This is a genomic window from Methyloterricola oryzae (assembly GCF_000934725.1).
In the GTDB taxonomy this organism is placed as follows: Bacteria; Pseudomonadota; Gammaproteobacteria; order Methylococcales; family Methylococcaceae; genus Methyloterricola; species Methyloterricola oryzae.
The window spans coordinates 461,374-519,044 of record NZ_JYNS01000001.1 but is presented as its reverse complement, the minus strand read 5'-3'; the positions used below and the strand labels follow the sequence as shown (position 1 = coordinate 519,044).

Below are 57,671 nucleotides of genomic sequence, written 5' to 3'. Positions count from 1 at the left end.
GACAGAAGGCGGCCTTCGCCATCGGTGAAGATTCCGGCTCCGGAGCCGCCGGCGATGGTCTCGTAGTACTGATGCCGGTTATCGCCGAAGGTGAAGTTGTTCATGCTGCACTGGCTGGCGGCCATTAGCCCTAAGGCCCCGTACAGCGCGTTGGTGACGCACATGGAGGTTTCCACGTTGCCGGCCACCACCGCCGCCGGCGGCCTGGGATAGAGCAGGCTGCCCTCGGGCACGCGGATCTGCAGAGGCCTCAGACAGCCGGCATTGAGCGGGATCTCGTCGTCCACCAGGGTCCGGAACACGTAAAGCACCGCCGCCAGCGTGGCGGCCTTGGGTGCGTTGAAATTGTCCTCCCGCTGCGTGCTGGTGCCGTTGAAATCGATGACGGCGCTGCGGTTGGGGGCACCCACGGTGAGGCGTACGCGGATCACGGCGCCATTGTCCATGGGCAGTTCGAAGGCGCCATCGCGCAGGGCGGCGATGGCGCGCCGCACCGACTCCTCCGCATTGTCCTGGACGTGGCGCATGTAAGCCGCCACCGTGTCGCGCCCGTAGTGCGCCACCATCGACCGCAGTTCCCGCGCGCCCTTCTCGTTGGCGGCCATCTGGGCCTTGAGGTCCGCCAGGTTCTGGTCGGGATTGCGCGCCGGCCAGGGGCCTGAACCCAGCCGTTCCTGCAGTTCCGCTTCGCGCAGGCGGCCGTCCCGGGCCAGCAGAAAATTGTCGAACAGAATGCCTTCCTCGCTGATATCGCGGGAAAACGGCGGCATCGAACCCGGGGTGATGCCGCCGATGTCCGCATGGTGGCCGCGGCTGGCGACATAGAAGGCCGGGGATTCCGTCGGCGCCAGATGGACCGGGGTGACCACGGTCACGTCGGGCAAATGGGTGCCGCCGTGATAAGGGTCGTTGAGCAGGTAGACGTCGCCGGGCCGCATGGCGGGGTTGGCGGCGATCACCGCCTGGATGGACTCGCTCATGGAGCCCAGGTGCACTGGGATGTGCGGGGCATTGGCGATCAGTTGGCCCTCGGCGTCGAACAGGGCGCAGGAGAAATCCAGCCGCTCCTTGATGTTGACCGAATGGGCGGTGTTCTGCAGCACCAGGCCCATCTGCTCGGCGATGTTCATGAACAGGTTGTTGAAGATTTCCAGCAGCACCGGGTCGGCTGAGGTGCCCAGCGCGACGCGGGGGGGCAGAGGCGCGACGCGCGACAGTTCCAGGGCACCGGAGGGCGTGACCCTCGCTTGCCAGCCCGGGTCCACCACCGTGGTGGCGTTGGCTTCGGCGATGAGGGCGGGGCCTTGCAGGATCTCGCCGGATTTCAGTCTATCCCGCTGGAACACAGGAATGGCGCGCCACGCCGCGTCGCAGTACATCGCGGTCTGCATGACCGGTTGCGGTTCGGGGCCGTCGGAAGTGGATTGATTTTGCTCCGTTGGGCCGAAGTCCGTATCGCCTCCCACCGCTTCCACGGCCACAGCCTCGATCACCAGGGGCCGGCCTGGCAACAGGAAGCCGTAACGCTGCCGGTGCTGCTCATCGAATGCCGCGCGCACGCTGTCCAATCCTCCCATGGGCAGTTCCAGGGCTGTGTCGGTTCCCTGGTAGCGCAGGTGGATGCGCTCGGCGAACCTGATTTGTGAGAGAGGCAGACCTTGCTGCGCCAGTTCCGAGGCGGCTGCTTCGCCCAGTTCCGCCAGGCGGGATGCCGCGTGTGCCAGGCCTTGGTCGTTCAGGGCGCGTTCGATGGAGGCCTCGCGCATGGCACGCTGTTCCGCCAGGCCCATGCCGTAGGCGCTGAGCACGCCGGCCAGGGGGTGAATCAGGATCTTGGTCATGCCCAATTCGTCGGCCACCAGGCAGGCATGCTGGCCCCCGGCGCCGCCGAAGCACTGCAGGGTGTAGGTGGTCACGTCGTAGCCCCGCGCCACGGAGACGCGCTTGATCGCATTGGCCATATTGGCCACGGCGATGCGCAGCGCCCCGGCGGCGGCCTGTTCCGGCGAGAGGGCCGATTCGTGGGTGCTCATCTGGGCGGCCAGTTCGGCAAAGCTGGACTTCGCTGCCTCCCCGTCCAGCGCTTCATCGGCCTTGGGACCGAACACCCGGGGAAACTGGGAGGGCACGATGCGGCCCAACACTAGATTGGCGTCGGTGACGGTCAGCGGCCCGCCGCGGCGGTAGCAGGCCGGGCCCGGATTGGCGCCCGCGGACTCCGGGCCCACGCGCAGTCGCGCGCCGTCGAAGCGGACGATGGAGCCGCCTCCGGCGGCCACGGTGTGGATATTGAGCATGGGCGCGCGCATGCGTACCCCGGCCACCTGGGTGTCGAAGGAGCGCTCCAGCTCTCCGGCAAAATGGCTGACATCGGTGGAGGTGCCGCCCATGTCGAAGCCGATGATGCGGGCGTGGCCCTCGGCCTGGGCAGTGCGCACCATGCCGATAATGCCCCCGGCGGGGCCCGAAAGGATGGCGTCCTTGCCCTGGAAATGCCGGGCTTCCGTGAGGCCGCCGCTGCTCTGCATGAACAGTAACCGCACACCGGGCATATGTCGGCTCAGGCGGTCCACGTAGCGGCGCAGGATGGGGGAGAGATAGGCGTCCACCACCGTCGTGTCGCCGCGGGGAACCAGTTTCAGCAGCGGGCTGACCCGGTGGGACACGCTGATCTGGGTAAAGCCCAACACCTGAGCGATCCGCGCGGCGGCTGACTCGTGGGCCGTGTGCCGCCAGCCGTGGAGGAACACGATAGCGCAGGAACGGAAGCCGTCTGCGTAGGCCTTGCCCAGGTCCGCCTCCAAGCGGGATTCGTTCAGCGGATGCAGCACCTCGCCGTCCGCCCCCACCCGCTCGTCGGCTTCGATCACGCGCTCGTAGAGCAATTCGGGCAACCGGATATGGCGGTCGAACAAGCGCGGACGGGCCTGGGTGCCGATGCGCAAGGCATCGCCGAAGCCTCGCGTGATCACCAGCACGGTGCGCTCGCCCTTGCGCTCCAGCAGGGCATTGGTGGCCACGGTGGTGCCCATCTTCACGCAGTCCACCAAGTCCGGCGTAATCGCCTCGCCGGCTTCCAGTCCCAGCAGGCGGCGCATGCCTTCCAGGGCCGCATCCTCATAGTGCTGTGGGTCTTCAGATAGCAGCTTGGCGGTGACCAGGCCGCCGTCCGGCGCGCGGCCGACGATGTCGGTGAATGTGCCGCCGCGGTCGATCCAGAACTGCCAGCGGCGGGCGGTGGGGGTGCTCATGGGCTCAAGGGCAATGTGTGGCGTCTGCGAAGCAGTATAACGCCTCGGCTCGTGGGGCCCATCGGGTATAATCGGGCCTTTGTCATTGCACGATTTCCATGATCACGCTCTACGGCATCAAGAATTGCGACACGGTGAAGAAGGCCCGCGCCTGGCTGGAGGGCAACGGCCGCGAATACCGCTTCCATGATTTCCGCGTGGACGGCCTGGACCGCGCCTTGCTGGAACGCTTCGAGGCCGTCCTCGGCTGGGAGACCCTTCTCAACCGGCGCGGCACCACCTGGCGCAAGCTGGACGAAGCAAAGCGCGAGAACCTGGACCGAGACAAGGCCCTGCAACTGATGCTGGACCATCCCAGCGTCATCAAGCGACCCGTGCTGGAGACGGCCGGCAAGACCCTGATCGGCTTCACCCCTGAGTCCTACGCGAGCGAACTGTGATGTCCCAGACCCTCGATCTGACCCTGGACCTCATGCGCCGCGAGTCCATCACGCCTGAAGACGCCGGTTGCATGGACCGGGTCATCGCCCGCCTGGAACCCCTGGGCTTCAAGGTGGAGTGGCTGAATTTCGGCGATACCAAGAACATCTGGCTGCGGCGGGGCAGCGAGGTGCCCCTGTTCGTCTTTTTGGGGCACACCGACGTGGTGCCGCCGGGGCCACTGGAGGACTGGTCCTCGCCGCCCTTCGAGCCGGAGATCCGCGACGGCAAACTCTACGGACGCGGCGCCGCCGACATGAAGTCCGGGGTGGCGGCCATGATGACGGCCCTGGAGCGTTTCGTGGCGGCCCATCCCGGCCACCGCGGCTCCATCGCCGTCATGCTCACCAGCGACGAGGAGGGAGCCGCCACCTACGGGGTGGTGAAGGTCGTCGAAACCCTGCAGGCTCGGGGCGAAGCCATCGACTGGTGCCTGATAGGGGAGCCGTCCAGTTTCGACCGGCTCGGCGATACGATCCGCGTGGGCCGGCGGGGATCGCTGTGCGGCGTGCTGCGGGTGTTCGGGGTGCAGGCCCACGTGGCCTACCCGGAGAAGGGCGACAATCCCATCCACCGCTTCGCGCCGGCCCTGGCGGAACTCACGGCGGAAGTTTGGGACACGGGCAATGCATTTTTCCCGCCCACCAGCTTTCAGGTGTCGAACATCCATTCCGGCACCGGGGCGGAGAACGTGATTCCGGGGCGACTGGAGGTGCTGTTCAATTTCCGCTTTTCCACAGCGCTGACGGAAGAGGACATCAAGCGTCGGGTTACCGCCATACTCGACAAACACGGCCTGCGTTATGAATTGAGCTGGCGGTTGTCCGGCGCGCCTTTCCTGACCACCGCGCCGGAGTTGATCGAGGCCACGCAGCAGGCGCTGGAAGCCGTGACGGGCCAAAAGGCGCGGCCCGATACCGGCGGCGGCACCTCCGATGGCCGCTTCATCGCGCCCACCGGCGCGCAGGTGGTGGAACTGGGGCCGCTCAACGGCAGCATCCACAAGATCGACGAGCATGTGCCGGTGGAGGATCTGGACGTGCTGTCGCGTATCTACGAGCAGGTTCTCGTGAACCTGATGGCTTGAGAGGCTGATGATGAAACGAACAACGCTATTGGCTGCCGCTTTGCTGGCAGCCCTGGCTGGCGCCACGGCCCCGGCAGGGGCCGCCAAGAAGGCGACGAAACCCACGGCGGAGCAGGTGGACCGCCAGGCGGTGCTGGACGCCATCGCTCGCATGGACAAGGCCATGGGCGAGCGCAATGCCGCCGCCTACATGGCGCAGATCGACCCTGCGGCGGAGATCCATCTGAACACGCCCACCTCGCAGGGGGCGCAGCAGATGAAATTCAGCTACGAGGAATACCGCCAGATGGTGGCTTCCAGTTTTGCCGACGCCATCTCCTATCAAGTGCGCCGCCAGGACGTGACTGTGACGCCGATGCCCGAAGGCAAGGCCCTGGTCACGGACCTGCTGTTCGAGCACATCGCCATGAAGGGCAAGGAATCCAAGACCATTACCAGCGAGCGCATGCTGTTCGCCCGCCGCGACGGCGTTTACAAGCTCATCGCCTTCGGCGGTAACGTGGTTAGTTCCAGCAAGTGAGGCCCTGCCGCCCCCGGGGCGGCAGCTTTCAGGCTATTTTGTGGCCAGATCGGCCACGGCCTTCTCCAGTTTCTTCAGGCGCGACCACATCTCCGCCAGGCGCGGCACCACCGCCATGTTCTTCAGGTATTCCTTCAGCGGCTGCGTGGGGCCGCCGGCGTACATGCCGGGCTCCTTGATGCTGTTGTGCAGGCCCGCCCGGTGCAGCAACACCGAATCGCTGGCCACGGTCACATGATCCAGCACGCCGGTCTGGCCGGTGGCGATCACCCGCTGCCCGAACTTGCTGGAACCGGAAATGCCGGTGTGGGCGCAGATGATGCAATCCTCTCCGATGTCCACGTTGTGGCCGATGTGGCAGAGGGCGTCGATCACCGCGCCGCTGCGGATGATGGTGGCGCCGTAGGTGCCGCGGTCGATGGTGGTGTTGGCGCCGATGACGACGCGATCCTCCACGATCACCTTGCCGGTGTGGGGAATGCGGTAGTTGTGACGCTTCTCATCCTGGGCGAAGCCAAACCCTTCGGAGCCGATCACGCAGCCGGCCTTGAGCATGCAGTCGGCGCCGATCTCGCAGCCGTGGCTGACCACGCAGCCCGGGTGCAGGATGCTGCGCGCGCCGATGCGGGCGTTGGTTTCCACCACCGCATTGGCCATGAGCACGACGCGTTCTCCTAGCACCACGTTGGCGCCCACCACCACCCCGGGGCCGATGACGGCGCCCTCGGGAACCTGCACGCTGGGGTGGACGGTGGCCGTTGGGTGGATGCGCGGCCATTCGCTGTTGTAGTAGTCGCGATCATCGTAGGCCTGTTTCACCAGGGCGGTGGCCAGCCTGACATTTGCAGCCACCAGCACGGCGATGGCGGTCTCGGCGCCCATCTGGTCGGCGATTTCGGCGGAGGTGATCACTACGGCCGGCTTGCCGGCGCTGACTTGGGGGAGGTACTTCGCATGGTCGACGAACACCAGGTCGCCGGCCGCGCAGTCATCGATGGGGGCGAAGCGCTCGACCCGGTTGTCCGGCCCGCGGTGCTCGGTGATCAGTCCCTTTTCCTTGAAGCGTTGATGGATTTCCGATGCGGTTAACGTCATGTTGGTCTGCTGCAGGTTGATCCTGCCGTGGAGAATACCGGTTCGCGCGATGCGAGGGAATCTCTGAATTGCTCTGCGGGCGGCAGTGTTGCGACTTATAATGCCGCCTCAGGAGTATCGGATGAGGCCCAGAGTTGACGGTAGGCTTCGGGACCTTGGTTCTCACAGGTTTGGTGATCGCGTACAACCCAGAACGACAGGATAGAGACATGAAGACAGAGTTGACGGTCAACGGCATGAAATGCGGCGGATGCGAGAATAATGTGCAGGACACGGTCAAAGGCATGCCTGGCGTCGTGTCCGTCGTCGCCAATCACAAGGAAAGCAAGGTCGAGATCGAATACGAGGAGGGCGTCGCGGACCTGGAGGAAATCCGCGAGGCCATAGCCGGCAAGGGATTCGAAGTGGAGTAAGGCAAAAGCTTGATTTTGGCGGGTGGATCACGTCCAATATCCGGTTTTTCGGGCCGTTTTGCCCGAGTGGGCCGTCCCGGCGGGACCTTTGCGCGCCGCTTCTTCGCGGGGCCGAACCGAGAGCTCCGCCCGCCGCGGCAGGTCTGCTTCAAGGTCATTATCGCCATGAAGGGCTAAGGGCTGCTGCCGACTCTGAACCAGAACAACCAAGGTGACTCCATGAAAACGCCTGTGCACATCGCCATTACCGGTGCGGCGGGGCAGATAAGCTATGCATTGGCATTCCGGTTGATCGCTGGCGATTTGGCGGGACCGGACCAGCCGCTGGTGCTGCATCTGCTGGAAGTGCCGGAGGCGATGTTGCCCATGAAAGGCGTCGCCATGGAACTGATGGACTGTGCATCACCCCTGCTGGCGGATGTGATCATCTCCTCCGATCCGCGGGAGGCCTTCGACGGCGCGGACCTGGTGTTTTTGATCGGCGCCAAGCCGCGCGGTCCGGGCATGGAGCGGCGCGACCTGTTGCAGATCAACGCGGAGATCTTCGCGGTTCAGGGGCAGGCCCTGAATCAGGCTGCCAAGCGCGGCGTCAAGGTGCTGGTGGTCGGCAACCCGGCCAACACCAATGCCATGATTGCTCTGCGCAATGCGCCCGATCTGGCGCCGGAGAATTTCTCGGCCATGACCCGCCTGGATCACAATCGCGCCGTGAGCCAACTGGCGTCCCACTGCGGTTGCGGCACCGGCGCCATCAGCCGGGTCGCAGTCTGGGGCAATCATTCCATCACCCAGTACCCGGATTTGCATCACGCGCGGGTGAGCGGGGCGCCTGCCCTGGAGCAGGTGGAGCAGGACTGGTTCCGCAACCAGTTCATCCCGGTGGTGCAGAAGCGCGGGGCTGCCGTCATCGAGGCGCGGGGCAAGTCCAGCGCCGCCTCGGCCGCGCATGCCGCTCTGGAGTGCATGCGTGATTGGATGTTCGGCACGCCCGCGGACGACTGGGTGAGCATGGCGGTGGTGAGCGATGGCAGCTACGGCGTGACGCCCGGCCTGGTCTATTCCTTTCCCGTCACGGTGGCAGACGGCCGCTACGCCATCGTGCCCGAATTGCCCATCAACCAGTTCAGCCATGTGCGCATGCATCTGACCGAAGCCGAACTGATCGCCGAGCGCGACATGGTGCAGCATTTGTTCCGCTATTGAAGCCGGCTGCCGCCCGAATTTCATCCTCAGCCTACCAGTGACAAACTCGATCATGAAAGACACAGCACGCGCATGGCTCATCGCATTGGCCGGAATACTGAGCGCCCCGGCCTGGTCTGACGATCACCCCGAACTCACCGCTGCCGACGAGGCCTATTCCAGCGAAGATTTCGAACTGGCGGCCCGGCTCTACCGCAAGGATGCCGAACTGGGCGTCGTCGCGGCCCAGGTCAATCTGGCATTTCTCTATCTGGACGGGCAGGGCGTTGCCCAGGACTACCATCAGGCGGCTACCTGGTTCCTGCGCGCCGCGGAGCAGGGGAACAGGGAAGCCCAGGACAATATGGGCGCTCTGTATCAGGACGGGAAAGGCGTGGGAAAGGATCTGGTGGAAGCCGACAAATGGTTCATTCTCGCGGGGGCCAAGGACAAGGCTGCCAGCCTGGAGAAGCAGATGAGTCAGGAACAGGTGGCCGAGGCTCGCAGGCGCGCTACCGATTGGCTGAACAAGGCGGGCAAGAACGGCCCGCGCTGAGCCCGTTTCACCGGGCCAGGGCTTCCGCCAAGGCCTCCAACTCGTCCCAGCGGGCGTAAGCCTGTTCCAGGTCTTGCGCCAGGGTTTCCGCTTCGGCCAGGACGCTTTTTACCGTCTCGGGGCTTTCCTTGTAGAAATCCGCTGCGTTGATCCGCGCGTTCAACGCAGACTGCCTCCCCTCCAACTCCTCGATGCGGGCGGGCAGGGCTTCCAGTTCCTTCTGTTCCTTATAGCTCAGCTTTTTCTTTGCGCTGGGGATAGCGGCCTCGGCAGCCTTCGATTGTGAGGGAGAGGGCGGGATGTCGGCCTTGTCTTGCGCCTTGCCGCGGGATGAGTACGCCAGCCAGTCCGAGTAACCGCCCACAAACTCGCCGATGCGCCCGCCGCCCTCGAACACCAGGGTGCTGGTGACCACATTGTCCAGGAACGTCCGGTCGTGGCTGACCAGGAGCAGGCTGCCGTCGAAGTTGGCGAGCAGATCTTCCAGCAGTTCCAGGGTTTCCACGTCGAGATCGTTGGTGGGCTCGTCCATGACCAGCAGGTTGCAGGGCTTGCTGAACAAGCGGGCAAGCAGGGCGCGATTGCGTTCGCCGCCGGACAGGCTCCTGACTGGCGAGCGGGCCCGCGCCGGGGGGAATAGGAAGTTGCCGAGATAGGACATGATGTGCAGGCGCTGGCCGTTGATGTCCAGGTAATCCTTGCCTTCGCTTACGGCATCGGCCAGGGTGGCGTCGGGATCGAGCTGCGCCCTTAGCTGATCGAAATAGGCGATGTTGAGGCGGGTACCGTGACGCACACTCCCGGACTGCGGCTCGAGTTGCTTGAGCAGTATCTGCAGCAGGGTGGACTTGCCGACACCGTTGGGACCGATCAGGCCGACCCGGTCGCCGCGCAGAAGGGTGGTCGAAAAGTCCCGGATGATGGTATCGCCGCCGTAGGCGAAGTTCACGTTCTCCGCTTCGATCACCAGCTTGCCGGAGCGTTCCGACTGTTCCAGTTCCAGTTTGGCCTGTCCCTGCTGCAGCCGGCGCTGCGATCGCTCGACCCGCAGTTGCTTGAGCGCCCGCACCCGGCCTTCGTTGCGGGTGCGGCGGGCCTTGATGCCCTGGCGTATCCAGGCTTCCTCCTGCGCCAGTTTCTTGTCGAACTCGGCGTTGTGCCGGGCTTCCTCCTCCAGGGCCGCCGCCTTTTTTTCCAGGTAGTCGGCATAGTCGCCGGGCCAGGAGGTCAGGCGTCCACGGTCCAGATCCACGATGCGGGTGGCGATCTTCTGCAGAAAGGCGCGGTCATGGGTGATGAGCAGCACCGCGCCGCCGAATTGCAGCAGTTGGTCCTCCAGCCAGAGGATGCTTTCAAGGTCCAGATGGTTGGTGGGTTCGTCCAGCAGCAACACCTCGGGCTCGACCACCAGCGCTCGGGCCAGCGCGACGCGCCGCCGCCAGCCGCCGGAAAGGCCAGCCACTGCCTGATCGCCGGGCAGGGCCAGGCGGCTGAGGGTGTGCTCGACTCGTTGCTGCAGGCGCCAGCCGTCCCGGCTCTCCAGTTCGTGCTGCAGCCGTCCCAGTTCCGCCAGGGCGGCCGTGTCGGCGTGCACCTGCTCGGACAGGCGATGGTATTCGGCGATCCAGTGGCCGACATCACCCAGGGCATCTGCCACGGCATCGTAGATCGTGGCCTGTTCCGGCAGTCGCGGTTCCTGCTCCAGCAGGGCGATGCGGGTGCCCGGCTGTATCCACAACTCACCGCTGTCGGTGGGCACCTGGCCGGCGATGGCCTTGAGCAGGGTGGATTTACCTTCGCCATTGCGGCCGATGAGTCCGACGCGCTCGCCGGGATCGAGCTGGAAGTCGGCATGGTCGAGCACCGGCTGGACGCCGAAGGCGATGGATACTGCAGAAAGGCGAACGAAAGGCATGGGAAGGACGGGGGATGAAATAGGGCCCGTAGTTTACCGTAAGCCCGGTCGCATTGCCGCGCAGCCTAGTCCGGAAGGCCGGTCATGGGTTGCAGGTAGAGGTTTTCGATGAACAGGTCCTCGAACTCCAGGGAGTCCCCCAGGTTGATCAGTATGCTGCGATTGCGGATGGCTGCCAGGGCAGGGAAGGGTTTGGGATTCAGCAGCAGGTGCTCGCAGCCTGCCAGGGCCGCATCGCCCGCCAGCCGGATGCGCTGCGCCGGGATCGGCGGCAACAGCCCGATCTCCTGCGCATGGCCGATATGCAGGCATTGGCCGAAGGCGCCCGATACGAATAACTGCGGGATGTCGGCGAGGTTCAGCCCGGTGCGTTGTAAAAGGAAATGCATGGCCGCGGCCATAGCGCCCTTGCCGCGTTGGAAGCTGTCGATATCGCGCTTGCGCAAGTTCACGCCCGGCAGTTCCGGCGATATCGGCAGCCCTTCCTGGGACACGGGGCCAGTGAAGCGGCCGACGCGGTCCACCTGGTCGCGTCCGCGCAACATGGCTATCAGATCCACCAGACCCGAGCCGCAAAGACCCCGGGGCCGGCCGCCACCGATCACATTCAGGCGCAGCGCGCCGCTCGGATCGGTGGAGATCCGGATCACGGCCCCGCTCCTGGCAGGCAGGATGCCAGGGCCAGCGAAGGCGCAGCCGCCGGGCGTCGAGGTCACCCACAGCACCTTTCCATCCCACAGGGCAATCTCGGTGTTGGTGCCGAAGTCCAGCAGCAGACTACCCGCAGGCGCCTGTAACAGTTTCACCGCGAGCACGTTGGCCAGCAGGTCGGACCCGACGAAGCCGCCCAGCGGCTGGATCAGTGCAATCCGTGCGTTTTCCGCGAGTCCCCAGCGTCGAGCCAGTTCCCCGCTGTCCAGCAGGCGGCAGACGATTTCACGCTTCCAGTAGTCCGGCTGCAAAAGCAGATCGCCATTCTCGCCGGAAAACAGCGACAGCATGGCGGTATTGCCGACCACGGCGAGCTTCCGAATTCGTCGGAGGTCCGCGTCACACTGCTGCGAGATCAGCGCCAGGCCCTCGCCCAGAGCCGTTTGGACCCGTTCGGCCAATTCAAGCGCCTTTTCACGGGATTCGCGAGCCTCCGCCAGCCGTGACAGGATGTTGGTTCCAAAGACCACCTGCGGATTGGTGCCGGCCAGCGCAGCGAGACGGCGCCTGGCACGAAGGTCCCAGAGGGCCATGCGCAGCTGGGTGGTGCCGAGGTCGACGGCGATGCCGAGGCCCGATTGGCCGACGGGACGAGTGTCCACGGGGCAGGGTGGCGGCGAAAACGGGCTTTCGTCTTCCAGGGCGAGCGGATGCCAGTCAGCGGTTTCTGACGATGAGTTCGACATCAGGATAGGCGTCCGGGCCCGCTGTCCATGCCTTGCGTGTTGATCTGGCACGCGATGATCGCGGTCATTCGATCCTCCATTTTTACTCTATGCTCTATTGAGAATAGCCCGAGAGGCGGGTGTGAGGTACGCAAGGTGCCGGCCCGTCGCCGCAGAGAGGTGTGCCATGCAGCTGGAGTGGAACGACGACCTGGCAATCGGCAATCATTTGATCGATGCCGAGCACCATTTTTTTCTCGACCTGGTCAAGAACATCGCCTTCAGCGTTGAGGCCGAGGCCCACAGCGACTATATTGTCCAGCTGCTGGTGGAACTGGAAAAATATGCCGATTTCCACTTCTGCAGCGAAGAAAACATCATGCTGAGCTGCGGTTATCCGGATCTGGTGCTCCATGCCGAGATTCACCGGCACCTGCTCAAGAAGCTGGAGGAAAAGATCGAGCGCTACAAGGCCGGCGAAGTCGAGGCCTGCGATGTGCTCGAGTTCTTGGGGAGCTGGTTCCTGATGCACACCGCGCATGAGGATAAGAAGATCGCCGAGCACATACGCAAGGAATTGGAGGGCGGTTTTCCGGATATCTTGGTCGGCGGCGAAAGCTTTTAGGCGTGCTCAACGCCCGACGATTCGTGCCATTTCCAGCAGGCTCGCGGGAATCAACTGCACCTGATGGTGCCACAGTGGCAGGCTCACAGCCGCAGCCAGGGTGGTCAGCGCCACGGACATGGCGTAGAAGGCGGTGTCCAGTTTGTAGCGGTCGCAGAATACGATCCCCAGCAGCATGCTGGGCATGGCGGCCTCCAGAACGAGTGCGTTCAGCTTGTCCCCGGTGAAACCGAGTGAGGCGCCCAGCGCCAGGCCGAGCAGTGGCACCAGTGCCAGCCTCGAGGCGATGACCGCCGCTGACAGCGCGGCATTGTGCCAGCGCCACGATTCCAGCCGAAGGCCCAATCCCAATGAAATCAGCATGAGCGGCACAACGGCGGCGGACAGTTTTTGCAAGGGTCCCAAAAGCCAATCGGGTATGGTCAGGCCAGTCCGGTTGAGCAGGATGGCGGCAAACGCGGACCACAGGGGGGGATTGCGCAACAGCGAATGCCAGGCGGGTCGGCTGTGGGCGCCGGTCTCCTCGCCGAAGCGCCGCGCCACCAGCACGCCGACCGTCAGGGCCACGGGCATCACGGCGAACAGATCGATCTGAATGACGAGGGAGCGAGTCCAGGGGCCGAAGGTCTGCTCCAGCAGGGGAAGTCCCAGATAGGTGACATTGGGGAAGGCCACTGCCAGAATAGCCGCGCCCCGCGTGCGCGGGCCGCATCGCAAGAACCTGGTCAGGACGACAAAAAGAATGATCCCAGCAAGCACCACCAGGCATCCGTACAGGGCTATCAGAACGGATTCGAAACCGATGTTCGCCTGCCACAGCACCATCAGCACCATGGCCGGCATCAGCAGGTTGAACACCAAGGTGGTAAGCGCCTTGCGCATCAGGTCGGCATCCAGACCACCCGGCTTTATAATGCGCCAAAAAACGCCGGCGAAAATCAAGATCGCCATCTGCCCCATTACTGCAACCATGTCCATCCTTTCACGCCGGCTCAAGCCATTAGTTTAAACAAGGCGAGACCGGTCGGTGGATTTCGATTACCTGTCCAAGGAGTATTCATGACCCAGTTCCTCTCCCATAAGCCCATTCCCGCGCGTGAGCGTTTGATCATGGCCTTGGACTTGCCGAGTATCGAGGAAGCCAAGGCCCTGGTGGAGGAGTTGGGCGATAGCGTCGTCTTTTACAAGGTCGGGCTGGAATTGTTCATGAGCGGGGACTATTTCGGCTTGATCCATTGGCTACAGGCCCGTGGCAAGAAGGTCTTCGTCGACCTGAAGTTCTTCGATGTGCCTGAAACGGTGGCCCGTGCCGTGCGTGCTCTGAGCAACACGGGCGTGGACTTCGCCACGGTGCACGGCAACGACGCCATCATGCGGGCGGCGGCGCGCGAAAAGGGTGATGTGAAGATTTTGGCCGTTACCGTGCTCACCAGCCTGGACCGCGGCGACCTGGACGATCTGGGGTTCTCCTGCGACATTGGCCAGTTGGTGCTGTCACGGGCCCGCCGCGCGCTGGCCGCAGGCTGCGACGGCGTCATTTCGTCGGGGCTGGAGGTGCCGTTTCTCCGTCAGGAGGTGGATCACAAACTGCTGGTGGTTTCTCCCGGCATCCGTCCGGTGGATAACCGGCCTGCCGACGACCAGAAGCGCGTCGTGACCGTTGAGCAGGCTTTCCGCAATGGCGCCGACTATATCGTGGTGGGGCGTCCGATTCGTGATGCTGAACATCCGAAAGAAGCTGCTGAAATCGCACAGCAACAGATTATATCTGTATTTCAGTAAGTTAGTTTCATGTGGTGGCGGTGGCCGATGCGCAGGGGTGTGTGATATGACTTATTGGTGTGTCATATGACACAATTGCGCTCTGTTTGGCTCAGCTGGATCCAAGGAAAGTCCCAGGCACTATGCACCATCTAGAGAGCGGCTTCAGCACGTCCTACCTCGTGGCTCTGGTCATGGGGTTGTTCAGCGCCTTGCACTGCCTGAGTATGTGCGGGTCCATCATCGGATCGCTGACATTGAGCTTGCGCCGGGAGATTCGCGAGAACAAGGCGCAGCTACTGCCCTTTGTTTTCAGCTACAACCTGGGCCGTATTACCAGTTACGCCATGGGCGGATTCTTCGCCGGACTGCTGCATAACGTGCTGATGCTGCCTCTGGGCGAAGGGCAGGGTCACCGCATTCTGCAGATCATCTCCGCGCTGATCATGGCCGGCGCAGGGCTGCACATTGCGGGCTGGTTTCCCCGCTTCGCCTACATCGAAAAGGCTGGAGCCGTGGTCTGGCGGTTGATCGAGCCCTACGGACGGCGCCTGATTCCGGTTGAAACGCTGGGTCAGGCTTACGTGTTCGGAATGATCTGGGGTTGGCTGCCCTGCGGCCTCGTTTACGCCGCCCTCACCCTGGCGACGACTGCTGGCAATGAGGTCCGCAGCACGCTGACCATGCTCGCATTTGGCTTAGGTACTTTACCTGCGGTTATTGGGGTTGGTATTATGACCAGCCTGATGATGCGGTTATCCAGTATGAGGAAGTTCCGGCAGCTCGCTGGGGTCTCGTTGATCCTGCTTGCCCTGCTGGCTGCGTTCCCCTGGCTGAATCCAATGGTATTACACGAGTTACATGGCAGAGGGTGAGCTTATGTTTGAGGCACTGATTGGGCAGTCACCTAATTTTGAAGCACTCTTGAGAAGTGCCAGCATGGTCGCGGCGACGGACGTCACCGTGCTGATTGTAGGTGAAACTGGAACCGGCAAGGAGGTTCTGGCCAGTGCGCTCCAACAACACAGCCCTCGAAGCGACAAGCCGTTCATTACCCTGAACTGCGCGGCGCTGCCAGAGGCCATCGCCGAATCGGAACTGTTCGGCCACCGCAAGGGCGCCTTTACCGGTGCCGTTTCCAACCAGATCGGTCGCTTGCACGCGGCGGATGGTGGTACGCTGTTCCTCGATGAAGTGGACTCCTTGCCGCTGCCACTGCAGGCCAAGCTGTTGCGCTTTCTGGAAACCGGCGAGATCCAACCGGTTGGCGACACCCATACGCTTACCGTGGATGTTCGCATCATTGCGGCCACCAACGCGAATCTGGAAGACAAGATCGCCCGTGGCGAGTTCCGGCGTGACCTGTTTTACCGCCTGAACGTGGTGCCCCTTGAAATTCCTCCCCTGCGTGACCGCCTGGGCGACATTCAGCTGTTGCTCACTCATTTCGTCAAGCGCTTCGCAGCGGACCATAACCTGCCGGTGGTTAATTTTGGCAAATCCGCGATGTCGCGGCTGCACGCGTATCCGTGGCCGGGAAATGTCCGCGAGTTGCGCAATGTGTGCGAGCGGCTTTCCATCCTGCTGGCCGGCCGCATCATTGAGGAAGGCAATTTGCCCGCTGAGTTCATCAATCGTGCGCCAGCGCAGAAGTCCATATTCGCGCTGCCGGAATTGGGCATCGAGTTGGAGAAGGTTGAAATCGACCTGATCCAGCAGGCTTTGACCCGAACCAACGGCAATCGCAGCCGTTCTGCCCGTCTCCTCGGTATTTCGCGCGACACTTTGCTGTACCGCATGCAGAAATACGGTATCAGCTGAAGTAGCGAGCCGTTGCCTGGTTAGAGAAAACGCCTCCTTCGTGGAGGCGTTTCTCGTTTCAGGACCTTGAGAATATCGGGGCCGCTTTGGGAAGCTTTGAGTTTGATCGAGCTGTCATCTTCAGGCAGGCTTGCCTGATGTAAGATTAGCGACGCGCCTGGCAGAGTCCGGGCCCCATCTTCCCTCTTCAATGTTACAGGATGTTTTTCCATGCCCCCTACTGTCCAAGAAACCTACGACGCCCCGGACACCCACGACGTCCCGGCATTGAAGCGCGCATTGTTCAACCGGCTCATGTACACCATAGGCAAGGATCCAATCGAATGCGGGGAGCGGGACTGGTTCTTCGCGTTGGCCTACTTGATCCGGGACTGCTTGACCCAGCGTTGGATGGAAACCATGCGCTCGTACTATTTGAACGATGCGAAGCGCGTCTATTACCTCTCCATGGAATTCCTGATCGGCCGGGCTTTACAAAACAGCCTGCTCAACCTGGGCCTGGAAGACAAGATCCGGCAGGTTCTGGAGGACGTGGGGTTGGAACTGGAGGGGGTGAGCGAAATGGAGGAGGAGGCTGGGCTGGGCAATGGCGGCCTGGGGCGGCTGGCCGCGTGTTTTCTGGACTCCCTAGCTTCCCTGCACCTGCCCGGTTTCGGCTATGGCATCCGCTATGAGTACGGGATGTTTGCGCAGAGCATCGAAAATGGCGCCCAGATCGAGCGGCCCGACAACTGGCTGCGTTATGGAAATCCATGGGAGTTCTCCAGGCCCGAGCTGTTGTTCAGGGTACAGTTTGGCGGTCGTGTCCAGGAATTGCTGGACGAGCAGGGCAGGCCCAGGCATCAGTGGGTCGACACCGAGGATGTCATGGCCATGGCCTATGACATGCCGGTACCCGGCTACGGCGGTGAGACGGTCAACAACCTGCGTCTGTGGTCGGCAAAAGCCTCGCGCGACTTCGAGCTGGCCTATTTCAACGAGGGCAATTACATCCGCGCCGTTGAGGAGAAGAACGACTCGGAGAATCTGTCCAAGGTCCTCTACCCCGACGACACAACGGAGATGGGACGCGAACTGCGCTTGAAGCAGGAGTACTTCTTCGTCTGTGCATCCTTGCAGGATATCCTGCGGAAATTTTCGGAAGACCACGACCGCTTCGACGAATTGCCCAATGAAGCGGCGATTCAGCTCAATGACACCCACCCCTGCATCGCCATTCCTGAACTCATGCGCCTGCTCATGGATGTTTATGGGATCGAGTGGGAAAGAGCCTGGGACATCACCGTCCGCACGTTTTCCTACACCAATCACACCTTGCAGCCGGAGGCCCTGGAAACCTGGCCGGTGAGGCTGTTCGAAAGTCTGCTGCCGCGACATCTGCAGATCATCTACGAGATCAACTTTCGTTTCCTGCGTGGACTCAGCCAGCAGCACCCGGGCGACCTGGATCTGTTGCGGCGGGTCTCATTGATCGACGAGGAAGGTGAAAAGCGCGTGCGCATGGCCTATCTGGCCATCATTGGCAGCCATAAGGTCAACGGTGTCGCCAAGCTGCATTCCGAGTTGATGAAGAGCACCATTTTCCGCGACTTCGCGGCACTTTTTCCGGAACGTTTCGTCAACATCACCAATGGCGTCACGCCCAGGCGTTGGCTCAACCAGATTAATCCGGGGCTGTCTTCCCTGATCAATCACGCCATCGGCACCGGCTGGGTCAACAACTTGGAACGGTTATCGGAGCTGCGAAGCGTCGCCGCTGATCCGGCTTTGCTGAAGGAGTTCCGGGCGGTGAAAGTGTCCAATAAGCAGCGCTTGAGCGAGCTGATTGCCAAACGGCAAGGCATCGAGCTGGACCCCCAAAGCCTTTTCGATGTCCAGATCAAGCGGATACATGAGTACAAGCGCCAACTCCTCAATATCCTGCACGTGATCACCCGTTACAACTTCCTGCGCCAGAATCCGGATGCGGCAGTGGCCAACCGCTGTGTCATACTCGGCGGCAAGGCAGCGCCCGGCTACCGGATGGCCAAGCTTATCATCAAGCTCATCAACGACGTGGCCGAGGTGGTAAACCACGATTCCGCCATTGGCGGAAAGCTCAAGCTGGTATTTGTGCCCAACTACAATGTGTCGCGGGCGATGGAATTGATCCCGGCGGTGGACCTGTCCGAGCAGATTTCCACGGCGGGCACCGAGGCATCAGGGACCAGCAACATGAAAATGGCCCTGAATGGCGCCCTGACCATCGGCACTCTGGATGGCGCCAATATCGAGATCCGCGAGGAAGTTGGCGAGGAGAACTTCTTCATTTTCGGACTCACCGCCGATGGCGTGCGCGATTTGCGCAACGGCGGCTACAACCCCTGGGACTACTACCACGGTAACGCTGATTTGGGGCAGGCCCTCGATCTGATCGCGAATGGTCATTTTTCGCCGGGGGAAGTGGGGCGCTTTAGACCTCTGATCGATTCGTTGTTGACGGGCGGCGACAGGTACTGCGTACTGGCGGACTTCGCGTCCTATGTGGAATGCCAGGCCCGCGTCGACCTGCTGTTTCAACAACCCGAGGAATGGGCCAGGAAGGCACTCTTGAATGTGGCTGGCTCGGGGCGTTTCTCCAGCGACCGCACCATCCGCGAATACGCCGACCTGATCTGGAACGTCAGTCAAGCCTGAAACCCGGCCTGATCGGGCGCAGAGCCAGGTTCGGCGGAGCCGGAGCACACAAGGCCTGATGCCTCCACGTGTCCGCCTAACAAAAATCTGCATTCTACTATACTCCACTCAGGCTGATACCCGCTGAGTGCTCTCGCTTGTTGCGGACTGGCATCGGCTTACAGGAAGCCTTCCGCACGCGCTGTCAAAGCCAGTGGTCGTCAGGGCTCTGCATGATGAGCCGGCGATCCTGATCATCCATTCTCAAGGCGGGGACCGGCTCGATGCCATTGGCCGGTTCTCCGTTCGTGGACGGCGGGAAGCGCTGGCTTGTTGGGTTGCTTTGAATTGAACCGGCGTTTGCGTTGTGTCGTGTCCCAGAAGGAGTTGTTGCGTGCGTAATCAATTGGCTGATAGGTGCCATGTAACCGTAGGTTTGAGCTCATGAACGACATGTCCGCATCGTCCTCCGGTGCCAGCGAGCACCTGGAGATGCTTCGGTTGGAAACTCAGGGTGTGCTCCGTTATATGGCGGTGGAATTCAGTAGGCAACTCCAGTTTTCCGACAATGAACTGACGCAGACCCAGAGTCTGCTGAAAGATGCCATCGATACCCTGACCGAATGCTTCAGTGGTATCAACGAGCAACTGGCTCAGCATCCGGGCATCCGCTTGTCGCATCTTTCGGGACGCGAGGCGCAGAACAAAGGGGGAGACTCCTCTCCCCTGACGGCTGAACCGGAATACGCCGGTACCAGTGAGTTGGAACAGTTGCTCAACACGGCGGTCCGCACGCTACAGTTTCAGGACCTGACCAATCAGTTGATCGATCATGCGCTGCACCGCGTAACAGCGATGCGCGGGGTACTGGGTGAGATTCAGGCGGCCTCGGAAGCACAGAATTGGGCGAGCTTGGCCGAACTGTTGGAACACCTTCGGGAATCCATCGCGCGCCATGTCGCCATCATCGACGAACACAAGACCAATCCGGTATCTCAGGGCCACATGAGGACCGGAGAGATTGAGCTATTCTAGTTGTCGCAGACGACGCCGGACCGGTTTTTGACAGGAGCATTGGATCCATGAATAAGACGATACTTGCGGTGGACGATTCGGTTTCGATCCGCAAAATGGTCAACTTCACCCTAAAGAGTGCGGGCTTCGATGTCGTCGAAGCAGTCGACGGCCAGGACGGCTTGGAAAAGGCCAAGGGGGCTGCATTTGATTTGGTGCTGACCGACCAGAACATGCCGCGCATGGATGGTCTGACTCTGATCAAGTCACTGCGTGCGCTGCCCGAATACGCCAAAGTCCCCATTCTCATGCTGACCACGGAGTCGAGCGACGCCATGAAGGCGCAGGGCAAGGCAGTAGGGGCCACGGGCTGGATGGTGAAGCCGTTTGATCCCGAGAAGCTCATCCAAGTCGTGAGGAAGGTACTGGGGTAGACCTTGCTACCCCCGGCCGTTTGGATTTCCAGCTTGAAGGTTGTTTCCCATGAGCCTTGACCTCAGCGAGTTTTATCAGACCTTTTTCGAGGAAGCCCTTGAACATTTGGCCGAGATGGAGACCCTCCTGCTCGCGCTGAATCTCGATGAGCCCGACCTTGACCAGTTGAACGCCATCTTTCGCGCCGCGCACTCCATCAAAGGCGGTAGCGGAATGTTCGGCTTCTCGGAGATGACCGACGTCACGCACATCCTCGAGACTCTCCTCGACAGACTCAGAAAGTCCGAGCTGCGGCCCACCGAGAAGATGGTCGACGCCTTCCTGCAGGCTGCGGATATCCTCAAGAGTCAGATCGACAGCCGCCAGCGCGGCGCGGTACTGGAACAGGAGCAGGCGGATGCCATTTGCGCCGTGCTGAACCAATTGGCCAGCGACGAGCAGCTTCAACCCAGCGTAGAGGCCGAAAAACCGGAACCCGCTGTGGTAGTCGAAGAAGCTCCGGCTCAACCGACCGCGGCATATCCGGCGGAAGGCACGCCCTACCGTATTCAATTCAGCCGGGCTGGGACCTCCCTGGCGGAAGTGGCTTCCTATGATTGGCTGCTCGACAGTCTCAAGGATCTTGGTGCTCTCGAAGTGATCGAGGCTGGTGAGAAGCCGGACACCCCGGTCGTCTTGCGTCTCGTCAACCGCAAGGGCCAGGAGGATATCACGGAGGCTTTCTCTTTCTTTCTGCAACCGGAACAGTACACCATTGAATTGGAGGGCGCGACCAGGCCCGCCACATCAGAATTGCCGAAAGCGGCGCCTGCACCTGCTGCAAAAGAGCCCGCCAAACTGGAAGATGACGATGGCTTCGGTTTCTTCGGCGATGGGCCGGATGAGCCAGAACCTGCGACCAAGGCCCAACCTGCTGCGGCAGCGAAAGCGCCCGCGGACGACGGTTTCGGCTTTTTCGCAGAGGAACCACCCGAGGCGGCGCCTGTGGCTAAGAAAGCGCCTGCACCTGCCGCCAAGGCAGAACCAGCGCCTGCCGCGAAAGCAGCCCCCACGACGGAGAAAGCAGCGCCGGTCCCAGCACCCGCCAAGCCTGCTTCTGCCGTAGCGGCCACGCCTGTCGCTGCCGCCAAGCCGGCGGCGGTGGAGCCCAAACCCAGTACGGAGGCCAAGGCCGATCCGAAAACCGCCGCGGCGGCAGCACACTCCGATTCATCCATCCGCGTCAACGTGGAGAAGGTCGATCAGCTCATCAATCTGGTGGGCGAACTGGTCATCACCCAGGCCATGCTTGCGCAGACGGCATCCGAGTTGGACCCGGTCCAGCACGAGAACCTGCTCAATGGCGTTGCCTTGCTGGAACGCAATACCCGCGACCTGCAGGAAGCCGTCATGTCCATCCGCATGATGCCCATGAGCTTTGTATTCAGCCGGTTCCCGCGCATGGTGCGGGACCTGGCGTCGAAGCTGAAGAAGGAAGTGAACTTCAAGACCCAGGGCGAAGGCACAGAACTGGACAAGGGGCTGATCGAGAAGATTACCGATCCTTTGACGCATCTGGTCCGCAACAGCTTGGATCATGGGCTCGAAGGTCCCGATATCCGTGTCGCCAAGGGGAAAGATCCCAAGGGCAACCTGATCCTGCGCGCCTTCCATCAGGGGGGCAACGTGGTGATCGAGGTACAGGACGACGGCGCGGGGTTGAACCGCGAGAGGATTTTGAGCAAAGCGCGGGAGAAGGGCCTTCCGGTTTCCGACGCCATGAGCGACCAGGAAGTCTGGGGCCTGATCATGGCACCCGGCTTCTCAACCGCCGAGGTGGTTACCGACGTATCCGGCCGCGGAGTTGGCATGGATGTGGTGAAAAAGAACATTGAAGGCCTGGGCGGTCGCGTCGAAATCGAATCCTATACTGGCGCCGGCACCAAGATGACCATCCGGTTGCCGCTGACCTTGGCCATTCTGGATGGCCTGTCCATCGCCGTGGGCCGTGAGATATTCATCGTGCCCTTGACCAGCATCATCGAATCCCTGCAGCCCAGGATGGAAGACGTCAAGACCGTTGGCGGCGAAGGTTGGGTGGTGCATGTCCGGGGCGAATACCTGCCTCTGATCGTACTGCATCAGGTATTCAACGCGCCCACCCGGATCAGGCGGCCGGAAGACGGTACCCTGATGATCGTCGAGGCAGACGGCGTTCGCGTGGCCCTGTTGGTGGATGAATTGTTGGGGCAGCACCAGGTGGTGATCAAGAGCCTGGAGACCAATTACAAGAAGGTCGCCGGCGTTTCCGGCGCCACCATCATGGGTGACGGCAAGGTCGCCCTGATCTTGGACATCACGGGTCTGGTGCGCATGAGCAAGACCATGACCTTCTCCGATAAGCTGCTGATCCTGGATGAGGAAATGATCGATGCCAGCGTAGATGCGAGGCATGCCGACCATGATCAGGCACCGCAGCGCGCTTCCAAAGCTGTGCCCGAAGCGGCGGACGAGGAAGAACTGGAAGCCAAGGAAACCCTGCTACTGGAAAATGCCGTTCAGGCCCACACCCGTTGGAAGACGCGGCTGCGGGCCGCGCTGGATGGTGCAGGCGAGAAGCTGGATCCGGCGGTTGTCGGGCGCGACAACGCCTGCGATCTGGGTAAGTGGATTCACGGCGAGGGCGGCGACCAGTATTCCGACATGAGTGCCTTTGGCGAGTTGAAGACGGCGCACGCCAAGTTCCACCGTTGCGCGGCGGAGGTCGTCAGGAGGAACGAGGTAGGCGACAAGAAGGCTGCTGAGAAGTTGCTCGGGCCGGATGGCGAGTTCGCGGCTGCTTCCAGCGTCACCATTCGGGCGATCAAGCGCCTGGAAAAAGAATTGCACGTGAAGCACGCACGGAACATGCACGCCAGTGCCTGAGCCGGGTGCGTGTCAGCCACACGACACACAAAATAAGACAGGGGTTCATATGCAAGACACGCTAGAGGCAACGGCGGCCGGGACGACCGCACGGGAATATCTCACCTTCACCCTCGGCGACGAGGAGTACGGCATCGATATCCTGAAGGTACAGGAACTGCGCGGTTACGACACCGTGACCAAGATCGCCAACGCGCCCCCCTTCATCAAGGGGGTGATCAATCTGCGCGGCGCGATTGTTCCCATCATCGACATGCGCATCAAGTTCAGTTTGCCGAACGTGGCGTACAACCAGTTCACCGTGGTCATCGTTCTCAGCATTTTGGGGCGGGTCATCGGGATGGTGGTCGATGGTGTTTCCGACGTGGTTTCGCTTTCTGATGAACAGATCCGTCAGACGCCGGAGTTCGGGTCAAGGCTCGATACCAAGTACATTTCCGGCCTGGGTACCCTGGATGAGCGCATGATCATCCTGGTGGAAATCGAAAAGCTGATGTCGTCCGATGACATGGCGCTCATCGAAGTCGGTATGCACTGAGCGCAAGCGTGAGTCATAGGCCGCGTCTGGATTGTCAGGTGCGGCTTCGCCGGGAATGGCGAGTCCGATCGAACAATAAGCAGGAAAGGACGCCGGCGGCCTTGCGCCAGGCCCGCTGTCCCACCTTCCAAAAAACTAAAAGCCTCTGCGGCCTGCTGTCTGGCTTAGCAGTTCAGGGCCTTGCGTCTGGGGGCTTATGAGGAATGCCGAATGCAGGCCGGGCTCCTGCGCCGCCTTCTGCCGTTTCAATGGGACCGAACTGACATGAAAAACGTAACCATCAAACACCGTCTCATCGTGGTAATCGCCCTGCTGTCCGCCATGCTGGCGGGCTTTGGCTGGAGCGGGCTACGCGGCATGGAGCGCAGCGCTGACGGATTGAAGGAGGTCATGGACGACAGCATGACCCATCTGATGAACCTCAAGGTGGTGGCGGACATGTACGCGGTGAACATCGTCGATACCGCCCACAAGACCCGCAACGGCAATCTCACCTGGTCGCAGGGGCTGCGCAATGTTGAAGAGGCACAGACAAAGATTCGTCAGACGTGGGAACAGTTTACCGCGATTGCCAAAAGCTCCGGTACCGAGGATGAAAGGCAATCCTTGATGCGGATTGAACCCTTGATGGCGACCGCGGACCGGGCCATCGAGCGGCTCAAGGGACTCATGGAAAAGCAGGATCAGGCTGGTATCGCGGCCTTTACTATCAATGAGCTATATTCGAAGATCGACCCCATCTCGGATGAGGTGTCTAAGCTCGTGCAGGCCCAATTCGATGATGCCAAGGGTCAACTGGGCACGATTCAGCAGGATGTGGCCGAGGCTCGCAGTTTGACGGTTACACTGATCCCGCTCGGCGTGCTGGCGGCCATCGTCATGGGCTATTTCCTGATGCGCGCCGTCAATGTGCCCGTCGATGCCGCCTATGGCTATTTCGCGCGCATGGCCAAGGGCGAACTCGACCTGAACATCGAAATTGAGCGTAATGACGAGATCGCCAAGATCCTGCAGGCCGCCAAGGACATGCAGGTCAAGCTGAACTCGGACATGGATGCAATGCGCGCGGAGTCGCTGCGTTTTGAGCGCATCGCCGTCGCCATGGAGCAGGCTTCAAACAACATAATGATTGCCGACGAGAACCGGGTGGTGATCTACATGAACAAGGCGATGCGCGACACCCTGCGCGGCGTTGCTCAGGTGTTCCGCACCCGTTTCCCCAACTTCGACCCGGAAAAACTGGTCGGGCAGAGCATTGATCAATTCCATAAACAGCCGCAGCACCAGCAGACCATGCTCAAAGTGATGCGTGAACCCGCCACCGTTGTTACAGAGATCGGCGGCCGCACGTTCCGGATCATTGCCAGTCCCGTAAGAAATGCGTCTGGCGAGCATCTGGGCAGCGTGGCCGAATGGGCCGACCTCACCGAAGAACTTGCCCAGCGCAACAGGGAACAGCGCCTGCTGGCGGAGAACACCCGCATACGTGAGGGCCTGGACAATGTCTCCACCTCGGTGATGATTGCGGACAACGACAACACCATCGTCTATGTCAACCAAGCCATGGTGTCCATGTTGGCCCAGTTCGAAGATGCGTTCCGCAATGAGATTCCCGGGTTCAATGCCAGGACGTTAGTGGGCACCAAGACCGATCAGTTCATCAAGCCAAAGGGCGGCGGCACCGGGGCCAAGGAGCCTCCCAAGAAGGTCCTCGACTCCTTGAATCAGACTTTCAGAGCACCGTTCAAGGTGGCCGGACGCAACTTTCTCATGATCGTCAATCCGGTGCTCAGCGAGAGCGGTGAACGCATCGGTTCCGTTATGGAGTGGATCGACCGCACCGCTGAAATCGCCGCCGAGAAAGCGGTGGCGCGCATCGTCAATGAGGCCGCAGTGGGTAATTTGGGTGACCGCATCGATACCCAGTCCATGCCGCAAGGCTTCCTGCGCGACACCGGAGAAGGCTTGAACAAGGTGCTGGATGCCGTAGTCCGGCCATTGGAAGAACTGGCCCGGGTGCTGGAGGGGCTGGCTCAGGGAGATCTGACCCAGCGTATCAACGCCGACTATCAGGGTATGTTCGCCCGCCTGCGTGATGACGTGAATGTATCCCTGGACAACTTGGCCGACAGCATGACCAGCATTCTCGAGGCCACCGACGCCATCAACACGGCGTCCAAGGAAATCGCCTCGGGCAACTCCGACCTGTCGCACCGGACCGAGCAGCAGGCCTCGAGTCTGGAGGAAACCGCCTCCAGCATGGAAGAACTTTCATCCACGGTGAAGCAGAATGCCGACAATGCCCGCCAGGCCAACCAGATGGCCATGGCCGCGTCGGAAGTGGCCATGCGCGGTGGCAGCGTGGTGGAGCAGGTGGTGGGGACCATGGACGCCATCAACGAAAGTTCCCGCAAGATCGTGGATATCATCAGCGTCATCGATGGCATCGCCTTCCAGACCAACATTCTGGCTTTGAATGCAGCCGTGGAGGCGGCACGAGCCGGTGAGCAAGGCCGCGGCTTCGCGGTGGTGGCGGGTGAAGTGCGCAACTTGGCGCAGCGCTCAGCGGCGGCGGCGAAGGAGATCAAGGCCCTGATCGGCGATTCGGTGGAGAAGGTGGAAGGCGGTGCCAAACTGGTGTCGGAAGCGGGACAGACCATGCACGAGATCGTGGCTTCGGTGAAGCGGGTGACCGACATCATGTCGGAGATCGCGACGGCGTCACTGGAACAAAGCAGCGGCATCGAGCAGGTGAACCAGGCCATCGTGAGCATGGACGAAGGCACTCAGCAAAATGCGGCGCTGGTGGAGCAGGCGGCGGCAGCAGCCGAATCCTTGGAGCAGCAGGCGGTCACCCTGGCCGACTCCGCGGCCCGCTTTAGGGTCAACCGGGAATTTGGACGCCGTGTTTCCGCGAGGAATCTTCCCGCCCCGGCTCCAAAGTCCGTGGTTAAGGCGGCGCCCGCCGCTGCGCGGACGGTCTCCAAGGCGCCGCCCAAGGTGGCCGAGGACGACTGGACGGAATTCTAGTCCTGGGAGCGAACGCCGCCCCAGGGCGGCGTCTTGCCCAGAGCGCGATCGGTCGTGGAATTGCCCCCAGTATTGTCGGGCTTTTGCGAATCAGAAAAACGATGTAGCGGCCTCTTATGGCGCGTTTCCTGCGAGAGAGGCGTCAATCGCCCGGCGCGGAGCGCGAAGCGCGAAGGCGGAGTGGGTTTCCCAGCGGTGCTACGACAGTGCGAAGAACATGGCGACGGAAAAGAGAGAATTCCCGTTTACTCAGGCTGACTTTGAGACGATACGCAAGTTGTTGTACGACCATTGCGGCATCGCACTCAACGACAGAAAGCAGGATATGGTTTACAGCCGGCTTACCCGCCGGCTGAGGCTTACGGGAACCAAGAGCTTTCGGGAATATCTCGATCACCTCGAAGTCGGTCATGGCGAAGAATGGGAGGCCTTCGTCAATGCCTTGACCACCAACCTGACCTCCTTTTTTCGGGAGCCTCATCACTTTCCGATTCTGGCCGAACACATCCTGGGTGTCAGCCGCAGGCCTGTGCGCATCTGGTGTTCAGCCTCCTCCACCGGGGAAGAGCCGTATACCATCGCCATGACCGTGATCGACGCCTTTGACAGCTATCGCCCGCCGGTGGAGATCGTGGCTACGGATATCGACACCAACGTGCTGGACAAGGCGCGAGCGGGTGTATACCCGTTGGACCGGTTGGAAAAACTGCCCGATGGAGCGGCCAAACGCTTCTTCCTGAAAGGCAAGGGTCCCCATGAGGGGTTTGCCAGGGTGCGTCCCGAGTTGCAAAGCCTGATCACCTTCAAGCGTCTCAATTTGCTGGATAACAGCTGGCCGATCAGTGGACCGTTCGACGCTATTTTCTGCCGCAATGTGATGATCTATTTCGACAAGGCCACGCAGCGCAAGATACTGGAGCGCTTCGTTCCGCTGATGACGCCGGACGCACTGTTGTTCGCGGGCCATTCCGAGAGCCTGCACCATGTTTCCGATCTGTTTCGCCTGCAGGGAAAGACCGTCTACGGGCTGGCGAAGGCCACCGCTCCGCTGGAGACCAGCCGCTGAACTGGAGCCCTGCCATGACCGACTTTTCCGAAGACGCGCTGGCTCCCAATCTCTATTTTGACCGTAACTTCAATATCGACGCGGTCAAGATACTGCCGGGCGAGTACTACGCCACTACGCGACCGATGCTGGTGGTGACCGTATTGGGTTCCTGCGTATCGGCCTGCGTGCGTGACCGTGTCAACGGCATCGGTGGCATGAACCATTTCATGCTGCCTCGCGCCAACGAGATCGGCGAGCCCATCAACGCCTCGGCCCGGTACGGCACCTATGCGATGGAACTGCTCATCAACCAGGTGCTGAAATTGGGCGGACGCCGGCAGAACCTGGAGGCCAAGGTATTCGGCGGCGGCAGCGTGCTGCGCGGCTTTTCGGTTTCCAATGTGGGCGAGCGCAACGCGCATTTCGTGCGCATGTACCTGCATGCTGAAGATATCCCCATCGTGGCCGAAGACCTCCTGGATATATATCCCCGCAAAGTCTACTTTTTTCCTGAGTCCGGGCGCGTATTGATCAAGCGCCTGCGCGCCTTGCACAACGATACGATCATGCGGCGCGAGCAGGAATACAGCATCCGCCTGGCCGCGGAGAAGGTGGCCGGCGACGTGGATCTGTTTTGAAGCGGGGCGGCTACAGGCCTGACAACGGCGATCCGCCGTAACCATTAGAAACATTAACGAGGTTGCCATGCGCGTAAATCTTCCAGTGACCAACAAGGAATACGTGCTGCCCGATGACTGCATGATCGTGTCGAACACCGATCTGAAGGGAAGGATCACCTATTGCAATGCGGATTTCATCGAAGCCAGCGGTTTTACCGAGGACGAACTGATCGGGCAACCCCATAACCTGGTGCGTCACCCGGACATGCCGTCGGCGGCCTTCGCCGACCTATGGAGCACCTTGCAGAGCGGCAAGCCCTGGACCGGCATCGTCAAGAATCGGCGCAAGGACGGCGGTCATTACTGGGTGGTGGCCAATGCCACGCCTCTGTATGAAGGCGGCAAGTGCATCGGCTACATGTCCATGCGCAACAAGGCGACCCGCGAGCAAATTGCTTTCGCGGAGAATCTTTACCGCGATATGCGCGAGGGCGTTTGCCGTCTTGGACTGAAGGAAGGGGAACTCCTGGCACCCGACCTCACCAGTCGCTTCCGCCGCTGGGCTGGAAATCTGAGCATCCGCAACCGCATCGCTGGGATGATCGGCCTGTTCGGTCTGTTGTTTGCCATGATGGCGGTGGTTGACTCCACGATGCTGTCCAAGTCACGCGACCTGATCCGGTCTAACTCGGAACTGTCGACCTTGCTGTTCGAGGTCATTGATTCGGTCAGGGAGGCCCAGGGTTCGGTTGGGCGGCAATTCATGGACCTGGATGAAGCTCTTGGTGGTTCATTGGCCCCCAGGGAACGAGACGCCGCGCTCGATCGTCTGGACCAGCAGGGACGGGCGATTTTGTCCAACCTGGATAAGGCGCGACGGGCGATGCTATCGAGCGAAATTTCCGTCGTGCCGTTGGATTCGGTGATGGGAGCTTACAGGGACCTGCAGACGAACGCGCGTGCGGCGCTGTTGGCTCGCGACAATCCGCGCCCCGAGGCTTGGAAAGACTCGGATGTGCACTTACACCAAGCGATCCGGGAATTGCTGGCGCGCATGGACACCCTGAGCGAGGTGACCCGCAGACAGGCCGAGGTGAGCTTAGGATTTCCCAATGCCCATACGGCAGAAGTGATGCACGACCTGCTGTGGATGGCCTTGCTAAGCCTGGGCGTCGCCGTGACTCTCGGCTTTGGTTGGGGTGCCTGGATATTGCGGGGCATCATGCGGCCACTTCAGTACGCGATGGCCGAGTTTACCGAACTGACTCACGGCAACCTGGGCCGCAAGATTGATGTGACGCACCACAACGAAATCGGCACGCTGCTTGAAGGCGTGAAGTCGCTGCAGATTCGGCTCGGATTTGAGGAGGCCGAAAAGGTGAAGTTCAGAAACGGCGCGGTGCGTGTTCAGATCGGCCTGGATAACGTCGGCGCCAACGTCATGATTGCCGACAATGATCACAAGATCATCTACCTCAACCATGCGTTGAAAGGGCTATTGTCGCGCTGCCAGGAAGACATCGGGCGCAGCGTCGCTGGCTTCGACCCGCTCAACTTGGTCGGTACCCATATCGGGCAGTTCCACGGCAATCTCCAAGATCAGTCGCATAGGCTCGAGAATCTCCACGGCAGTCACCGATCCGTGCTCCGTTTCGGTCGCCACACGTTCGTGGAGACTTTGACGCCGGTCATCAACAAGAGCGGACAGCGCATCGGCACGGTCGCTGAATGGCTCGATCGCACCGACGAGATTGCGGCGGAACAGGAGGTCGGGCGGCTTGTGCAGGAGGCGATCGCTGGCAACCTGTCGGAACGGGCCAATCTGGACATGTTGCCCGATGGATTTCATCGCGATACGGGCGTTGGCGTCAACCGGTTGCTGGACGCCGTGATCGGGCCATTGACCATGGCGGCGGACTGTCTGGAACGCATCGCCCGCGGCGACATACCCGCGAAGATTACTGAGACCTATCATGGCGACTTCAACTCCATCAAGAACAACCTCAACCTGGCCATCGACAACATCAATGCCTTGGTGGCCGACACGCAGGTGCTCTCCAGGGCCGGCGTCGAAGGCAAGTTGGCCGTTCGAGCGGATGCAGGGAATCACAATGGAGACTACCGCAAGATCGTGCAGGGCGTGAATGACACCTTGGACGCCATTGTCGGGCCAGTGGAGGAAGTCGTGCGCGTGATGGGCGCACTTTCGCGTGGTGATTTGACGGAAAAGATCACGGCCGAGTATCAGGGAACTTTTGCTCAATTGCGCGATGACGTGAATCGCACGGTGGACAATCTGGCTAGCAGCGTTCTGTCCATTCGAGACGCGACCGATGCCATCAACACGGCGTCCAAGGAAATCGCCAGCGGCAATTCAGACCTCTCGAACCGGACCGAGCAGCAGGCTTCCAGCCTGGAGGAAACGGCGTCCAGCATGGAAGAGTTGTCGTCCACAGTGAAGCAGAACGCAGACAATGCCCGTCAGGCCAACCAGATGGCCTTGGCCGCGTCTGACGTCGCGGCCAAGGGCGGCGATGTGGTGCAGCAAGTGGTAGGCACCATGCACGCCATCAACGAGAGTTCCAAAAAGATCGTCGACATCATCAGTGTCATCGACGGCATCGCCTTCCAGACCAACATCCTGGCACTCAACGCGGCGGTCGAGGCGGCACGCGCGGGTGAGCAGGGGCGGGGTTTTGCCGTGGTGGCTGGCGAGGTACGCAGCTTGGCGCAGCGCTCAGCCTCTGCGGCCAAGGAAATCAAGGGCCTGATCGGCGATTCCGTGGAGAAGGTGGAAAACGGCGCCAGACTGGTAAGCGAGGCCGGCCGCACCATGGACGAAATTGTAGCTTCGGTTCGTCGCGTTACCGACATCATGTCCGAGATCGCGGCGGCCTCGGTGGAGCAGAGCAGCGGCATCGAACAGGTCAACCACGCCATAGTCAGTATGGACGAGGCAACCCAGCAGAACGCCGCCTTGGTGGAGCAAGCCGCTGCCGCCGCTGAGTCTTTGGAAGAGCAGGCAAGCAATCTGTCCACCACGGTTGCGCTGTTCAAGATCGCTCAGGATGGCGCGCGGCTATTAGCAGCAATGCCGCGAAGGCCTGTTCTGCCTGCGGCCAGGCCCGCGAGCCAGGCTAGGGCGGCGGTCAACAATGCACACCCGCCGGCGACGCTTCCCGGTAGTGAGGATTGGACCGAATTTTGACAGTCCCTTTCCAAGAGAGGCAGTTAATGACCATTAAAGTGCTGATCGTCGACGACTCCGCATTGATCCGGAGCCTGTTGACTCAGGTCATCAACAGTCAGCGCGACATGGAGGCGGTGGGCGCTGCGCCCGACCCTTATGCCGCGCGCGAGATGATCAAGGCCTTGAATCCCGATGTGCTGACCCTGGACGTGGAAATGCCAAGGATGGACGGCCTGGATTTTCTCGAGCGCCTCATGCGTCTTCGCCCCATGCCGGTATTGATGTTCTCCTCGCTGACGGAGTCGGGAACCGAGATCACCCTGCGGGCCCTGGAATTGGGCGCCGTCGACTTCATTGCCAAGCCCAAACTCGACATCGCGCGCACCATTGAATCCTACAGCGACGAAATTGCGGAGAAGATCCGCATGGTCGCCAGGGCACGCATCAGAAGGCATCTTCCCGGCACGGAGGCCGCTCCGCGTCCACGCCAGGTCGCCTCGCTGGGCTCCTTGGGCACGACGGAGAAGGTGGTGCTAATCGGGTCTTCAACGGGCGGTACCGAGGCCGTTAAAGACCTGCTGGTTCAGCTTCCGCCGGATTTTCCTGGAGTCCTGATTACCCAGCATATGCCCGAAACCTTTACCAAGAGCTTCGCCGACCGGCTGAACCGCGTTTGCCCCAAACTCACCGTGGTCGAAGCGCGTGGTGGTGAGCGTGTGCTGCCCGGTCATGTGTTCATCGCACCGGGCCATTCCCATCTTTTGCTGAAACGCAGCGGAGCCAACTATGTGACGGAACTGAGTCAGGACGCCCCGGTCAACCGCCACCGGCCATCGGTGGATGTCCTGTTTCATTCTGCGGCCAAGACGGCCGGGGTTAACGCAATCGGCGTGATACTGACCGGCATGGGCCGCGACGGCGCGGACGGCATGCTCGATATGAAGCGCTGCGGCGCTCATACCTTTGCCCAGGACGAGGCCTCCTGCGTGGTATATGGCATGCCCCGGGCGGCGGTGGAAGCAGGCGGGGTGGACGAAGTGGTTTCTTTGCCCGAGATGGGTGAAAAACTGGTGTCTTATCTGGTCTCCACCGGAAAGGTCGGCCACCGGGTGTAAGCCGCGCAGCGCCCGGCTTGCCTTGCAGGATGAGGAATTTGGACCATACTTCAAGCCAGCCAGAACGCGCCAGCCGCAGGTTGTTCAAGCCCCGCAGACATCTCTTGCAGTCTCCGCCAATAACGCCAAGATAAAGACAGTTCAGGACTTTTAGGAGATCACCGCAATGCCCGATCCAAACATGCGAATTCTCGTGGTTGATGATTTCTCCACCATGAGAAGAATCGTCAAATCGATAGTCAAGCAGCTTGGCTTCAACAATGTCGATGAAGCAGAGGATGGAAAGCAGGCGCTGGAAATGCTGAAAGGGGGTAAGTACGGCTTCGTGGTCAGCGACTGGAACATGCCGAATATGACCGGCATCGACTTGCTCCGCGCCATTCGCGCCGATCCGGACTTGAAGGACACGCCCGTACTCATGGTAACGGCCGAAACGGAGAAGCAGATCGTGGTGGACGCCATCCAGGCCGGAGTGAACAACTACATCGTGAAGCCTTTCACGCCTCAAGTGTTCGAAGAAAAGATGAACAAGATTTTCGAGAAACTGGGCAAGTAGCTTGATCGCCGGTATGCACGCCCAGAATTACTTCATTGCCCATTAAAGCCGCGAGGAATTGACGTGGTGGATCATTTCAAGGAACTCCGGGACTTCTTCGATCATCGCTTCGAGGCTTCGGATGATCCGCGCCTGCTCTTGCTGAACGATATGATGGTTTTCATGGAAGCCATCGCCAATGGCAAGTTCGAGCAGGCCGACGAGGCGGTACAACGCATCACCAAGGCCCAAGGCAAAGGTGACCTCTACCTTCAGGTCGGGCGCGTCACACGTATCCTGCACGATTCCATTCGCGGCTTTCAAGACGCCATCGATCCGAAGATCAAGGACATGGCGACGGGGGATATGCCCTCGGCAGTGGACAAGCTGCAACTGATCATTGCAAGTACCGAAGACGCCGCCAACAAGACCATCGAGATCGTCGACAAGTATCTTGACCGCATGGATGCCCTGGACAAGCACATCAAAAGTCTGGACCCTTCCTCCGATGCTGCACAGTACCTGTGGCAATTCCGTGACGAGTTGGAAGCGGATCTGTCTACCGTACTGATGGCGCAGTCGTTCCAGGACCTGACCGGGCAGACCATCAAAAAGGTGATCCGTCTGGTGAGTGAACTTGAGGGTGAGTTGGTAAAGATGGTTGCGACCTTCGGCGTCAAAGCCGACGGGGCATCGGGTGGGGCGCCTGCCGCGGATGTTCAGGACCAGGTTTCCCAGGCGGATGTCGACGACCTGCTGAAGGAGTTCGGTTTCTGACCTGTGGCTCCAGCCGCCCTCGCGGCAAGGGGAGCTGGCGGCACATCAGGAGCCGCGCTTCATCATCCAGGCGGGGCTCTGTACGCCAGCCTGCGGTCGTGACAAACTTCATCGCAACTGCCGTTGACGGCGCCGGACAGACTTAGCAGCCTGCCGGCCGGCGTTTTCGCATGCCGCCGACGGCCGCGCAATCGTACCGAGGATCCAGTATGGCGGAGAAAGAAAAGCTCGATCTTGGTGAGGAAAAGGCCAAGTCGTCTTCCAAAGGCCTGATATTCATCATTATCGGGGCGGTGCTGGTAACCCTGCTGGCGGTTTTCGCCGCACTTTATTTCCTCGGGATTTTCCCTCCCAAGGACAAAGGCGGAGAGCATGGCAAAGCGGCCGAGACGCACGAACCGGTGCAGGAAAAGCCGGTAATTTACATGGCTCTGACGCCGCCATTCGCCGCCAATTTCAAGAACAACCCGGAGGCGCGCCTGGTTCAGATCGAAATCAGCCTGGCCAGCAGCGACCAGAAGATCCTCGATGCCGTAACCCTGCACATGCCCATGGTGAGGAACAACATCCTCATGGTGCTGGGTGGGGACGATCCTGCCGTTCTCAAGACGCCGGAGGGCAAGGCGGCGCTGCGCGCCAAGATTAAGGAGGAAATCAAGAAGATTCTGGTTGAACAGACCGAATTCAAGGAAGGCGTGGACGAAGTGTATTTCACCGGTTTCGTCATGCAGTAGCCATGGCCGTCCAGGATCTGCTCTCCCAGGAGGAAATTGACGCACTGCTGCATGGGGTGGATGGCGGCCAGGTCGACACGGAGCCGGTTCCGTCCCCTCACGATGGTCAGGCCAGATCCTACGACTTCGCCAGCCAGGACCGTATCGTGCGTGGGCGCATGCCCACGCTGGAGATGATCAACGACCGCTTCATCCGTCATTTCCGTGTCAGTTTGTTCAACTTGTTGCGCCGCTCAGCAGAGATCACCGTTGCCGGAGTCCAGATCCTCAAGTTCTCGGAGTACGTGCATAGCCTGTTCGTACCTACCAACCTGAATGTCATCCGCATTCAGCCCCTGCGCGGCAGGGCGCTGATGGTGCTGGACCCCAATCTCGTGTTTACCGCGGTGGACAATTTCTTCGGCGGCACCGGCCAGTACTACAACAAAGTGGAGGGAAGGGAGTTCACTCCGACCGAGATGCGCGTGATCCGCATCATCCTGGACGCGGTGTTCCGCGACATGAAGGAAGCCTGGGCGCCGGTGCTGACGGTGGACTTCGAATACATCAACTCGGAAGTGAACCCGCAGTTCGCCAATATCGTGAGTCCGGCGGAAGTAGTGGTCGTGTCCACTATCCATATCGAGTTGGAGGGCGGTGGGGGCGACCTGCACGTCACCATTCCCTATTCCATGATCGAACCTATCCGGGATCTGCTGGATGCCGGTATCCAGAGCGACCGCGGCCAGGCGGATGACCGTTGGCGCAGCGCCTTGCGCAACGAGATGATGGATGTGGAGGTGGAACTCTATAGTGCCCTGGTGGAAAAGACGCTGTCGCTCCACGACATACTCAAGATGAAGCCCGGGGATGTGATCCCTGTGGATATCCCGGAGCAGGTGGTTGTCATGATTGAGGATGTCCCCGTGTTCAAAGGCAAGTTCGGCGTCTTCAACTCCAACTACGCCGTCAAGCTGCTGAGCAGGTCGCAGCGAATGGCTGAAGCCGAGGAACCGCAGGACATATTGGCAAAGATTGGATGATGGAGCCTTAAGGCCGTGAGCGAAAATGACGTAAGCAGTGCCGAAGACGAGGACTTGTCGGCTGACTGGGCCGCTGCCTTCCAGGAGGCGGGAAAGTCCATACCCAGCGAGGAAAAAGCCCCGGAACCGGCGACCTTCGGTAATCTGAGCGAGAAGGCTGCGCCCCCGGATGCGAAGCGTGAAGATATCAACCTGGACGTCATCCTGGATGTGCCGGTCACCATTTCCATGGAAATCGGCCGGACCCGTATCAACATCCGCAACCTGTTGCAGCTGACGCAAGGCTCGGTGGTGGAACTGGATCGCTTGGCCGGGGAACCCATGGACGTACTAGTCAACGGTACGCTGATCGCGCACGGCGAGGTGGTGGTGGTGAATGACAAGTTCGGGATACGCCTGACCGATGTGCTGAGTCCGGCGGAGCGCGTGCGGAAGCTGAAATGATCAGAGGGACCGCTCTGACGATCCTGGGATTGTGGCTTCCCGGATGTGTGCTGGCGGGAGATGTGCCCCTGCGCTCAGAGCCGCGCGTCGATCTATTGCAATGGACCCTAGCATTCGGCGCAGTTCTGCTGGCCTTGTTCGTCTTTGCCTTGGCGCTGCGCCGCCTGGGCCAGTTTTCGCGGCTCGAACCCGGCAGCTTCAAGGTGCTGGCGGCCTTGTCCCTTGGCTCGCGGGAAAGGGTCGTGCTGGTGCAGGCCGGGGCGAAGCAACTGGTCTTGGGGGTTGCGCCGGGACGCGTGCAGACTCTGTGCGTTCTGGAAGGAGAAGAAGCCATCCGGCTGAGTGGGGACGTCGCTCAGCAGGAACCCTTCGTACGACATTTCAAGCATCTGATGTCAGGCCGGGACTCATGAACTGGAATCGCCTCGCTCTCGCCGCAGTGGCGTGCGTGCTCATGACGAGCGCATGCGGGGACGTCCTGGCAGAGCCCGCGACCCTGGAAGCCTTCACTATCACTCCCGACGGCAAAGGGGGGCAAAGCTACTCGGTGAAGATCCAGATTCTGGCCTTGATGACGGCGCTCACCGTACTGCCTTCGATCCTCCTGAGCATGACGTCGTTCACTCGGATCATGATAGTCCTGGCCATTCTGCGCCAGGCCCTGGGCACGGCACAGACGCCCAACAATCAGGTTTTGCTCGGGCTTTCCCTGTTTCTCACCCTGTTCATCATGGCGCCTGTGCTGGAGAAGGTGAACGAGCAGGCGGTGCAGCCTTATCTCAAAGAGGAGATTGCCGATTCCGCGGCGCTGGAGCGGGCGGTGTTGCCCTTCCGGGAATTCATGCTGCGGCAAACGCGGGAAACCGACTTGGAGTTGTTCGTGCGTATCTCCGGTAGGGCCGCCATCGCCTCGCCCGAGGAGACGCCGCTGACCCTTTTGGCTCCGGCCTTCATGATCAGTGAGTTGAAGACCGCCTTCCAGATGGGTTTCCTATTGTTCCTTCCGTTCCTGATCATCGACCTGGTGGTTGCCACCATCCTCATGTCCATGGGTATGATGATGCTTTCGCCCATGGTGATCTCCCTGCCTTTCAAGCTGATGCTGTTCGTGCTGGTGGACGGCTGGGCTCTCGTGGTTGAGACGCTGGCGGCGAGCTTTTTCGCCGAGTAGCCCAGCATGACTCCGGATACCATCATCGATTTGGGGCGCCAGGCGATGCTGGTGATCGTGCAGCTGACCGCCCCCATTCTGCTGTCCACTTTGGCCGTGGGCCTGCTCATCGCCATGTTCCAGGCGGCGACACAGATCAATGAAATGACGCTGACCTTCGTGCCCAAGCTGATCATCATGGCGCTGATCATGCTGTTCGCCGGTTCGTGGATGCTGCGTCTTCTGGTCGACTATACCGAAGGCCTGGTGCGCAGCATCCCCAGCCTTCTAGGCTAGGTGGCCGCAAATGCGATTCAGCGAATCGGAAATCTTGGCGATGGTGGGGGGCTTTCTCTGGCCGTTTCTGCGCATCGGCGCGCTTTTTCTGGCCATTCCCATCTTTTCCAGCCACAACGTGCCGATGCGCATGCGCACCCTGATCGCCCTGGGCGTCACGGTCGTGGTCATGCCTACCCTGCCGCCGATGCCCGGCATCGACATCTTCAGCCTGTCCGGATTCATGGTAGGCATTCAGCAGGTCCTGATCGGTGCGCTGTTCGGCATGATCCTGAACCTGGTGTTCGCGGCGGTCATTTTCGGAGGCCAGAGCGTGGCCTATAGCATGGGCCTCGGCTTCGCGTCCATGATCGACCCCTCCAGCGGCGTGCAGGTGCCGGTGATTTCGCAGTTCTATCTGGTTCTGGCGACCCTGCTGTTTCTGCAGATGGATGGCCATCTGGTCGCCATCCAACTCATCGCCGAGAGTTTTCGCGGCATTCCCATAGGAACCGAAGGCCTCACCAAGGAGCAGGTGTGGGGAACCTTGCGCTGGAGCAGCCGCTTCTTCGCCGCCGGTACCCTCATGTCCCTGCCCATCATCACGGCCCTGCTGCTGATCAACCTGGGTTTTGGCATCGCCAGCCGTTCGGCACCCCAGCTCAACATCTTTTCGGTCGGCTTTCCGGTCAGTCTGCTCGTCGGCCTGCTGCTGATCTGGATCGGGCTGCCGGGGGTGATGAACCTGTTCGCCGAATTCCTCGACGAGGGATTCCTCATCATCCGCAACCTCCAGCCATGAGGAAGACCGGACATGGCTGAAGACCAGGAGGAACGCACTGAAGAACCCACCGCAAAACGTCTCAGCGAGGCGCGGGAGAAGGGCCAGATCCCTCGTTCACGGGAGCTCAACACCCTGGTCTTGTTGCTTACCGGATCAGTGGTGATTTATTTCTTCGGCGACCTGTTGATGAAGAACCTGTGGTCCTTGATGGAGGCGGATTTTCGCCTGACCCGCCACGATCTGTTCGAAGATCGAGCCATCATCGAGCACCTGGTGCAGGATTTCTGGATAGCGGTGAAACTGATTGCCCCGTTCCTGCTGCTCATGGCGCTGGTGGCGCTGGCTTCGCCCATGTCCCTGGGCGGATGGAATTTCAGCCATGAGGCCTACGCCCCGAAGTGGGAGAAGCTGAATCCGCTGACGGGCTTGAAGCGCATGGTCTCGCCGCAGGCGCTGAACGAACTGGTCAAGTCACTGCTCAAGTTTGTACTGATCGGTGGGGTTACTGCCTTGCTGTTCATGCATTATTTCGACGATTTTTTGAGTCTCAACCGGCAATCCCTGGAGCCGGCCTCGCGCCGCGCGGGCGAACTGATCGTCAAGTGCCTCCTTTATTTGTGCGCGTCGCTGGTGCTGATTGCGGCAATCGACGTGCCGTTTCAACTCTGGAGCTACACGCGCCAGTTGCGCATGACCCGGCAGGAGGTCAGGGATGAAATGCGCGATATCGAAGGCAAGCCGGAAGTGAAGGGCAAGATCCGCAGCCTGCAGATGGAATATGCGCGGCGGCGGATGATGGAGGAGGTGCCAAAAGCGGACGTGGTGGTCACCAACCCGACCCACTTCGCCGTCGCCCTCAAGTACGACCAGAGTGCGATGGGCGCACCCACCGTCGTGGCCAAGGGTACCGATCTGATTGCTGCGCAGATGCGTTCCATTGCCCAGGAGGCTGGAGTTCCCCTGCTGGCTGCGCCTCCTCTGGCTCGCGCCCTCTACTATTCCACGGAACTGGAGCGTGAGATTCCGGCGGGTCTCTATCTGGTGGTGGCTCAGGTCTTGGCCTATGTTTACCAGTTGAGGGCCGCCCGGCAGTTCGGCGGGGATACACCGGCGCCGCCCGCCGACTTGCGCGTGCCGGACGAGTTCAAACAGGGGCCGGAAGCCTGAAGACGGGCTTCGCGCGGCAAACAATCCCCATTAACGCGAAACTCATATGGCGACGATCAGCGTCCTGAGCAGACTGAGGGGAGTGACCGGGCTGGGGCTGGGTGCGCCACTCGTGGTGCTGCTCATGATGGCGATGCTGGTGCTGCCGCTGCCAGCATTCCTGCTCGACCTGCTGTTCACCTTCAATATCGCGCTTTCCCTCCTGATCCTGCTGGTGGTGTTGTATACCCTGCGGCCGCTGGACTTCGCGGTGTTTCCTACCGTGCTTTTGGTGGCCACCCTGTTGCGCTTGAGCCTCAACGTGGCCTCGGCGCGCGTGGTTTTGATGGAAGGCCACAAGGGGCCGGACGCCGCTGGCAAGGTGATCGAGGCCTTTGGCGAGTTCGTCATCGGCGGCAACTACACCGTCGGTATCGTCGTCTTCATCATCCTAGTGGTGATCAATTTCGTGGTAGTCACCAAGGGCGCGGGGCGCGTGTCCGAAGTGAGCGCGCGCTTCACCTTGGATGCCATGCCGGGCAAGCAGATGGCCATCGACGCCGACCTCAACGCCGGCCTGATCAACCAGGACGAAGCGCGCGCGCGGCGCATCGAAGTCACCAGCGAGGCGGATTTCTACGGCTCCATGGACGGCGCCAGCAAGTTCGTGCGCGGCGACGCCGTCGCCGGCATCCTGATCTTGTTCATCAACATCATCGGCGGGTTGATCGTCGGCGTCGCTCAGCATGGATTGCCATTCGGCGAGGCCCTGCACAACTATACCCTTCTGACCATCGGCGACGGCTTGGTGGCGCAGTTGCCCTCGCTGCTGCTGTCAGTGGCTTCCGCCATCATCGTCACCCGCGTTTCCAGCAGCACGGAGGATATCGGTCAGCAGTTCAGCACCCAGTTCCTTGCGGATCCCAAGCCATTGGCCCTCAGCGCCGCCGTGATCGGCCTGCTGGGGCTGATCCCTGGGATGCCTAACTTCGTGTTCCTGCTGCTGGCGTCGGCCCTAGGCGCGTCGGCCTACATGATCACCCAGCGCAAGCGCCAGCAGGCGCTGGTGGTGGCGGAGGAACGCGCCGTGCCGCAATTGGCGGCCCCGGAAGTGAAGGAACTGGGCTGGGACGATGTGCAGCCGGTGGACCTGATCGGGCTGGAAGTGGGGTACCGCCTGATTCCGCTGGTGGACAAGAATCAGGGCGGGCAGCTCATGTCCAAAATCAAGGGGGTACGCAAGAAATTGTCCCAGGAACTGGGCTTTCTGATTCCCTCCGTCCATATCCGCGACAATCTCGATCTGTCGCCCAATGCCTACCGCGTCACCTTGCTAGGCGTCACCTCCGGGGAAGCGGAAGTCTTGCCGGAACGCCTCATGGCCATCAATCCGGGCCGTGTCTACGGCGTGCTCAAAGGCGTTGAAGGCAAGGATCCGGCCTTCGGCCTGGAAGCGGTCTGGATCGAGCCGGACCAGCGCGACCACGCCCAGACCCTGGGCTACACCGTGGTGGATCCGAGCACCGTGGTGGCCACCCACCTCAGCCACTTGCTGCAGTCCAACGCGCACCAGTTGTTTGGCCATGAAGAAGCCCAGCAGCTATTGGACAACCTGGGCCGCATGGCGCCCAAGCTGGTGGAGGACCTGGTGCCCAAGACCTTGCCGCTGGGCGTGGTGGTGAAGGTGCTGCAGAACCTGCTGCAGGAGAACGTTCCCATCCGCGACGTCCGGACCATCGCCGAAACTTTGGCGGAGTACGGGGGGCGGAGCCAGGATCCCGCCATTTTGACGGCGGTGGTGCGCGCGGCCCTCGGCCGGCTTATTGTTCAGAAAATCAGTGGGATAGAAAAGGAGATACCCGTCATCACCCTCGATCCGGATCTGGAACAGTTGTTGCAACGTATATTGCAGACGACGGGGCAGGACACCGCGGGAATTGAACCGGGGTTGGCCGAACAGATCCACACCGCCCTGGAAGAAAAGACACAGAAGCTGGAAATGGAAGGGCAGCCCGCCATCCTGCTGGTGTCTTCGCCAATCAGGCCCTGGCTGGCACGCTTCGTCCGGCACACGATCGTGGGCCTGAACGTGCTGGCTTATAACGAAATTCCCGAGGACCGGCAGGTCAAGGTGGTCGCCACCATTGGCCAGCGCGGATGATGACGATGAGGTGGTGTCATGAAGATCAAGCGGTACTTTGCTCCGGACATCAAGCAGGCCATTCGCATGGTACGCGAAGAGCAGGGGCCGGACGCCGTGATTCTGTCCAACCGCAAGGTGGATGGCGGCGTTGAGATCGTGGCGGCCCGCGATTTCGACGAGCAGTCGATGATGGATCAGTGGCCGTCCGGAACCAGCGCACAAGCGCGGGAACCGTCCATGGCACAGCCAGGGGAAACGGCCGTCCGCAAGGAATCGCAGCGCCGCGCAGACGAAGCGTTCCGCGAGGCCACCCAGTCCCTGCGTCAGACGCCGCCCCAGCCGACCAGCACGCCACGCAGCCGCCCACAGACGCAGGCGAGGGCTGAGACGGTGGCAAAGCCACCCTCAGCCCCGGTCCGTCCGCAAACAGCTCCGGTGGAAAGTCCGTCGAACGGCATGCTCATGGAGATGCGCAAGGAAATGCAGCAGATGCGGCGCATGCTGGATGCCCATTGCTCCTTGTCGGCTTGGGACAGTTCGTTGAAGTCCGCTCCCGCGCGCCTCGATTTGCTGCGCAACCTGTCGGAGCGCGGCTTTTCCAAGAAAATTGCCCTGCAATTAGCCAACCGCCTGGGCGGTGTGGCCGATTTTTCACTGGCCTGGCAGGGCTGCCAGGATTTGATCGGCAGCCAGTTGCCCATCGTCGAGGACAACCTGTTGGACTATGGCGGCATCGTCGCCCTGGTCGGTCCCACCGGCGTCGGCAAGACCACCACCATCGCCAAGCTGGCCGCGCGCTTTCGCCTAAAGCACGGGCCGCGCCAGGTGGCGCTGATCACCACCGATAACTACCGCATCGGGGCGCACGATCAGCTGACGACCTATGGGCGTATTCTGGACGTGCCGGTGCGCTCGGCGGCGGACGCGGGCGAGTTGCGGAGCCTGCTCAACAGTTTCTGCGATAAGCGCCTGGTGCTCATCGACACGGCTGGAATGGGCCCCAAGGACCTGCGGCTGGCGGAACAGCTCGCGGTCTTGCGCCAGGACGAGATTCCCGTGAAGTCCTACCTGGTCTTGTCGGCTGCGACCCAGGCGCGGGTCATGGAAGAGGCCATCGCGGCGTTTGGCGCCTTCGATCCCAAGGCCTGCATCCTTACCAAGCTGGATGAGGCGGGGCAGTTGGGCGCAGCGATTTCTGTCCTGATCGAGAAAAAACTGCCGGTATCCCTGGTGACCGATGGCCAGCAGGTGCCGGAAGACCTGCATCTGGCGCGAACTCATCTACTATTAGATCAGTGTTTTGCCGACCGCGCTGACGGGCGGCCCGACCTTGAAGGATATGAATCATACGGATATGAGGACTGGGTGGCATATGCCAATGTATAATCGCGATCAGGCTGAGGGAATCAGAAGAATGGTACAGCCCAGACCGGTTCGTGTATTCGCAGTGAGCAGCGGCAAAGGCGGGGTCGGCAAGACCAACGTCTCGGTCAATCTCGGCGTGTGCCTCAATGAACTGGGCCATCATGTGGCTTTGATGGATGCCGACATGGGGCTCGCCAATGTCGATGTCCTGTTGGGCCTGCAGCCCAAATACAACCTGTCCCATCTGCTCAGCGGCGAGCGTTCGCTGGAAGAGATCATCGTGGAGGGGCCGGGCGGTCTCAAAGTGGTGCCGGGATCCTCCGGTCTGCAGCGCATGTCCGAACTGACCGTGGGCGAGCAGGCGGGTGTCATCCGGGCCTTCAGCGAAATCGGGAGCGATATCGACGTGCTCATCGTCGACACTGCAGCGGGAATTTCCGGTAGCGTGGTCAATTTCGCCCGTGCCTGCCAGGAAATCTTTCTGGTGGTGTGCGACGAACCAACCTCCATGACCGACGCATACGCCTTCATCAAGCTCTTGAACCGCGATTACGGCGTCTTCCGCTTTCAGATCCTGGCCAACATGGTTCCGGACGAGAGGCAGGGCTTGGCTTTGTACACCAAGCTGTGCAAGGTGACCGACCGTTATCTGGATGTGGCGCTCAATTATCTCGGGGCGATTCCCCAGGACGATTACCTCAAGAAGTCGGTGCAGAGGCAGGGGCCCGTGAGTCTGCTGTATCCGCAGAGCAAGTCTGCGCAGGCCTTCCGCGCCTTGGCTCGGAAAGCGGAGGCTTTGCCGATGTCCGATGCGGTGTCCGGCCGCCTCGAGTTCTTCGTCGAACGCATGATCGAGTACAGCAGCGCGGCGGCTTTATGAACGGAATTGCCATGTATGCCTCGATGCAGGCAGACGAAACGGATGTCCTGGTTCGAGAGCATGCCTCCCTCGTCAAACGCATCGCTTATCATCTGCTCAGTCGCCTGCCGCCGAGCGTACAGGTGGACGACCTGATCCAGGCTGGCATGGTGGGGCTTCTTGAAGCCGTGCAGCATTACGATCCCTCCCAGGGCGCGAGCTTCGAGACCTACGCGGGCATACGCATCCGCGGTTCCATGCTGGACGAGCTACGCCGCTACGATTGGACGCCCCGATCCGTGCACCGCAAGGCGCGCGAGGTGGCCGAGGCCATCCGTGCCATCGAAGCCAAGACCGGCCGTGACGCGCGTGATGCGGAAGTGGCCGAGCATCTTGGAATGCCCTTGTCGGAATATCACCTGATCCTGCAGGATGCCATGAGTTGCCGCATCTTCAGCATCGAGGAACTGCTGGAGGCCGGTGATTCGGTGCTTGATGGGTGCACCGACATGCGCGCGGCGCCCTTCGACCGTCTCAGCCAGAGCGGATTTGCCAAGTCCCTGGCCGACGCCATTTCCGGTTTGCCGGAACGCGAGCGCCTGGTGGTTTCGCTGTACTACGAGGAAGAACTGAACCTGCGCGAAATCGGCGAGGTGCTGGGTGTGAGCGAGTCGCGAGTTTGCCAGATCCAGAGCCAGGCGATGATGCGACTCCGCGCGAGAATGCACGACTGGCTGGATGACGGCGCCGATTCGGTTAATCCCAGGAAGCGCCGGACCACCCGGAAGGGATGAGCGCTTGCTCGGGCTTTCGCCTGAACCGAACTCATAAGGATCGCCCCGCGGTCCCACGAAGTGTCCCCCATGGACCCATTAAGCATCATTGGCGTCATCATAGGACTGGGAGCCATCATCGGTGGCAATGCCTGGGAGGGCGGTCACATCGGCTCCCTGTTGAACGGGCCGGCCATCGTGATCGTTATGGGAGGTACCCTGGGTGCCGTGCTCCTGCAGACCCCCCTCAGCACCTTCCTGCATGCCTTGAAGGCGATGAAGTGGGTGTTCGTGCCGCCACTGTTGGACGGGCCGAAACAGATCAAGAAGATTTCCGGCTGGAGTTCCGTAGCCCGGCGCGAGGGTCTTTTGGGCCTGGAGAACATGATCTCGGGGGAAAAGGACCCCTTCGCCCGCAAAGGCCTGCAACTGCTGGTGGATGGCAACGAGGCGGATTCCATCCGCGACAGCCTGGAGGTGGAGATGTTCGCCCGGCATGAGCGGGACCTGCAGGCCGCCAAGGTGCTTGAGGGCATGGGAGGATTCTCTCCCACCATCGGCATCATCGGTGCCGTCATGGGCCTCATCCACGTCATGCAGAACCTCTCCGATCCCAGCAAATTGGGCAGCGGCATCGCCACGGCCTTCGTCGCCACCATCTACGGGGTCGGCCTGGCCAACCTGTTATTCATCCCCATGTCCAACAAGCTGAAGGCGGTGAGCCAGAAACTGCAGCAGGACCGTGAACTGATGCTGGAAGGCATCATTTCCATTGCCGAGGGCGAGAATCCTCGCAACATCGAAATGAAGCTGTCCGGATTCGTCGAGGAACCCGAAAAGGTGGTGAAGTAATGCGGCGCAAGGGGCGGCACGAAGAGCATGAGAATCTAGAGCGTTGGCTGGTGTCCTATGCCGACTTCATCACCTTGCTGTTCGCGTTCTTCGTGGTGATGTACTCCATATCCTCGGTCAATGAAGGCAAATACAAGGTCCTGTCGGAAACCCTGAATACCGCATTTTCCACGACGACCAAGCAGCCCGGTTACATCGAGCGCAGCGCGGATCCCATCCAGCTTGGCACCATCACTCAGTCGGTGGATGGCGCGGAATTGCCCATTGCTCCCGACACGCGCCCGTCGTCACCGGATGTAGTGGATACCGGAGGTGGCGGCAGCGCCGGCGACGACAAGGCGCAATTGCAAGGTGTCGCCGATCGCATCGAGCGCGAACTGGCGCCCTATATCCAGGATGATCTGATACAACTGAAGCGCCATGAGTCTTGGATCGAAGTGGAAATGAAGAGCGGGCTGCTGTTTCCCAGCGGACGAGCGGATCTTTCGGTGGAGGTTACGCCGATGCTGGAAAAGCTTTCCGACATCTTCAAGAGTGTAAAAAATACGATCCAGGTCGAGGGGCACACCGATAACAAGCCGATCAACACGCGGGAATTTCCGTCCAACTGGGAACTCTCTGCGGCCCGTGCCGCTAGTGTTGTGCACCAGTTGATGCGCAATGGCATCGAGCCTCACCGCATGGCCGCCATCGGTTACGGGGAGCATCACCCCATGCAGTCCAATGACACGGAGGAAGGACGGTATCGCAACCGCCGGGTGACCATCAAGCTGCAGTCCAAATCTGCGGACAAGACATCGGCGGTCGTGACCCCGACGCCACCGGCGGCGCCGCGTTGATATGCCACAGGAAATGCTGATCCTCGTGCTGGTGGTTCTGATCCTGCTGGTGGCCGCCCTCGGTCTGGCCCACTGGCGGATGCGCACGGCCATCGCGCTGCTGCAGCAGGATCAGCTTAAGCTGACGCGAGCCTTGGCGCGGCAGGGTAACGATCTGGCCGGCATGTCGTCCGCCGGAGTGCACCTGGACCGGACTCTGGCCGACCACGGCAAGCGCTTGCGTGAATGTCTGGAGCGTTGCGAGAGCATTCGCGAGGAGCCCGTCGCCGGCAATGCCCCCCCGACCTATCATGGACCAATCGAACGCATCCGCCAGGGGGCCAGCGCGGAGGAATTGGTGTCCGAATTCGGTATTTCACTGTCCGAGGCCAAGTTGCTGGTTCGCTTGCACGGCTCGCCGAAATAGCCTGATGTGTTGCTTGTAAGTGGTCGATTTGTTGCGCAGGGTCTACAAAACTGGAGGCGGGCCGGGGTCTTTATGATATAGTCAGCGCATTCCGTGAAACATGGGGTGTGCAATGTACGTCCAAATCGTCATCGGGTTTCTCCTGATCTGCCTGTCACAGGCAGTCGGCGCCGAAGAGAGTGCCGCTGGCGGTCCCAAGCAGACCGTGGACAAGTTGAACAGCGTCCTGATCGATGTGATGAGGAACGCCAAGCAGCTCGGCTATCAGGGTCGCTACAAGAAGTTGGATTCGGTGGTGCGGGAAACCCATGAATTCGATGCCATCGCTCAGATTGCTCTTGGGAACCACTGGAAATCCCTGGACCAGCAGCAGAAAAAGTCCTTCGTGCAGAAACTGGCGGATCTCAGCGTAGCCACCTACGCCGCGCAGTTCAACGATTATGCCGGCGAGGAATTCAAGTACGAATCCGAGCAGAGCGTGAAACCGACCCGGGTCACCCTCCGCTACGCCTTGCAGGCGCCGAAGGAGAAGCCGGTCAAGTTCGAATACATGCTGAACCAGAGCGGGGGCAGGTGGGCCATCATCAACATTGTGGTTGACGGCATCAGCGACCTGGCCCTGAAAAAGGCGCAATACACCAGCGTCATCGACCGGGAAGGTTTCGACAGTCTGCTCAACAAGCTGACGCAGAAGATCAACGATTACGCCGCCAACAATTCCAAGCAGGGCTGATTCACATCGCTGATACTTGGCAAGGCTTGCGCCATGGTGGATCGGTAGCCGCGGGCGGCGCGTTACCCTCCGCGTCAGGGACGTCTGCTTGGGGCTGGTCGCCATGGCTCTCTCGGGCTGCGCCACGGCGCCTCCGTCCCATACCAGTGATCTTTGCGCCATATTCCGGGAAAAGGACGACTGGTATGCGGGAGCCCATGAGGCTTTCCGACGCTGGGGCGCGCCCATCCCCGTCCAGATGGCGATCATCAAACAGGAATCCTCTTTCGTGGACGATGCGAGGCCGCCGCGGGTGCGCTTTCTCGGTATTCCGTTGTGGCGGCCCTCTTCGGCCTTCGGCTACGCGCAGGCAAAGGACGAGACCTGGGATTGGTATCTGCGAACGACCGGCAATGGCGGCGCCGACCGGGATGACTTTGTCGACGCCGTGGACTTCGTCGCCTGGTACATTCACCAGACCTACAGCAAGCTGGGGGTGAGCAAGAGCGATGCATACTACCAGTACCTCGCCTATCACGAGGGGCAATCAGGGTTCAGGCGCGGCACTTGGCGCGCCAAGCCGGGCCTGTTGCGCGCTGCGCAGCGGGTCGAGGCCCTGGCAGCACTATACGGCCGGCAGTTGCAGGGCTGCGCTGGGGTACTGGAGGCAGCACTGTCTGATTGATTCGGGCGGGGCCTAGGTCCCATTCGAATGAATCGAGGGCGGAATTGCAGCATGCGCGCCTACGGACCTTTCGTCAGTCGCTGGGGCGAGTCCCTTCGGAGCCAGACCGGTTTCTCGGCGCAGGCCTTTCTCGCGGTCATGCGCGAGGTGAAGCAGGGCGGGCTGGACTACCGCGCCATGAGCCTGGTCTATACCAGCTTGCTGGCGCTGGTGCCGCTTCTGGCAGTGAGCTTCTCGATCATGAAGGCGTTCGGCGGCGAAAGCCAGTTGGAGCCCTTGCTGTTGGAATTGCTGGCGCCGCTGGGTGACAACGCGGAGGCCGTGGCAGGCCGCATCCTGGAATCTGTGAAGAAACTGCGGGTCGGTTTGCTGGGCTTTCTCGGCTTCGCTTTTCTGTTCTACACCAGTGTGTCGCTGCTGGAGAAGATCGAAGAGTCCTTCAACCACATCTGGCGCACCAAGACATCGCGGAGTTTGCTGCGGCGCTTTAGCGACTATCTGAGCTTCACACTGGTCGGTCCCCTGCTTCTTGTCTCGCTGTTCGGCGGCCTGAGTGACCTGGTCGAGGGCGGGCCGCGGACGCGGGCCTGGCGCGGATTGTTCGAGCCCGTCCTGCATTCCGCGCATGTCTTGCTGCCCTACGCGTTCGTCATTGCCGCCTTTACATTTCTGTATCGCTACGTTCCCAATGCCAAAGTCAGCGGCCGCGCCGCCCTGGTGGGAGGAACTGCAGCCGGCCTGGCATGGAAGGCCGCTGGCTGGGCATTTGCCGGATTCATCGCCGGCTCGGCCCAGTATCATGCGGTTTACTCCAGTTTCGCGATCCTGGTGCTGTTCATGATCTGGTTGTATGTCAGTTGGCTGATCGTGCTGCTGGGCGTGCAGGTATCTTTTTATTGCCAGCACCCGCGCTACCTCCGTTGGCGTTCCACCCATCTGCGCCTGGGTCCGCGATCCTTCGAGCGGGTGGGCCTGTCGCTCATGTGGTTGGTGGGATGCCGTTTTCTCGAAGGCGGCCCCGCCTGGACGGCCGAAGCGTTGGCGGAAGCCCTGGAACTGCCGGAGGACTGTGTCAATGAACTTCTGGATGTGCTCAGGGATCGGGGGTTGTTGATGTCCGTGGGAACTGATGACCCTGGATTCGTGCCCGCCCGGGACCTTTCGGCAATCCGCATGGCTGAACTGCTTTGCGCATTGCGCGAAGCCCATGACGAGGCAAATCTGAGCATGCTTGAGACGCGTTGCGGTGCGGCCATAGAGGCTTTTCACGCGGGGTTCGAAGACGCTCTGAAGTCTCAGGCGGGTGAGACATCCCTGCGCGAGATGATCGTCGCGGGGAACGCTGGCTGAGGTAAAACATTGAGCGAAACACTGACATTCTTCGCCACCGCGCCGCTGGGTCTTGAACGCCTGTTGCTTGAAGAGCTTGCTGCCCTCGGTGCCGGCGACGCAAGGGAAGCGCGTGCGGGCGTCGAATTCTCCGGTGGCCTGGCGGAGGCCTATCGCGCCTGCCTCTGGTCTCGTCTGGCGAATCGCGTGCTGCTCAAGTTGACGGAGTTTCCGGCCGCGACGCCCGAGGCTCTGTATGCCGGGATCGCAGCCATGGACTGGGCGGAACACATGGTGCCAGACGCGTCCCTGGCCGTGGATTTCGCGACCATCCGCTCGGCCATCACACACACCCGCTACGGCGCCCAGAAGGTCAAGGACGCGATCGTCGATCAGTTCCGCGAACTCTGCGGGGTGCGGCCGACAGTGGAACTCGCGCGGCCGGATATCCGCGTCAATGTGTTCGTGGATCGGGATACGGCCCACGTAAGTCTGGACCTGTCCGGGGAGAGTCTGCACAAGCGCGGCTACCGCCTTGAAGGTGGAGCCGCGCCGCTCAAGGAGAATTTGGCGGCAGCGGTGCTGCTGCGCGCCGGGTGGCCCGAAATCGCTCGGCAGGGTGGAGACCTGATCGACCCCATGTGCGGGTCCGGCACCCTGCCCATAGAGGCCGCGCTCATGGCTGCCGACATCGCACCGGGCCTGACGCGGGAGCATTTCGGCTTTCTTCGCTGGAAGGGGCACGCCGCTCCCCTTTGGGAGACCTTGAAGGCCGAGGCCGAGGATCGCCGCGAGGCGGGCTTGAAAGCCTGTAAAGTCGCCATCCATGGCTATGACCTCGACCGCAAGGCCGTGCACGCCGCCTTGGGCAATCTCGAACGGGCTGGGTTGCGCGGCCATGTCCACGTGGAAAAGGCATCGGCCGAGACAGTGCGGCCGCGCAAACCTGTCGGCCTGCTGGTGGTGAATCCCCCTTACGGAGAACGTTTGGGCGAAGTGGAGACCCTGCGCCCCGTCTACGAGGCGCTGGGCCAGACCCTGCAGTCTCACTTCCAAGGCTGGCGCGCCAGCGTGCTCACCGGCAACCCGGAACTGGCTTTTCGCTTGGGTATCCGCTCACACAAGCAGTACCGGCTGTTCAATGGAGCGCTGGAATGCAAGCTGCTCAATTTCGAGATTGATCCGGAACGCTTTTTCGTGCCCCATGGCGAGGGAGAGAGCGGCGAAGTCGCCCGTCTGTTGCGCCGGGCAGCCGCCTTGGCCATGCAGCCCGCCACGCCGGGTGCCCAGATGTTCGCCAACCGCCTGCGCAAGAATCTGAAGAGCCTTGGGCGGTGGGCGCGTCAGAATCAGGTCAGTTGCTACCGCGTTTATGACGCCGACCTGCCGGAATATGCCTTGGCCTTGGATATCTACCAGGGTGATGAGCGCTGGCTGCATGTGCAGGAATACGAAGCGCCGGCCAGCGTCGACCCGAAGAAGGCCGAGGGAAGGCTGTTGGAAGCCCTTTCGGTCATGCCCGCCGTTCTTGAAATCGCGCCCGATCACCTATTCCTCAAAGTGCGGCGTCGCCAGAAGGGGGCAGAACAATACGAGAAGCAGGCCGAAGGCGGACGCTTCTTGTTGGTGGAGGAGGGCGGCTGCAAATTATGGGTGAACCTTCAGGACTATCTGGATACCGGGTTGTTCCTGGATCACCGCAGTACGCGCCTGATGATCCAGCAGAAGGCCGGTGGCAAGCGCTTTCTCAACCTGTTTGCCTACACTGGTTCGGCGACGGTGCACGCCGCAGTGGGCGGTGCGGTGTCGACCACCACCGTGGACATGTCCAACACGTATTTGGATTGGGCGCGCCGCAACCTAGCGGCGAACGGGCTGGCAGGGTCGAAACACGAACTGATCCAGGCCGACTGCCTGGCCTGGCTGGCTGAGGAATCCAAGCGGCAGACACGCCGCTATGATCTGATCTTTCTCGACCCGCCCACCTTCTCCAACTCAAAGCGCATGCACGCTGCCTTCGACATTCAGAAGGATCACCCGGAACTGATCAGGCAGGCCGCCAGCCTGCTTGCGCCCGGGGGGCTTTTGATCTTCTCCACCAATTTTCGCAAGTTCAGGCTGCAAAGCTTGGATGGCTTGGTGGCCGAGGATATCTCGGTAAAGAGCATTCCGACGGATTTCCAGCGAAATCCTCGCATCCATTATTGTTGGCTCATCCGTAGAGAAGGGGATGGCCACGCTGACGTGGGCACGGTTTGAGCGTCTGGCTTTCCGCTGTGCGCTTTGTCCAACTTCTGGGCGGACCCGGTTGGGTGGGTGGCGAATACTGAACCGTTCGGAGCCATGTCGAACGAACGAAAAGATTTGAGCAAGTGATGGGCCCCCGTCAACCTATGTTGGAATTGGGGCTTCCATTCACTTGGAATCTCCACTATACTGCGCAGCCTTGACGAATGACCTAAAGCAGGCGCGTAGCTCAGTTGGTTAGAGCACCACCTTGACATGGTGGGGGTCGTTGGTTCAAATCCAATCGCGCCTACCATATTCCCAAAGCATCGCTTAGCGATGCTTTTTTGTTCATGCAGTTTTTGGCCGGATAGTTCGCGAGATGCCCGTTGTAACGCTGCCCGATGGTTCCAAGCGCGAGTTCGATCGAGCCGTCACCGTGCGCGAGGTGGCGGAGTCCATCGGCGCGGGGCTGGCGCGCGCGGCGCTGGCCGGCAAGATCGACGGCAGGCTGGTGGATCTGTCCTGCCTCATTGAGTCCGACGCGGACCTGGCCATCATTACCAGCCGCGATCCGGAAGGTCTGGAAGTCACCCGCCATTCTACCGCGCACCTGCTGGCCCAGGCTGTCAAATCCCTGTTCCCGAATGCCCAGGTGACCATTGGTCCGGTCATCGAGGACGGCTTCTACTACGACTTCTCTTTCGAGCGTCCCTTCACGCCGGAGGATCTGGCGGCCATCGAAAAGAAGATGGAAGAACTGGCCGCGCAGGCTCTGGAAGTGAAGCGCAGCGTGTTGCCGCGCGACGAGGCGGTTGCCTATTTCCGTGGGCTGGGCGAGGAATACAAGGCCAAGATCATCGAGGATATCCCCCAGGGCGAGCAGCTTTCGCTTTACACCCAGGGCGATTTCACCGACCTGTGCCGCGGTCCCCATGTGCCGGATACCGGCAAGCTCAAGGCCTTCAAGCTGATGAAGGTGGCGGGTGCCTATTGGCGCGGGGATTCCCGCAACGAGATGCTGCAGCGCATCTACGGCACCGCCTGGACCGACAAGAAGGACTTGAAGGACTATCTGCACCGTCTGGAAGAGGCGGAGCGGCGCGATCACCGCAAGATCGGCAAGACCCTGGACCTGTTCCACGTGCAGGAGGAAGCCCCGGGCATGGTGTTCTGGCATCCGGCGGGTTGGGCCTTGTGGCAGACGGTTGAGCAGTACATGCGCCAGGTGTTTCGCGACAACGGCTATCAGGAGATCAGGACGCCGACGATCGTGGGCCGCGCCCTGTGGGAAAAGTCCGGCCACTGGGACAAGTTCCAGGACGAGATGTTCACCACCCAGGCGGAAGAGCGCGACTTCGCCATCAAGCCCATGAACTGCCCCTGCCACATCCAGGTTTACAACCAGGGCTTGAAGAGCTACCGCGATCTGCCGCTGCGCCTGGCGGAGTTCGGTTCCTGCCACCGCAACGAGCTGTCCGGCGTGCTGCACGGCATCATGCGCGTGCGTGGCTTTACCCAGGACGATGCGCACATCTTCTGCACCGAGGACCAAATCCAGTCGGAAGTGTCGACCTTCATCGACCTGCTGCAGAAGGTCTACGCGGACTTCGGCTTCAACGAGATTCTGCTCAAGCTGTCCACCCGACCGGAGAAGCGGGTCGGTTCCGATGAGGTATGGGATAAGGCCGAGGCGGCATTGCAACAGGCCTTGGACAGCAAGGGCCTGGAATGGCAGTTGCAGCCGGGCGAGGGTGCTTTCTACGGCCCCAAGATCGAATTTTCCTTAAAGGATTGCCTGGGCCGCGTCTGGCAATGCGGCACCATTCAGGTGGATTTCTCGATGCCCGAGCGCCTCGGCGCCGTGTATGTAGCCGAAAGTGGCGCGAAACAGGCGCCGGTGATGCTGCACCGCGCGATCCTGGGTTCCATGGAGCGCTTCATCGGCATTCTGGTCGAGCATTACGCCGGTTATTTCCCCTTGTGGCTGGCGCCGACCCAGGTGGTGGTGCTCAATATCACCGACCGTCAGGCCGAATATGCCGAATCGGTGGCTAAGGAATTGAATGCGCGAGGCTTGCGCGCAAAATGCGACTTGAGAAATGAGAAGATCGGCTTTAAAATCCGCGAGCACTCGATGAAGCGGGTGCCTTATCTTCTGATTGTCGGCGACAAGGAAGTTGAGGCGTCATCTGTCACCGTGCGCACTCAAAAGGGTGTGGACCTGGGTAATTTCACCTTACAGGACATAGTCCAAAGGCTGGTCGATGAAGCATCGACACGGGCCGCACCCGTGTAATGTCTTGATGTGGAGGAATAAGGTATCACTGCGAACGATAGAAAAGAGCCGCGCCTGAACGACGAGATCAACTACCCGCAGGTACGTTTGATCGGAGCGGACGGCGAACAGGTTGGGGTTGTTTCCAGCCGCGAAGCGAAACAGATAGCCTCGGATGCCGATCTCGATCTGGTGGAGATTTCGCCCACCGCTGAGCCGCCCGTATGCCGGGTGATGGATTACGGCAAATATCGCTTCGAGCAGGCCAAGAAACTGGCGGCGGCGAAGAAAAAGCAGAAGCTCATCCACATCAAGGAAATCAAGTTCAGGCCGGGCACGGACGAGGGCGACTACCAGATCAAGCTGCGCAATCTGGTGCGCTTCCTGAGCGATGGCGATAAGGCCAAGATTACCGTGAGATTCAGAGGTCGCGAGCTGTCGCATCGCGAACTCGGCATGGATCTGCTGAAGAGAATCGAAACTGACCTGGCGGAGCACGCCACTGTGGAGCAGTTTCCCAAATTGGAGGGCAGGCAGTTGAGCATGACCCTGGCCCCCAAGAAAAAGAAGTCCTGAGAAACATTGGAGATTTGATCCATGCCGAAAATGAAGACCAACCGGGGCGCCGCCAAGCGCTTCCGCAAGACCGCCTCGGGCGGTTTCAAGTGCAGCCATTCGCACCGGCGGCACATCCTGACCAAGAAGACCACCAAGCGTAAGCGTCAGTTGCGCAGCACCGGCCTCCTGCATCCTTCGGATGTGAAGAGCGCCGCGCGCATGCTGCCCTTCGTCTGATCCACCGAGTTAAGAGTTAGAGAGAGAGGGGATATCCCATGCCCAGAGTTAAACGTGGCGTTACCGCTCACGCCCGACACAAGAAAGTCCTGAAACTTGCCAAGGGTTACTACGGCGCCCGTAGCCGTGTCTACCGCGTGGCCAAGCAGGCGGTTATCAAGGCGGGACAGTACGCTTACCGTGACCGCAAGCAGCGCAAGCGCCAGTTCCGCGCGCTGTGGATCACTCGCATCAACGCTGCGGCACGGGAGTGCGGCCTGTCTTACAGCCGCTTCATGGACGGTCTGAAGAAGGCCTCCGTCGAGTTGGATCGCAAGGTGCTGGCCGACATGGCGGTGCACGACAAGGAAGGTTTCGCACAGCTGGTCAAGCTGGTCCAGTCCGCCTAATCAGGCCCTTGTCCCCAGGCAAAAGGCTGCCAACGCAGCCTTTTGCCGTTTTCGACCTACCGTAATGTGAGCAGGCCCGTGACAGCTCCCCTTGAATCGATTCTGACGGAGGCCCGCCAGCAGCTGGCCGCAGCCGACAGTCTGGCGCATCTGGACCAGGTGCGTGTCCAGTACCTGGGCAAGAAAGGGCTGTTCACGGAGCGCATGAAGGAACTGGGGAAGTTGTCCCCGGAAGAGCGCCGCGAGGCCGGGCAGCAGATCAACCTGGCCCGCGACGAGTTCCAGAATGCCCTGGAGGAGCGGCGTGGCGCCCTGGAAGCGCAGGCCCTGCAGGCGCGCCTGGCTAGCGAGACCATCGATGTCACCCTGCCTGGCCGCGGCATCGGCGGCGGCGGGCTGCATCCCGTCACGCTGACGCTGCGCCGCATCTGCCGGCTGTTCCAGAATGTGGGGTTCCAGGTGGTGGAGGGGCCCGAGATCGAGGACGACTACCACAACTTCGAAGCCCTCAATATCCCGGCGTCCCATCCGGCTCGTGCCATGCACGACACTTTCTATTTCGACGCCCATACCCTGCTGCGCACCCATACCTCGCCGGTGCAGATCCGCGTCATGGAAAGCGGGAGCGCGCCGCTGCGTATCATCGCGCCGGGCCGGGTGTACCGCTGCGATTCCGACCTGACCCACACGCCCATGTTCCATCAGGTGGAAGGGTTCCTGGTGGATGAGGACGTAAGCTTCGCCGACCTGCGCGGGATCCTGTACGCGTTCCTGCGCCTGTTCTTCGAGAAGGACATCCAGGTCCGCTTCCGTCCCTCCTATTTCCCCTTCACCGAGCCGTCCGCCGAGGTGGACATCGAGTGCGTGATCTGCGGCGGCGGCGGCTGCCGCGTGTGCAAGCACACCGGCTGGCTGGAGGTGATGGGCTGCGGCATGATCCATCCGAAGGTCTTCGGTTTCGTCGGCATCGACACCGAGCGCTTCACCGGCTTCGCTTTCGGCCTGGGCGTGGAGCGGCTGGCCATGCTGCGCTATGGCATCAACGACCTGCGCATGTTCTTCGAGAACGACCTGAAGTTCCTGCAGCAGTTCCGGGCCTCCTGACCGCCACAACATAACGACAACAAGGTTGCGATATGCGCTTTAGCGAAGCGTGGCTTAGAGAATACGTGAACCCGTCCGTGAGTACGGACGATCTGGTGGCGCAGCTGACCATGGCCGGGCTGGAAGTGGACAGTGTCGAACCCGCCGCCGGGGCGTTCCACGGCGTGCGCGTGGGCGAGGTTCTGGAGGTGCAGCCGCACCCGCAGGCGGACCGTTTGCGCGTCTGCCGCGTGGCGGCGGGTGGTCCCGAGCCCCTGCAGATCGTCTGTGGCGCGCCCAATGCGCGGGTCGGCCTGAAGGCACCGCTGGCGGTGGAGGGGGCCGAGTTGCCGGGCGGCATGAAGATCGGCAAGTCGCAGCTGCGCGGCGTCGATTCCTTCGGCATGCTGTGCTCCGCCAAGGAACTGGGTTTCGAGGACGGTCAGGCGGGGCTCCTGGAACTGGCGGCTGACGCGCCCACCGGCGCGGACCTGCGCGAATACCTTAAACTCGACGATTCCATCATCGAGGTCGACCTGACCCCCAACCGCGCCGATTGCCTGAGCGTGCAGGGCATCGCCCGCGAGGTGGCCCTGCTCAACGGCCTGGACTGGTCGGTGCCGGCGGCGCCGACGGTCAAGGCCGCCAGCGACGGGCAACTGGCAGTGCACCTCAAGGCACCGGAGGCCTGCCCGCGCTACCTGGGACGCCTGATCCGCAACGTGGACCGCACGGCAGAGACGCCGCTGTGGATGAAGGAGCGCTTGCGCCGTTCCGGCGTCCGTTCCCTGGGACCGTTGGTGGACGTGACCAATTACGTACTGCTGGATCTGGGGCAGCCGCTGCACGCCTTCGATGCGGCCAAGCTCGAGGGTTCGGTGCAAGTGCGTCTGGCCCGCGCCGACGAAACCCTGCGACTGCTCAATGATCAGGAGATCACCCTGGATGGGGAAACCCTGGTCATCGCCGACGAGGTTAAGGCCCTGGCGCTGGCCGGGATCATGGGCGGCGCGGATTCGGCGGTGGGCGAAGGCACCCGGGACATCTTCCTGGAGTGCGCTTTCTTCGCGCCCCTCGCCATCATGGGCAAGGCGCGCCGCTACGGCCTGGCCACCGATTCGTCCCACCGCTTCGAGCGCGGCGTCGATCCGGAGATGCAAACGCGGGCCATCGAGTACGCCACGCAACTGATAGTGGACATCTGTGGCGGCGAAGCCGCGCACATCGTGGAGGCGCTGGCGGCAGAACACCTGCCGGAGCGCGCGCCGGTCCAACTGCGCAGCGCCCGCGTCGCCAAGCTGCTGGGCATCGTCATTGCCGACGACGAAGTCGAAAGCATCCTGCGTCGCCTGGGCATGCAGGTGCAGAGGCAGCCTGCGGGCTGGCAGGTGACGCCGCCGGGCTTTCGCTTCGACATCGCCATCGAGGTGGACCTGAT

General features: G+C 61.2%; 52 protein-coding genes and 1 tRNA gene (2 of these 53 only partly in view). 48 read left to right on the top strand and 5 right to left on the bottom strand.

Annotated features, from left to right (window positions below; genetic code table 11):
• On the bottom strand, window positions 1–3,251 hold the 5' portion of the coding sequence (locus tag EK23_RS02230) for a hydantoinase B/oxoprolinase family protein (protein WP_045223607.1). It extends 427 nt beyond the left edge of the window; only the first 3,251 of its 3,678 coding nucleotides appear in the window; it begins with the start codon at window positions 3,249–3,251; its stop codon lies off the left edge, out of view.
• Window positions 3,252–3,349: 98 nt separating this feature from the next.
• On the opposite strand from EK23_RS02230, the gene EK23_RS02225 reads away from it, so the two are divergent.
• The 3 genes from EK23_RS02225 to EK23_RS02215 are packed head-to-tail and all read left to right on the top strand — an operon-like array spanning window position 3,350 to window position 5,338.
• Window positions 3,350–3,691, top strand: coding sequence for an ArsC family reductase (locus EK23_RS02225; RefSeq protein ID WP_045223606.1), 342 nt, complete (start codon window positions 3,350–3,352; stop codon window positions 3,689–3,691).
• Window positions 3,691–4,818, top strand: a complete 1,128-nt coding sequence (dapE, locus tag EK23_RS02220; RefSeq protein ID WP_045223605.1) for a succinyl-diaminopimelate desuccinylase — start codon at window positions 3,691–3,693, stop codon at window positions 4,816–4,818. Before EK23_RS02225 ends, dapE begins: the two co-directional genes overlap by 1 nt.
• A 7-nt stretch (window positions 4,819–4,825) precedes the next feature.
• Window positions 4,826–5,338, top strand: a complete 513-nt coding sequence (locus tag EK23_RS02215; RefSeq protein ID WP_145998529.1) for a nuclear transport factor 2 family protein — start codon at window positions 4,826–4,828, stop codon at window positions 5,336–5,338.
• A gap of 33 nt (window positions 5,339–5,371) precedes the next feature.
• Here EK23_RS02215 and lpxD read toward each other — a convergent pair whose 3' ends face one another.
• Window positions 5,372–6,433 (bottom strand): UDP-3-O-(3-hydroxymyristoyl)glucosamine N-acyltransferase, encoded by a 1,062-nt coding sequence (gene lpxD / locus EK23_RS02210; protein WP_045223603.1) that lies wholly within the window; start codon window positions 6,431–6,433, stop codon window positions 5,372–5,374.
• Window positions 6,434–6,642: 209 nt separating this feature from the next.
• Between lpxD and EK23_RS02205 the strand changes: the two genes are divergently transcribed.
• The 3 genes from EK23_RS02205 to EK23_RS02195 all read left to right on the top strand — a co-directional run bounded on the left by EK23_RS02205 (window position 6,643) and on the right by EK23_RS02195 (window position 8,584).
• Complete coding sequence (locus EK23_RS02205) at window positions 6,643–6,846, top strand: heavy-metal-associated domain-containing protein (RefSeq protein ID WP_045223602.1); 204 nt, start codon at window positions 6,643–6,645, stop codon at window positions 6,844–6,846.
• 219 nt (window positions 6,847–7,065) lie between these two features.
• Window positions 7,066–8,049, top strand: a complete 984-nt coding sequence (locus tag EK23_RS02200) for a malate dehydrogenase (protein WP_045223601.1) — start codon at window positions 7,066–7,068, stop codon at window positions 8,047–8,049.
• Window positions 8,050–8,101: 52 nt separating this feature from the next.
• Window positions 8,102–8,584, top strand: coding sequence for a tetratricopeptide repeat protein (locus EK23_RS02195; protein ID WP_082053864.1), 483 nt, complete (start codon window positions 8,102–8,104; stop codon window positions 8,582–8,584).
• A 7-nt stretch (window positions 8,585–8,591) separates the two neighbouring features.
• On the opposite strand, the gene EK23_RS02190 is transcribed toward EK23_RS02195, so the two are convergent.
• Window positions 8,592–10,499 carry an ATP-binding cassette domain-containing protein gene (locus EK23_RS02190; RefSeq protein ID WP_045223600.1) on the bottom strand — a complete coding sequence of 636 codons (1,908 nt, stop codon included), beginning with the start codon at window positions 10,497–10,499 and terminating at the stop codon, window positions 8,592–8,594.
• A gap of 65 nt (window positions 10,500–10,564) precedes the next feature.
• Window positions 10,565–11,896 (bottom strand): ASKHA domain-containing protein, encoded by a 1,332-nt coding sequence (locus tag EK23_RS02185; RefSeq protein ID WP_082053863.1) that lies wholly within the window; start codon window positions 11,894–11,896, stop codon window positions 10,565–10,567.
• Window positions 11,897–12,062: 166 nt separating this feature from the next.
• Here EK23_RS02185 and EK23_RS02180 point away from each other — a divergent pair, with 166 nt between their 5' ends.
• Complete coding sequence (locus tag EK23_RS02180) at window positions 12,063–12,500, top strand: bacteriohemerythrin (RefSeq protein WP_045223599.1); 438 nt, start codon at window positions 12,063–12,065, stop codon at window positions 12,498–12,500.
• Window positions 12,501–12,506: 6 nt separating this feature from the next.
• On the opposite strand, the gene EK23_RS02175 is transcribed toward EK23_RS02180, so the two are convergent.
• Window positions 12,507–13,472, bottom strand: coding sequence for an AEC family transporter (locus EK23_RS02175; protein ID WP_045223946.1), 966 nt, complete (start codon window positions 13,470–13,472; stop codon window positions 12,507–12,509).
• Window positions 13,473–13,559: 87 nt separating this feature from the next.
• Here EK23_RS02175 and pyrF point away from each other — a divergent pair, with 87 nt between their 5' ends.
• The 41 genes from pyrF to pheT all read left to right on the top strand — a co-directional run.
• Entirely contained in the window at window positions 13,560–14,282 is a 723-nt protein-coding gene (gene pyrF, locus EK23_RS02170; protein ID WP_045223598.1) for an orotidine-5'-phosphate decarboxylase, read from the top strand.
• A 173-nt stretch (window positions 14,283–14,455) separates the two neighbouring features.
• Window positions 14,456–15,136 carry a sulfite exporter TauE/SafE family protein gene (locus EK23_RS02165; protein ID WP_045223945.1) on the top strand — a complete coding sequence of 227 codons (681 nt, stop codon included), beginning with the start codon at window positions 14,456–14,458 and terminating at the stop codon, window positions 15,134–15,136.
• A gap of 4 nt (window positions 15,137–15,140) precedes the next feature.
• On the top strand, window positions 15,141–16,082 hold the full coding sequence (locus EK23_RS02160; protein WP_045223597.1) for a sigma-54 interaction domain-containing protein: 942 nt from the start codon (window positions 15,141–15,143) through the stop codon (window positions 16,080–16,082).
• A gap of 210 nt (window positions 16,083–16,292) precedes the next feature.
• A complete protein-coding gene (locus EK23_RS02155; protein ID WP_045223596.1) occupies window positions 16,293–18,758 on the top strand; it encodes a glycogen/starch/alpha-glucan phosphorylase in 2,466 nt (821 codons plus the stop codon).
• Window positions 18,759–19,181: 423 nt separating this feature from the next.
• Window positions 19,182–19,772, top strand: a complete 591-nt coding sequence (locus EK23_RS02150) for a hypothetical protein (protein ID WP_045223595.1) — start codon at window positions 19,182–19,184, stop codon at window positions 19,770–19,772.
• 47 nt (window positions 19,773–19,819) lie between these two features.
• On the top strand, window positions 19,820–20,185 hold the full coding sequence (locus EK23_RS02145) for a response regulator (RefSeq protein ID WP_045223594.1): 366 nt from the start codon (window positions 19,820–19,822) through the stop codon (window positions 20,183–20,185).
• A gap of 49 nt (window positions 20,186–20,234) precedes the next feature.
• The gene (locus EK23_RS24650; RefSeq protein ID WP_082053861.1) at window positions 20,235–23,090 is read left to right on the top strand and encodes a chemotaxis protein CheW; all 2,856 of its coding nucleotides are present in this window, start codon (window positions 20,235–20,237) and stop codon (window positions 23,088–23,090) included.
• Between the two features lie 49 nt (window positions 23,091–23,139).
• A complete protein-coding gene (locus EK23_RS02135) occupies window positions 23,140–23,628 on the top strand; it encodes a chemotaxis protein CheW (RefSeq protein WP_045223593.1) in 489 nt (162 codons plus the stop codon).
• Window positions 23,629–23,892: 264 nt separating this feature from the next.
• Window positions 23,893–26,658 carry a methyl-accepting chemotaxis protein gene (locus EK23_RS24530; RefSeq protein ID WP_158002429.1) on the top strand — a complete coding sequence of 922 codons (2,766 nt, stop codon included), beginning with the start codon at window positions 23,893–23,895 and terminating at the stop codon, window positions 26,656–26,658.
• 217 nt (window positions 26,659–26,875) lie between these two features.
• The gene (locus tag EK23_RS02125; RefSeq protein ID WP_045223592.1) at window positions 26,876–27,724 is read left to right on the top strand and encodes a CheR family methyltransferase; all 849 of its coding nucleotides are present in this window, start codon (window positions 26,876–26,878) and stop codon (window positions 27,722–27,724) included.
• 14 nt (window positions 27,725–27,738) lie between these two features.
• The gene (gene cheD / locus EK23_RS02120) at window positions 27,739–28,344 is read left to right on the top strand and encodes a chemoreceptor glutamine deamidase CheD (protein WP_045223591.1); all 606 of its coding nucleotides are present in this window, start codon (window positions 27,739–27,741) and stop codon (window positions 28,342–28,344) included.
• 67 nt (window positions 28,345–28,411) lie between these two features.
• Window positions 28,412–31,534 carry a methyl-accepting chemotaxis protein gene (locus EK23_RS24525; protein ID WP_052807837.1) on the top strand — a complete coding sequence of 1,041 codons (3,123 nt, stop codon included), beginning with the start codon at window positions 28,412–28,414 and terminating at the stop codon, window positions 31,532–31,534.
• A gap of 26 nt (window positions 31,535–31,560) precedes the next feature.
• Window positions 31,561–32,631: a protein-glutamate methylesterase/protein-glutamine glutaminase gene (locus tag EK23_RS02110; RefSeq protein ID WP_045223590.1), complete on the top strand. Its 1,071-nt coding sequence runs from the start codon at window positions 31,561–31,563 to the stop codon at window positions 32,629–32,631.
• Between the two features lie 166 nt (window positions 32,632–32,797).
• Window positions 32,798–33,187, top strand: a complete 390-nt coding sequence (locus tag EK23_RS02105; RefSeq protein WP_045223589.1) for a chemotaxis response regulator CheY — start codon at window positions 32,798–32,800, stop codon at window positions 33,185–33,187.
• A gap of 63 nt (window positions 33,188–33,250) precedes the next feature.
• Window positions 33,251–33,943, top strand: a complete 693-nt coding sequence (locus EK23_RS02100; RefSeq protein ID WP_045223588.1) for a protein phosphatase CheZ — start codon at window positions 33,251–33,253, stop codon at window positions 33,941–33,943.
• Window positions 33,944–34,152: 209 nt separating this feature from the next.
• Window positions 34,153–34,677, top strand: coding sequence for a flagellar basal body-associated FliL family protein (locus EK23_RS02095; protein ID WP_045223587.1), 525 nt, complete (start codon window positions 34,153–34,155; stop codon window positions 34,675–34,677).
• Between the two features lie 2 nt (window positions 34,678–34,679).
• Complete coding sequence (fliM, locus tag EK23_RS02090) at window positions 34,680–35,699, top strand: flagellar motor switch protein FliM (RefSeq protein WP_045223586.1); 1,020 nt, start codon at window positions 34,680–34,682, stop codon at window positions 35,697–35,699.
• Between the two features lie 15 nt (window positions 35,700–35,714).
• Window positions 35,715–36,143, top strand: coding sequence for a flagellar motor switch protein FliN (gene fliN, locus EK23_RS24520; protein ID WP_045223585.1), 429 nt, complete (start codon window positions 35,715–35,717; stop codon window positions 36,141–36,143).
• Entirely contained in the window at window positions 36,140–36,556 is a 417-nt protein-coding gene (gene fliO, locus EK23_RS02080) for a flagellar biosynthetic protein FliO (protein ID WP_045223584.1), read from the top strand. The genes fliN and fliO overlap by 4 nt, the downstream gene beginning before the upstream one ends.
• Window positions 36,553–37,314, top strand: a complete 762-nt coding sequence (fliP, locus tag EK23_RS02075) for a flagellar type III secretion system pore protein FliP (protein ID WP_082053859.1) — start codon at window positions 36,553–36,555, stop codon at window positions 37,312–37,314. Before fliO ends, fliP begins: the two co-directional genes overlap by 4 nt.
• 6 nt (window positions 37,315–37,320) lie before the next feature.
• Window positions 37,321–37,590 (top strand): flagellar biosynthesis protein FliQ, encoded by a 270-nt coding sequence (fliQ, locus tag EK23_RS02070; RefSeq protein WP_045223582.1) that lies wholly within the window; start codon window positions 37,321–37,323, stop codon window positions 37,588–37,590.
• A 10-nt stretch (window positions 37,591–37,600) separates the two neighbouring features.
• Window positions 37,601–38,371, top strand: coding sequence for a flagellar biosynthetic protein FliR (fliR, locus tag EK23_RS02065; protein ID WP_045223581.1), 771 nt, complete (start codon window positions 37,601–37,603; stop codon window positions 38,369–38,371).
• A gap of 12 nt (window positions 38,372–38,383) precedes the next feature.
• Window positions 38,384–39,520, top strand: a complete 1,137-nt coding sequence (flhB, locus tag EK23_RS02060) for a flagellar biosynthesis protein FlhB (protein ID WP_045223580.1) — start codon at window positions 38,384–38,386, stop codon at window positions 39,518–39,520.
• Between the two features lie 46 nt (window positions 39,521–39,566).
• Window positions 39,567–41,660, top strand: coding sequence for a flagellar biosynthesis protein FlhA (flhA, locus tag EK23_RS02055; protein WP_045223579.1), 2,094 nt, complete (start codon window positions 39,567–39,569; stop codon window positions 41,658–41,660).
• Between the two features lie 18 nt (window positions 41,661–41,678).
• Window positions 41,679–43,028 (top strand): flagellar biosynthesis GTPase FlhF, encoded by a 1,350-nt coding sequence (gene flhF / locus EK23_RS02050; protein ID WP_045223578.1) that lies wholly within the window; start codon window positions 41,679–41,681, stop codon window positions 43,026–43,028.
• 28 nt (window positions 43,029–43,056) lie between these two features.
• The gene (locus EK23_RS02045; RefSeq protein ID WP_045223577.1) at window positions 43,057–43,887 is read left to right on the top strand and encodes a MinD/ParA family protein; all 831 of its coding nucleotides are present in this window, start codon (window positions 43,057–43,059) and stop codon (window positions 43,885–43,887) included.
• The gene (locus EK23_RS02040) at window positions 43,884–44,660 is read left to right on the top strand and encodes an RNA polymerase sigma factor FliA (protein ID WP_045223576.1); all 777 of its coding nucleotides are present in this window, start codon (window positions 43,884–43,886) and stop codon (window positions 44,658–44,660) included. The genes EK23_RS02045 and EK23_RS02040 overlap by 4 nt, the downstream gene beginning before the upstream one ends.
• Window positions 44,661–44,729: 69 nt before the next feature.
• A complete protein-coding gene (locus tag EK23_RS02035; RefSeq protein ID WP_045223575.1) occupies window positions 44,730–45,491 on the top strand; it encodes a flagellar motor protein in 762 nt (253 codons plus the stop codon).
• On the top strand, window positions 45,491–46,330 hold the full coding sequence (gene motD / locus EK23_RS02030; RefSeq protein ID WP_045223574.1) for a flagellar motor protein MotD: 840 nt from the start codon (window positions 45,491–45,493) through the stop codon (window positions 46,328–46,330). Before EK23_RS02035 ends, motD begins: the two co-directional genes overlap by 1 nt.
• Window position 46,331: 1 nt before the next feature.
• Entirely contained in the window at window positions 46,332–46,736 is a 405-nt protein-coding gene (locus EK23_RS02025) for a DUF2802 domain-containing protein (RefSeq protein WP_082053858.1), read from the top strand.
• A gap of 112 nt (window positions 46,737–46,848) precedes the next feature.
• On the top strand, window positions 46,849–47,469 hold the full coding sequence (locus tag EK23_RS02020; RefSeq protein WP_045223573.1) for an HpnM family protein: 621 nt from the start codon (window positions 46,849–46,851) through the stop codon (window positions 47,467–47,469).
• A gap of 88 nt (window positions 47,470–47,557) precedes the next feature.
• The gene (locus tag EK23_RS02015) at window positions 47,558–48,133 is read left to right on the top strand and encodes a transglycosylase SLT domain-containing protein (protein WP_235281879.1); all 576 of its coding nucleotides are present in this window, start codon (window positions 47,558–47,560) and stop codon (window positions 48,131–48,133) included.
• Between the two features lie 51 nt (window positions 48,134–48,184).
• Window positions 48,185–49,483 carry a YihY/virulence factor BrkB family protein gene (locus EK23_RS02010; RefSeq protein ID WP_052807833.1) on the top strand — a complete coding sequence of 433 codons (1,299 nt, stop codon included), beginning with the start codon at window positions 48,185–48,187 and terminating at the stop codon, window positions 49,481–49,483.
• A gap of 9 nt (window positions 49,484–49,492) precedes the next feature.
• Window positions 49,493–51,721, top strand: coding sequence for a bifunctional 23S rRNA (guanine(2069)-N(7))-methyltransferase RlmK/23S rRNA (guanine(2445)-N(2))-methyltransferase RlmL (gene rlmKL, locus EK23_RS02005; RefSeq protein ID WP_045223572.1), 2,229 nt, complete (start codon window positions 49,493–49,495; stop codon window positions 51,719–51,721).
• Window positions 51,722–51,927: 206 nt separating this feature from the next.
• Window positions 51,928–52,004 (top strand) — tRNA-Val (locus EK23_RS02000).
• 66 nt (window positions 52,005–52,070) lie between these two features.
• A complete protein-coding gene (gene thrS, locus EK23_RS01995) occupies window positions 52,071–53,987 on the top strand; it encodes a threonine--tRNA ligase (RefSeq protein ID WP_045223571.1) in 1,917 nt (638 codons plus the stop codon).
• A 24-nt stretch (window positions 53,988–54,011) separates the two neighbouring features.
• Complete coding sequence (gene infC / locus EK23_RS01990; RefSeq protein WP_045223570.1) at window positions 54,012–54,542, top strand: translation initiation factor IF-3; 531 nt, start codon at window positions 54,012–54,014, stop codon at window positions 54,540–54,542.
• A 21-nt stretch (window positions 54,543–54,563) separates the two neighbouring features.
• On the top strand, window positions 54,564–54,761 hold the full coding sequence (gene rpmI, locus EK23_RS01985; RefSeq protein ID WP_045223569.1) for a 50S ribosomal protein L35: 198 nt from the start codon (window positions 54,564–54,566) through the stop codon (window positions 54,759–54,761).
• A 38-nt stretch (window positions 54,762–54,799) separates the two neighbouring features.
• On the top strand, window positions 54,800–55,150 hold the full coding sequence (gene rplT, locus EK23_RS01980) for a 50S ribosomal protein L20 (RefSeq protein WP_045223568.1): 351 nt from the start codon (window positions 54,800–54,802) through the stop codon (window positions 55,148–55,150).
• A gap of 78 nt (window positions 55,151–55,228) precedes the next feature.
• The gene (gene pheS, locus EK23_RS01975) at window positions 55,229–56,254 is read left to right on the top strand and encodes a phenylalanine--tRNA ligase subunit alpha (RefSeq protein WP_045223567.1); all 1,026 of its coding nucleotides are present in this window, start codon (window positions 55,229–55,231) and stop codon (window positions 56,252–56,254) included.
• Between the two features lie 32 nt (window positions 56,255–56,286).
• Window positions 56,287–57,671, top strand: the 5' portion of a protein-coding gene (gene pheT / locus EK23_RS01970) for a phenylalanine--tRNA ligase subunit beta (protein ID WP_045223566.1). The gene runs 994 nt beyond the window's last position; only the first 1,385 of its 2,379 coding nucleotides appear in the window; it begins with the start codon at window positions 56,287–56,289; its stop codon lies beyond the right edge, outside the window.

Coding starts and splice junctions, on each gene's coding strand:
- EK23_RS02185 (WP_082053863.1), bottom strand. CDS start 11,896: ATGTCGAACTCATCGTCAGAAACCGCTGACTGGCATCCGCTCGCCCTG.
- fliM (WP_045223586.1), top strand. CDS start 34,680: ATGGCCGTCCAGGATCTGCTCTCCCAGGAGGAAATTGACGCACTGCTG.
- EK23_RS02010 (WP_052807833.1), top strand. CDS start 48,185: ATGCGCGCCTACGGACCTTTCGTCAGTCGCTGGGGCGAGTCCCTTCGG.
- fliO (WP_045223584.1), top strand. CDS start 36,140: ATGATCAGAGGGACCGCTCTGACGATCCTGGGATTGTGGCTTCCCGGA.
- flhF (WP_045223578.1), top strand. CDS start 41,679: ATGAAGATCAAGCGGTACTTTGCTCCGGACATCAAGCAGGCCATTCGC.
- flhB (WP_045223580.1), top strand. CDS start 38,384: ATGGCTGAAGACCAGGAGGAACGCACTGAAGAACCCACCGCAAAACGT.
- EK23_RS02035 (WP_045223575.1), top strand. CDS start 44,730: ATGGACCCATTAAGCATCATTGGCGTCATCATAGGACTGGGAGCCATC.
- EK23_RS02155 (WP_045223596.1), top strand. CDS start 16,293: ATGCCCCCTACTGTCCAAGAAACCTACGACGCCCCGGACACCCACGAC.
- fliP (WP_082053859.1), top strand. CDS start 36,553: ATGAACTGGAATCGCCTCGCTCTCGCCGCAGTGGCGTGCGTGCTCATG.
- EK23_RS02110 (WP_045223590.1), top strand. CDS start 31,561: ATGACCATTAAAGTGCTGATCGTCGACGACTCCGCATTGATCCGGAGC.
- lpxD (WP_045223603.1), bottom strand. CDS start 6,433: ATGACGTTAACCGCATCGGAAATCCATCAACGCTTCAAGGAAAAGGGA.
- rplT (WP_045223568.1), top strand. CDS start 54,800: ATGCCCAGAGTTAAACGTGGCGTTACCGCTCACGCCCGACACAAGAAA.
- EK23_RS02105 (WP_045223589.1), top strand. CDS start 32,798: ATGCCCGATCCAAACATGCGAATTCTCGTGGTTGATGATTTCTCCACC.
- EK23_RS02145 (WP_045223594.1), top strand. CDS start 19,820: ATGAATAAGACGATACTTGCGGTGGACGATTCGGTTTCGATCCGCAAA.
- EK23_RS02040 (WP_045223576.1), top strand. CDS start 43,884: ATGAACGGAATTGCCATGTATGCCTCGATGCAGGCAGACGAAACGGAT.
- EK23_RS02150 (WP_045223595.1), top strand. CDS start 19,182: ATGAACGACATGTCCGCATCGTCCTCCGGTGCCAGCGAGCACCTGGAG.
- rpmI (WP_045223569.1), top strand. CDS start 54,564: ATGCCGAAAATGAAGACCAACCGGGGCGCCGCCAAGCGCTTCCGCAAG.
- dapE (WP_045223605.1), top strand. CDS start 3,691: ATGTCCCAGACCCTCGATCTGACCCTGGACCTCATGCGCCGCGAGTCC.
- EK23_RS02165 (WP_045223945.1), top strand. CDS start 14,456: ATGGGGTTGTTCAGCGCCTTGCACTGCCTGAGTATGTGCGGGTCCATC.
- EK23_RS02045 (WP_045223577.1), top strand. CDS start 43,057: ATGGTACAGCCCAGACCGGTTCGTGTATTCGCAGTGAGCAGCGGCAAA.
- fliQ (WP_045223582.1), top strand. CDS start 37,321: ATGACTCCGGATACCATCATCGATTTGGGGCGCCAGGCGATGCTGGTG.
- thrS (WP_045223571.1), top strand. CDS start 52,071: ATGCCCGTTGTAACGCTGCCCGATGGTTCCAAGCGCGAGTTCGATCGA.
- EK23_RS02180 (WP_045223599.1), top strand. CDS start 12,063: ATGCAGCTGGAGTGGAACGACGACCTGGCAATCGGCAATCATTTGATC.
- EK23_RS02205 (WP_045223602.1), top strand. CDS start 6,643: ATGAAGACAGAGTTGACGGTCAACGGCATGAAATGCGGCGGATGCGAG.
- EK23_RS02215 (WP_145998529.1), top strand. CDS start 4,826: ATGATGAAACGAACAACGCTATTGGCTGCCGCTTTGCTGGCAGCCCTG.
- EK23_RS24530 (WP_158002429.1), top strand. CDS start 23,893: ATGAAAAACGTAACCATCAAACACCGTCTCATCGTGGTAATCGCCCTG.
- EK23_RS02200 (WP_045223601.1), top strand. CDS start 7,066: ATGAAAACGCCTGTGCACATCGCCATTACCGGTGCGGCGGGGCAGATA.
- flhA (WP_045223579.1), top strand. CDS start 39,567: ATGGCGACGATCAGCGTCCTGAGCAGACTGAGGGGAGTGACCGGGCTG.
- fliR (WP_045223581.1), top strand. CDS start 37,601: ATGCGATTCAGCGAATCGGAAATCTTGGCGATGGTGGGGGGCTTTCTC.
- EK23_RS02135 (WP_045223593.1), top strand. CDS start 23,140: ATGCAAGACACGCTAGAGGCAACGGCGGCCGGGACGACCGCACGGGAA.
- cheD (WP_045223591.1), top strand. CDS start 27,739: ATGACCGACTTTTCCGAAGACGCGCTGGCTCCCAATCTCTATTTTGAC.
- EK23_RS24525 (WP_052807837.1), top strand. CDS start 28,412: ATGCGCGTAAATCTTCCAGTGACCAACAAGGAATACGTGCTGCCCGAT.
- EK23_RS02020 (WP_045223573.1), top strand. CDS start 46,849: ATGTACGTCCAAATCGTCATCGGGTTTCTCCTGATCTGCCTGTCACAG.
- EK23_RS02175 (WP_045223946.1), bottom strand. CDS start 13,472: ATGGTTGCAGTAATGGGGCAGATGGCGATCTTGATTTTCGCCGGCGTT.
- EK23_RS02095 (WP_045223587.1), top strand. CDS start 34,153: ATGGCGGAGAAAGAAAAGCTCGATCTTGGTGAGGAAAAGGCCAAGTCG.
- EK23_RS02195 (WP_082053864.1), top strand. CDS start 8,102: ATGAAAGACACAGCACGCGCATGGCTCATCGCATTGGCCGGAATACTG.
- pyrF (WP_045223598.1), top strand. CDS start 13,560: ATGACCCAGTTCCTCTCCCATAAGCCCATTCCCGCGCGTGAGCGTTTG.
- EK23_RS02125 (WP_045223592.1), top strand. CDS start 26,876: ATGGCGACGGAAAAGAGAGAATTCCCGTTTACTCAGGCTGACTTTGAG.
- EK23_RS02160 (WP_045223597.1), top strand. CDS start 15,141: ATGTTTGAGGCACTGATTGGGCAGTCACCTAATTTTGAAGCACTCTTG.
- EK23_RS02225 (WP_045223606.1), top strand. CDS start 3,350: ATGATCACGCTCTACGGCATCAAGAATTGCGACACGGTGAAGAAGGCC.
- EK23_RS02190 (WP_045223600.1), bottom strand. CDS start 10,499: ATGCCTTTCGTTCGCCTTTCTGCAGTATCCATCGCCTTCGGCGTCCAG.
- EK23_RS24650 (WP_082053861.1), top strand. CDS start 20,235: ATGAGCCTTGACCTCAGCGAGTTTTATCAGACCTTTTTCGAGGAAGCC.
- motD (WP_045223574.1), top strand. CDS start 45,491: ATGCGGCGCAAGGGGCGGCACGAAGAGCATGAGAATCTAGAGCGTTGG.
- EK23_RS02025 (WP_082053858.1), top strand. CDS start 46,332: ATGCCACAGGAAATGCTGATCCTCGTGCTGGTGGTTCTGATCCTGCTG.